The sequence below is a fragment of the Bradyrhizobium valentinum genome, from assembly GCF_001440405.1.
Classification (GTDB): Bacteria; Pseudomonadota; Alphaproteobacteria; order Rhizobiales; family Xanthobacteraceae; genus Bradyrhizobium; species Bradyrhizobium valentinum.
In genome coordinates this window covers 1-57,671 of the sequence record NZ_LLXX01000047.1, presented here as the reverse complement: position 1 = coordinate 57,671, position 57,671 = coordinate 1, and the positions used below count along the sequence as shown (strand labels likewise).

The window sequence follows — 57,671 nt, the reverse complement described above, 5'->3', positions numbered from 1 at the left end:
ACGGCGGCCGCGCGCTGCCGGAATGAGGCGCGGTCGGAACGGAATTGTACTCGGCTGCTTTCCGGGGCGAAGTTGCGGAACTGGGCTTCCTGCACGTTCATAGCCCAAAGCCTCCCATTAATGGTCGGACGATCCGCATCGCGTCGAGATGAATGCCGCGCAAATTCGAGGGCGAGAAGCTAACCGACGGCGCCTACGGAGTCGGCGGCGCAAAGGTGGATGTCAATGACCAATGCGCTTCCGGGCGAGGTACCTCCGAAGTAGAACCGTTGACCTAAGTTGCAGTCAGGTATCTTCGCATCGATGACGATCGTGCGACGTCACGCGATGGGTGGGGTTGAAATGCAATACGTTAGCGCCAGCATTCAGGACCGTGTTTTTTTCGTCGTCAGGAGCGTCCTTGAGCAGAACTCGATCAACGCGGACGTCCATCCGGAGTCGCGGCTGATAGATATTGGACCGGACTCGATGGATATAGTCGCGCCGAAGCCGAGTTCGATCTTACGCTTTTCTCAACCCAAGATTACGCCTGAGAATTTTCAATCGGTGAAGTCGCTGGAGCGGATGATCCTCAACCAGCTCGGACCCGCAGCGGGATGCCTTCGTGAAGGAACTGCGCGGGGCCTTCGGAGCGATCTACGGGTCTCGTCAACAACGCCGGGACCGGCACTGAAGGGTTGCTGGCCACCATGCACAGTTCTGACATCGAGACGCTGATCCGTCTGAAAGTGCCGTCGCCAATCATTCTGACCAACTACGTGGTGCGCCGTTGGATGTCCGACGGCGCCGGGGGCATCGTCAACATCTCCTCCATTATCGCTTCGACCGGCTACAACGGCCTGTCGGTCTTCAGCCGCTCATTGGCCCGCGAAATCGGCAAGCTCGGCATCACTGTTGCGATCGCGCCTGGTTTCGTCGAGACCGAACTAACCGGATCCTTAGGGGACCACGGACCCCGGCGTATCGCCGGCCGCAGCGCGCTGCGCCGCTTGCCCGAGGCCGACGACGTCGCATCGAGCAGCTCCACGGCAAAAGAAATGATGATAAAGAGCGGGATTCCCGTAGGGGACGAGTCCCGTGATCTTGTGCTCGTCGGAGTTGAAATCGAAGCCTAGGTGCAGCGTGAGAGTAGAATAGAGGATGCCGATGGAATCCTGAGCGTTGATTTCGGCGAGCTTGTCGATCTTGTTGTCGTGCGCGTGATAAACCGTGACGGCGTGAACTTCGCCTATGCCGTCGAGGATCACGACCAGGCATTCATCCCTTCCGGAGGTGTGGTAGGCGCTGGCGGCGTGGGACAAATGATGGTTGACGTGGTGAACCTTGTCGGCGGGGAATCCTGGCAGGTGCTGGTTCACTTGCGAAAGCAGTTTCTCGCGCGAGAAAACTTCCTTGTATTGCTCGGCGGAAGTCGGGTCCAGCCTGAAGGCGGCTTTGTAGGGAGAATAGTCAAAGCCGTGGGAAATCTCGTCGATGTCGGCGGGTTTCAGGCCGGCGGTCTCCAGGCAGTAGCGGATAGCGCCAATCGGGAAGTCACCGGTATGCTTTTTGCGGCTGAAGCGCTCTTCGGCGGCTCCAGCGACAATCTTGCCGTCGACCACCAGCACCGCAGCCGAATCGTGACCCTGGGAAATTCGGTATTCGCGTTCTTCCAGGCCCGGCCAATGCTTCTTCTTGAAGCGTATCGAGTTCTCGAATCCACTGATGCCGACTATTTTCGCCATGTTCAACAATCTCCCTTAGACAGCTGAGGCGCGTGGCGGCGGCAATGGAGTCCCCAGCTCGCTTGTCCGATCCCGGCCGAAAATGCTTCAATACGCAGTACTGAAGGCAGAAACGAAGCGAGGCCAGCGTGACTCCGTTGGTACAGCTACCGCAATTGCACATTTCCGGAAGACGACTGTCCATGGAAAGTAGTGTGGGGTGGTCTACCCGGAATCGGTAGCTCGAATGAGCAGGTCGCAGAAGGGGACCGCCTGACGGCGGAACAGTCCGTGTGGTCGACGATGGCGACAACCTTGCTGCGTGAATCTCGCGCTTGAATATGTTGCTGCTTGTTCTTTTCGAGTTCGGCCGTCTATTGAGTTGCGCTATCAGCGGGGCTCTAATTTTCCGCTACTAAGTGAAAAATACTAAGAAAGGGAACGATGCAACCTGGAATGCTGCAGATTTTTGTTCGAATAAACGAAGATTTTGTCTCCATATCCGTTCGGATATTCCCTTTGTTTGCAGAACACGCCATCCTTGACGATAAGCTCATGGCAGACCGGAAGGTTGTAGATGATCAACATCTCTTGTTCCCTGCCTGAGATGGATGAATGGATATTGGCAACTACCTGCCTCATGATTTCACCCGGAAACGGATTGTAGAAATAGAGCATGCTATAGGCGTTGTAATCCTTGAAGGTGATCGCGTCGCCGTTGAATATCTGCCAGCGTTGCTTTTTGAGTCTTGTAAGGTTCCGAATGGCAATCTCACTGATCTCCTCGGAAAGTTCGATGCCATCCACCCTGGCAAAAGGGAATTTGAGCATGGCCAACATGGCGCTGCCTTTTCCGCAGCCAATATCCAGAATAGCGTCTTGATTGTTGATGTGGAGATCTTTCAGGAGTCGAACAACATATTTGTTCCACGATGGAGTAGACTCCCCTACATATCTGGAGTCTAACCCGACTTCTTCCGGATACACGATCCTGGAGATATCAACCCCCTGAAAATTTTCCATGATGAGCAGGGACGACTTGCGCAAGATGCGCTCGGGAGTGAACTTGCTGATCAATTTGCGTAATTCTTTCATTGGACCGTCAACTGACCATCCGTCATGCAGGCGCGTCCAGCACCGTCGCGCGTTTCATGGTAAGGTGCGAGCTTCATAGTTGCGCGCGTTCCCGATGCAGACGGACCGATTGTTTCATGCCGTCGAAGGGAAAGCGAATTGCCCGCTTTGCTGCCGATCCCGACGATCGGCACCGTCCGGACAACGGTCCAGACAGGCGATCCGCAAAAACCCAATCCTCAGTCCTCATTGACGCCGGACAGCTCAGTACCTCTTCGTCATTTCGATCATCGAAATTGCTCGCCGACAGTTTAATCCGGCACGGCCGCGGCTCAACCGACCATTGTAGTTACTCCTCAGTACCCATTTATCGTCAATTCACCCCGCGACCCGCATGTTACTGAATTGGCGAGCGCCTCCTTCTGGCCTTGCTGGCGCTCGATCTCGGAAAGCTTGGCGTTCTGCTCGGCGCACTGGCTGATCAGGAACTGGCGATTCCGGCAGGAACGCGACTTCGTGCTCGCGGCGGCGAGCCGGGAGTCGCGGAAACGGGACGATGTTGCGGCGAGCGGACGTCATGGATCCGGGCCTGCAAATAGTAGAGGTTTGCGTAACGTCCGTTCGAGCGGATCAGCTCGTCATGGCTGCCGTCCTCGACGATGCGGCCATGCTCGAGCGTAATGATCCGGTTCGCGTTGCGCACGATCGAGAGCCGATGAGCGATGACGAACACGGTCCGGCCGGCGACCTCGACAGGCTGTATTCGGAAATCGTGCTCCTGCCGATCTGAGCCTGGGATTATTGCGTCGCGCCGGCGCTTCGATGAAAATCGCTAACGGGCGTCGATAAGGCGCCCGGAGCGCCGCTCGCCGGGGCGGCGCGCGGACTCGCCGGAAGGAAGACGGCGTGCTACCGCTCCCGCAAAGACTCCTGCTTGTATCTTGCCAGCGGCGAGAGAAGATAGCTGATTATTGTTCGCGAGCCTGTCTTGATCTCGACCGTCACGGCCATTCCGGGCCCAAGCTTGACGAGCTTCTCATCTATTTGCATGGCCGTGCGGTCAAGCGAGACACGAGCGGCATACTCCAGCTCCTGGCCTTTCGGCTCGCTGCTGCTCGTCGCGGCGCCCATAGCCCGATCATTCGAAGCTCCCTGTGGCCTGTCGCGGGTGATAGCATCAGACGAAACGCTGAGCACGTTGCCATGTAGAAGCCCATAGCGCGTGAAGTTGAACGTATCGACCTTGATCTCCGCTTTCTGTCCCGGCTGCACGAATCCGATGTCGCGGTTGGAAAGCATGGCCTCGATTTCCAGTTGGCTCTCGCTCGGAACCACTACGGCGAGCGCCTGCGCAGGCGTCACCACGCCTCCCACGGTATGAACGGCAAGCTGTTGCACGACGCCATCGACGGGCGCCGTCAAACGCTGAAGTTTCGTGCGCCGTTCTGCCTTGATCGCCTCCTGCGCAGCGCTCGCAGCCTTCTGTTCCGCTTTGGCCAGGGCGTCATAGGTCAGGCGCCGATATTCCGCGGCTGTCCTCTCCCTGGTTTCTTTCAGCAACGCCAGAGCTGCGTCGGCTTCGCGTAGCCGGCTCTGCTGCAGGAGGAAATCCTGCTGAAGGCCAACCAGTTCCTGATATTCGGAGAGGTAGAGGACCTTCGACGCCAATGCCTTGTCGACCAAATTTTTGCGGATGTCCACGCGTTCCTGCAGCACCGGTATCGTCGCCTGCAGCTTCGCGGCACTCGCCGAAGTGGTTGCCCGTTCCGCTTCCTTCTGGCCCTGCTGGCGTTCGATTTCGGCGAGCTTGGCGTTCTGCTCGGCGCGCTGGCTGATCAGGAACTGGCGGTGCATCTCGACTTCCGCGGCGCTTGCGCTCTGCGGAGGCCGAAAGGCGGCAAGCGGATCCTCTGCGAGCGCGGCGCGCAGCCGGGCCACGTCGAGTTCGGCCGCAATGTGATCGCTCTTCTGACGTTCGTTATCCGCTTCCGTCATCGTAGGATCGAGTTCGATAAGAACGTCGCCGGCTTTCACGGTCTGCCCGTCGCGGACGTGGATGGCGCGGACGACGCCCGTCTCGAACGGCTGGATCAGCTTGGTGCGCCCGCCCGGCACGATCTTTCCGGTTGCGGAGGCGACGATATCGACGCTACCGAATGTCGCCCACAGTAGCGCGATGCAGAAGACCGCGATGATGCTGGCGCCGATCGCGCGTCCAATCGGCGACGGCGGCGTTTCAGTGATCTCGAGCGCCGCCGGCAGGAACGCGATTTCCTGCTCGCGACGGCGGGCCGGGATCGGGGCTTTCGGAAACGGGACGATATTTCGGCTAGCGGACGTCATGGATACCGGCCTGCAGATAGTGGAGGTTTGCATAACGCCCGTTCGTGCGGATCAGCTCATCATGGCTGCCGTCCTCGACGATGCGGCCATGCTCGAGCGTAATGATCCGGTTCGCATTGCGCACGGTCGAGAGCCGATGCGCGATCACGAACACGGTTCGCCCGGCGGCAATTCGCTTCATGTTCTGCTGGATGGCACGCTCGCTTTCGTAATCGAGCGCGCTGGTGGCCTCGTCGAGGATGAGGATGCGCGGATCGGTAATCAGCGCGCGCGCGATCGCGACACGCTGGCGTTGCCCGCCGGACAGGCTGCTGCCGCGTTCGCCGACGACGGTGTCGTACCCTTCGGGCAGTTCCAGTATGAAGTCGTGGGCGCCGGCGAGCGAGGCCGCCTCGATGACGCGCTCCATCGGCAAGGTCGGATCGGCCAAGGCGATGTTCTCGCGGATGGAACGGTTGAACAGCACGTTCTCCTGCAGGACGACGCCGATCTGGCGCCGCAGCCAGCTCAGATCGACCATCGCGAGATCGACGCCGTCGATCAGCACCCGTCCGCTCTCCGGCACGTAGAGACGCTGGATCAGCTTGGTGATGGTGCTCTTGCCCGAGCCGGACGAGCCAACGATGCCGATGACCTGGCCGGGCTGGACGTTGAATGAGACGTTGTGCAGCACCTCGGGACCGTCGATGCGATAGCGGAACCTCGCATGCTCGAACGTGACCTGCCCGCGGATCGGCGGCAGTGCGGCACGGCCCGGACTAAAGCTCGGCTCCGGCATGGTGTTGAGGATGTCACCGAGGCGATCGATCGACAGACGGGCCTGGTGGAAATCCTGCCACATCTGGGCGAGACGCAGCACCGGCATGCTCACACGCCCCGCCAGCATGTTGAACGCGACGAGCTCGCCGACGGTGAGATCGCCACCGATCACCAGCCTGGCGCCGAAGTAAAGCGTTGCCGCGGTGACCAATTTGTTGATCATCTGGACCGCCTGGCTCGCCGTGTTGTTCAGGCTGAGCACGCGGAAGCTCGCGGCCACATAGCCGGCGAGTTGCTCCTCCCACCGGCGCTGCATCTGCGGTTCGACCGCCATGGCCTTCAGCGTCTCGACGCCGGTGACGCTCTCGACCAGGAACGCCTGGTTCTCGGATCCTCGGTTGAATTTCTCATCGAGGCGCCGGCGAAACAGCGGCGCAGCGCCCATAGAAATGCCTATGTAGAACGGGAATGACGCCATAACGATCAGCGTCAAAGTCGTCGAGTAGTAGAACATCACTGCCACGAAGACGACGGTGAACAACAGATCGATGACGAGCGTCAGCGCAGAGCTCGTCAGAAACTGACGGATATTCTCCAGCTCGCGGACGCGTGCGACCGAATCGCCGACCCGGCGAGCCTGGAAGTATGCGATCGGCAACGCCATCAGGTGACGAAACAGCCGTGCGCCGAGCTCGACGTCGATGCGGTTCGTGGTGTGCGCGAACAGATAGACCCGGAGCGTTTCGAGAACGGCCTCGAACACCGTCAGCGCCACAAGACCTATGATCAGAACGTCGAGCGTACTCATGCTTCGATGCACGAGCACCTTATCGATTACCACCTGGAAAAACAGAGGTGAGATGAGGGCAAAGATCTGCAGGAAGAACGATGCGACCAGCACTTCGCTGAGAAGACGGCGATACTTGTGGACCGCGCCGACAAACCAGCCGATATCGAAGCGGCGGGAGAGATCGGTCAGGGACGCGCGTCGCGCCATCAGGATGATGTCGCCGTCCCAGATCGCCTCGAGCTCGGCCTGCGTCATTGCTTCGGGCTGGGGAGACAATGGGCGCTGAACCAGAAGCGCGTCGTCGACGACCTTGCCCAGGATCAGGAAGCCACCGTCGCGCAGCAGGGCGATTCCCGGCAGCGGAGTAACCGCAAGCCTGTTCCAGCTCGTCTTCTGTGCCCGCGCCTTGAGCCCGAATTCCTTGGCACAGCGCAGGATCTCGGTAACACCGAGCCGCGCCGCGCCCATGCGATGCCGGATCTGGCCCGGGTCGGCCGCAATGCCATGGCAACGCAACAGAATTGCTACGGCCACGAGTCCGGATTCGTCGCCGCTCTCAGGTTCGGCGCTCACAATCTCGGAGTCGGATCTGGCCGGCTGGACCGTCATATCGCTGCGTTCGCCGAAGCGCGCAGCCATCATTGTATCGCGGGCGCGCATCATGATATCGCGGGCGCGCATCAAGGCTTCGCCGGCACGTCCAACCAGCTCACGTCCGCGGACAGTCGCGTCGGCAACGGCACGAAGCACCCGATTGGCGACGTTTTGCGATCCAGTGAGGATCAAACGGCCGTCCCAGATCTCCTCGAATTCCGCGCGCGTCATCAGCTCCGGACGCGACGCGGTCGGACGGAGCACGAGCGCTCCGTTGCCGTCAACCTTGCCGAGAAGCAGAAACCCGCCATCATGCAGCGATGCAATTCCAGGCAGCTGGAGGCTCGCAAGCCGCGCCCAACGTGTCGTTCGCGAACGGACCTCGACACCAAACTGGCGCGCGCAACGAAGCAGGGCGCTGATACCTACTGTGCTGCTTCCGCAGCGATCGCGGAGCTGGTCGGGCTCGGCGTGGACGCCATGAAGGCGCAGGAACAGAGCCAAGGCTCGAAGCCCATGGTCTGCGGCGTGGGCATTCCCATTCTGCATCGCCATAATGTTTTAACTCAACCCTCCGCGGCTACCGGCCGCGTTTGATGTTCCTTCTCTGCATTCCCAAACTTTGATGATGCCGCACCCAGGCGCTGATGCGCCCGGGTGCGGCAGCAGATCAATGTTGCGATCTGGCCAGGATCGCTTGCTGCGCCCAACCGGTCGGTTGCGACGCGGCCGTCGCGATCTGCCCTGGATCAACCCGGCCAGTGTTACCAGCCAGATATTGATTCAGCAGTGCGAAGCTCTGGTTTGCCAGGGACGCCGTGTTCGTACTTGTCGCGGACTGAGGATCCGTCACGACCGTCTGCGGCCGCGAGGTCCCCAGAGTGCTGGTGGCCGACTGCATGTGCTCACGCAGCCGCTCAAAGCCCTGGTTGGCCAGGAACCCTGCGCCGGCGGTGCTGGTGACGGAGTCCACGTTCTGCTGTGGCACAATGGCCTGGCCCGGCAAGCTCGCACTCGTCGAGGTCGAAGACGGAGGATTCGTCACGGTGTTAGTCTGCGTCGACGTTGTAGTCGTCGTCGCCGCAGAACGCGTATTCGTTACGGTGATGCTCTGCGGCGCGGCTGAGGTCACAGCGCCGCTGACCGGGTCCTTCGCACTTGCGGTCAGCGTGAGAGTAGCGGCAGCTTGACCCCCCCGAGGGTAGTACGAGTGCAACTCGAGTCCGCTATTAACCTGTGCAGCCGTCAAGGTGATGTTATTTCCCCTGAACGTCTGACCATCGGCCGTGGTGATCGTCTCGTACCTCGGCAGGCCCCTGATGTTCACGGTCACGCGATCGTTGGGATCGGTCGTTGCCGTCTTGACCCCCAGGTCGACCGAACCGCCTCTGCCAGTCACCGATAGCGTGTTATCCGCGATCGCGAGGACTGGCTTCGTTACAGAAGACGTAGGGGCGATTGGGGCCGTTGGCGTCGTTGGTGTGATTGGGGCCGTTGGCGTGGTTGGCACCGTTGGCGTCGCATCGATCTGCAGACCGGTGAATGTCTTCACCGCACCCGAGAGGTTGGCCGCAAGGCCGGAAGCATCCTTGATGCTGGCTCCGCTCGGAAGATTGACTCCAGTGATCGCGAGCGCCGACGTGTCCTTGTCGGTCGGTGCGACGGTCGTTTTGAAGCTGAGCGAGCTCGTGCCCGAGCCACCGACATAGGTGGCCGTACCGCCATCGTTGAGCGCCAGCGTAGGCGTGCCGGTGACGGTCACGGCCTCGCTGAAGCCGAGCGTCATTGTGATGGTATCGCCGTTACGCTCGATTCCCGTCCCCGGTGAAGCGGATGCCTGCGTCACCGTCGGTGCCAGGTTTACCGGGGTGGTTGGTGACGTGGGCGTGGTCGGCTGCGTCGGGGTGGTTGGGGAGGTCGGCGTCGCATCGATCTGCAGACCCGCGAACGTCTTCACCGCGCCCGAGAGGTTCGCCGCAAGACCGGACGTATCCTTGATGCTGGCGCCGTTCGGGAGATTGACCCCGGTGATCGCCAGCGCGGGCGTGTCCCTGTCAGTCGGTGCGACGGTCGTTTTGAAGGTGAGCGCACTCGTCCCGGACCCGCCCACATAGGTGGCGGTCGCGCCATCATTGAGGGACAGCGTAGGCGTGCCGGTGACGTTCACGGCTTCGCTGAAGCCGAGCGTCATTGTGATGGTATCACCGTTATCTACGACTCCCGTCCCCGGTGAAGCGGACGCCTGCGTTACGGTCGGCGCCAGGTTTACCGGCGTGGTCGGCGAGGTGGGCGTGGTCGGCTGCGTCGGCGTCGTGCCGTCCACGCCCTGCCAGCCGACGGCCGTCGAGCCGGTGACTAGCGTCATGTCGCGATAATTGACGGCGGCTGTCTCGGGCGCCGTCGAGCGATAGACGCCGTAATTCCAAAAGGTGCCTTGTCCGTAACCCAACGGACCCTGGTAGTTCACAACCTGCTTGCCGTCGATCTCGACCTGCAGGTACCCGCCGCCGCTGTTGGAAACATTGGCTTTGACGTTGATGTCTTTGTAGACACCGGCCTGGATCGGATTCGGATCGGTCCACAGCGTCATCATGTGGAGATCGGAAGACGAATTACTGGGATTCCCACCGGGCAGAACATAGCGGGCGACAATTTGCAGATGGTCGCCGTCCATCTGGACCGCGAACGGCGGTGAGGTAGCTACGCCGCCCGCAATGTTGTCATTGCTCATTTGACCGACGATAAACCAGCCGTTCGAGCTGTTTTGAGTGTTCACAAATGACCCATTGGGCCCATTGGCCTCCACCATGAGATGATAGTCAATGCCAATCGGAGTACCGGCCGGGATCACTGCACCCCAGTTGGTCGCGACGCCCGTCGAGATATTTTGAATTTCAGAGCGATCAACGTATGAGTCATCCCACGGTGCCCAATTGTCGCCCTGCCGGACCTCGAACCGCAGGATCTCCGGGTCGGGGTTGGTTATACTATAGCTCTTACCCTCCGTCTCAATGTTGTAGACGTCGCCACCGACAAGAAAGCGGGTTTCAGGCGTGGTCGTGAAATTCGTGATTGTGCCGGTCGTAGCCAATTTCAGATCTCCATCGAGAAGTTGTTTCTCGTATCGTTGATGTTGACGAGGGAATTCCACTGCCGCGCATACGGTGACGCGCGACATACTGCATGCTCGCAGCGCGTAGCACCGCGAACAGAGTTCATGTGCCGCGCATCGCAAATGGCGAGTGACGTAGCGCATGGCCGCAACGCGCTTGGCGCCGCGAACAGATTTCAAAGGGCAGTGGGATTGCCCCCCGACTGCACAGCCGGTTGGTTAATTAGGAAGTGTGGCGAAAAAAATTTCAAAATGTGATTTTATGCACACGTAATACACACGTATGGGGCGACAACACGTGCGCCATGTATGGCGCTGAAAACATGCACTATTTCGGCAGCTGTCAATCGGACAAAAGTGAAGGGGGCGGTGTTGTGGAGAAGTCGCGAGCGCGGTGAGTGCGAGATCGTCTTCCCGTCTTGGCTCCCATATCAAGACGGCATCTGCCGGGCGCCAGCTTCAGCCGGCTGATCTGAGCGCGGTTTGTCCTGCACTAGGACATGCGGACGGTTCTGCGCGCCATATCGCGGCATTCGAGGCGATCGGCGGCATCCCTCATGAGATCCTTTACGATTGCATGAAGACGGTCGTCATCGGCGAAGCCGGCGGCGGCATCGCCTACAACCGAGCGCTGATATCGCTATATCCGCGAGGACTTCTTCCTCGCCCGCTCGTTCCGCAATCTCGACGACCTGAACGTCCAGCTGCAGCATTGGCTCGACACGGTCGCTAATCCGCGCGTGCACGCCACGACACAATGCGTGGTCAAAGGAGCCTTCGCGGCGGAAAAACCCACCTGGGCGCGTTGCCGCTCGCCTCGTTCCGCGCCGCGCTCAAGTTGGAACGGAGGGTCTCCCATGAAGGGATGGTCAGCGTCGGCGCAATCTCTACAGCGTTCCAGATGCCACCCGGAAACGGATTGTTGAGGTGCACACGCTGGCCAACGAGGTGCAGATCTTCGGAGACGGCACCCTGATTGCCATCCATCCAGTGCTTGATGGCGCAGGCAGCGGCGGATTGCGCTGGGCCATCGCAAGATGCGCTTTACCGGTTGTCAACGGCGCGCGGAATCTCCTCAGAAGTGGCGCCGCAAATTCCCCAGCCTGGCGGGATGGCGATCAGCCGTCTATTCGGCGCCTCCGTTTCTCGGTGGTCGGCCCCGGCGTTTCAGCGTCGCCGGAATGGGGTTCGCGGTGGTCTGCGTTTTGTGGCGGATTGCCTCGGGGACGAGATCGGCGTGTTCGCGTAGGCGATAGCTCGAGCCCTCGATTTGGATGGCGACGGCGCGGTGCAGGAGGCGATCGAGGAGCGCGGTAGCGACGACGGAATCGCCGAAGATCTCTCCCAATCGGAAAAGCCGCGTTTCGAGGTTAGGATTATAGCCTTTTTTATAGCGGGCGTTGACGAGCTGGAAGAACAAGTTGTCGTCGCCGGGAGTGACCGGGAGGTAGCCGATTTCGTCGACGATGAGCAGCGCAAAGCGGCAGTAATAGCGGATCCGCTCTCGCAGAGCGCCGTCACGTTCGGCCCTTGGCGAGCGAGGCGACGATATCGGCGAGGGAGTCGAGTGGGCGGGTTGCGACGGCCGTGAAGGCCGGCCGCAGCAAGATTACTGCTTCGACCCCAAGTGATGGCCTTCGGTTTCGGACCGCCACTGCTGCCCGTCATCTCCATCTCGTCCATATCGAGGGGATCATGTTGTTAGGAATACGATCGGCGATCGAATGATTACTCGACCATATCTCTAGTAATTGCTCCTTCCCAAGTCGCGCGCGCCTTCCTATACGCCACCCTCCGATAAAGGCAGAGATATGCGTTACACATCGCATCGAGCGAGAATGCTGTTTCAACACGCCGACGCCCTTCGATACCGAATTGATTAGCAAGCGCACGGTCATTGAGGAGTCTGAGCACACGATCGGTCAACACCCCAGCGTCGTGGCTCGGCACAAGAAATCCCGTCTGTCCATCCAGGACCAATTCAGGAGTGCCCCCATCGTTTGTTGCTACGATTGGCTTACCCAGCGCCATGCATTCGGTTATTGCGTTGGAAATACCCTCCCCGTGTAGACGGCTGTTGGTAACGAGAACTCCCACAGTGAAGAGATTAGCGATACTTTCTATATCTTTCCGCTGCCCCGGAAACTTTATGCGCAGCGAAAGTTCTGGTGGGACGCTATCGCGCACTCGCCGCAACGTTTCACCGGTGCCGACAGCCAGAAAAGTAACATCGTCCCTAAGACGGCAAATGCGGCACGCCATCTCGACAAAGGTTGCGTAGTCCTTTCTGGGCGCGAAGTTAGCAATCATCCCGACAATGTGGGGTGTCGCGATTCCCAGAATGCTGCGAAGCTCTGCCTCGTCCGTTAAGTTAGAGATTCTTGCAGGATTGAACCCATTGTGGATACATAGACCTTTGCGCTCGGGAATACGGTAGGCAGCTAGGCCCGCATGCGAATTGGCGACAACAATGTCTGAAAATGGGATCGTCAGCTTGCCCCATACATAATTTTTGTTCCACAGCGTCACATGCGATGGCGCGTCTCGCACAAAGCCATTGACGAAGGCTGTACCGCACAGTTTCGCAACCGGCGCTGCATAAATCGAACACATTGAGCCCCAAGAGTGAATGATATCTATTTTCAAATCAGAGACCAGCTCGTACAAACTCTTGAAAAGGCGCAAATCTCTCTTGCTTCTCCGAACGAGCTGAATAACTTGCGCGTGTTCACGGTCAATTTCGAAACGAACCTTCTCCTCGTCCGTAACCGCGACGAATGATTTTATGTCACGGTGAGCGAAAAGTCCCCTCAACAGTTCGACGATTTGTCGTTCTTTCCCTCCCGGGCCGAGACCTTGAGCAAGGTGCAATATACGCATCTCAGCGCTCTCCCGAGTGGATTGATTCAGTCCACGTCGCAATGAGGCGGTTCAGCGCAAAATTCACCGTTTGGAACCCAGCAGCATGTGAACCGCCGATTGAATGCCGCTCATACGCGCCTCGAACCTAGCCCTCGTTTCGAATTGCCCTCCAACGCCGACGCGAGGAAGCGCAAAATGATTTGATTTGAGATCGGATACTTGCCCATGCCGCGTTGTTACTGCGGTCGAAAAGCCTACTTCCTTCGCGAGATGTGCTTCCCGAGGACCACATGCTCTAGCGCCGCCGTAAGGATAAGCGAAGTGCCGAACCGGAAGCTGCAGTAATTGCTCCAGGTAACAGCGGTTATCCGCCATTTCCGCTCGCGCTGAAAGAACATCTAGGGACGACAGTGCTGCATGCGAAGCGGTGTGCCCGCCAATTGACGCGAGAGGATGCCGCGCCAGACTTTGAAGCTCGCGCTCGTTCAGGAAATATGCCTCATTCAGAGCCGGCAGCGATATTCCCGCCCTGTTGAACGTTGGGGCGAGCATTGCAACCCGGTGATAATCTTGGTGAATCCACTCAGTTACCCTGTATAGGCCCAGCATCTTCTCGTGAAACGTGGGACAGTGGAACCGCTTGTCCATCGCATCGATCGTAACCGTGTCTCCAGAGCGAAATATTTCGCGCAAACCCAGCCACCACGATTGCAAGGTTCGTGTTGGGGCCCCAGTGGGAACGTACACCATGAATGGGGCGTTGCGTCGCTCGAGGATTGGAAGCGCGGTCGCGACATTGTCTCGGTAGGCGTCGTCAAAGGTAAGCACTGCATAGCGGCGCGTTCCGGGATCCGTGGCCAATCGCTCGAGACATGTTTCGAAACTGACAATCTCCCACCCTTCTTGCCGCAGCCAATTGAGTGAATGTTCGAAAAGAGCAACTGAAGTCCCGGTCATCAATTCCGAGCGAAAATCTTGTTGAATCTCATGGAACATCAGGATGGCTGCCCTACCAGCAAAAATCCTGCGGAAGGTTGGCATTAGCCCTGACCGATGAGCCAATTGGATCATGCTCTCCTTGAGAACCTGCTTCACTCTAACCCCCATCAGAAAGAAACCGACATCCCATCGGGAAGACACTGCTCGCCCCTGGAGAATTGACCGCACATCTCCGATTGCTTTCCGTGCGCGGTCTGTCGCCAATGTTCGTCTTCAGAATGAAGTTGTGGGCAAAAACTCAAGCAACGCTTTTGCGGAATAAGAAACGATTGAGCCCTTCTGTTTACTCGACGAGATTCGCACCCGCAACTCTGCGGACCGTTTACTCACTTGTAGGTACCTCCGAATTCGACGCCTCCATTGAACAGACTTGGCGAGCGCCGCCGCCAGCGTGTCGACGCTCTCGCTACAGCGCTGCATGGGCGATCTTCGGTTCCACAAGCTCAGCTAATCGCGCCGGACATTGAGCGCTTAGCCTGCACGCCGTGTCCCGAGGCCTCCTTCGCATCCTCCGTGAGCAGCGCAGGTGTTGGTAGAGCGGGTCGGCGAAAATGGTCATTTCCTCCTCGCCGCCGCGTGATGATGGATAGGACCGCGGTCCTTGGCGCCGCCACCTGCATACTGTGCTGCAGCTGCGCCATGTGGTTTTCCGCAGCTCCCTCTTCGGAGAAATTCCACGGCAGCATGAAATTGGCCTCAAACACGGGCCCCGGTCGCTTCGATCTTTCCGTCAATCGTTGCCGCCATCCAGCGGTGCATGGCATGAAATAACTGCCGCTGTACCTCGGTCACCACTTGCCCGGTGTTCTTTAAAAAGTTGAAATCACGCGCACGCAATCACAGCACCGCACACGCCCGATCACGGATCTCGTCGCGGCGCTCGACGGCGATCGCGAAATAGTTCGTGCTGCGCTGAGGAAGGAGGTGTGCTTCCTGGAACCCCGATAAATCGAGGCCGGGGTCGTTGTGGGCGACGCGGTTCGGCAGCACGACGCAGTAACCGCGCTGCGCCAGCCAATCGAACAGGTCGGCCTTAGGATACATCCCACCCTGTCCGCTCTCGAACATGATTGTCGGCCGGCCGCTCGCAATCAGCTTCTCCGCGCCGCGCAGGACGCCTAGCTCCGCGCCTTCCACGTCGATCTTCATCGCATCGACATCCGTGGCCGTGACCACCGTATCCAGGCGCTGCACCGGGACCTGGATCGCGCGAACGGTCGACCGGCTACCCAGCGTCCTGTCGAGCGACGAACAGCCGGAGTGCTTGAGGTCGATGAAAAACGCCGCCAGTTCCTCGTGCTCGCCCGCCGCGGTAGAGTGGACCTCGATCTCGGGGAAGTGCCGCCGGAGCGCTGCCGCTTTTTCGGGGATGGCCTCGATCGCGATGATTTTGCGCGGGCTGCTGTGTCGCCGGACGCCGGCCACCACGGAGCCGATATGCGCGCCCACGTCGACGAACACCTTTCCGTCGCCACAGATGCGCTCGATCAGGCGCCTGGCCGTGCCGTCGTTGGAAATACGCCCAAGCGATTCATCCTGTCGCACGGCTGCTCTGAACAGCTCGACCCGCTCGCGCAGAGACAGTGCGAAACCGCCGACTCGCGTCCCTATGATCGCTTCCTTCAACATCGCAAAAACTCCCTGCTGGCAGTTTGAATTTGCGTTCGAGGATCTTGTAGAGTTCATCCTTCCAGCCGTCGCGTTGTCGTCATCCGCTCCGCAGCAAACGCCTGCCCACCGTCCTTGCCCTGAAGTTGGAGAGAACGTCGGCATATACCTCGACGATCTTGTTCACGGTGAGCGCCTGGTCGTACTTCGCCATTGCCGCCCGCCCTCGGAACTCGCTGCTCCGCGACCAGTCAAAAACCTCTCGCAGGTTGCGGGCAATCGCGCCGACGTCCTGCGGACAGATCCGCGTTCCCGCGATGCCGCTTAACAGCTCGCCAACGTCGCCGACGTCCGTCGCCACCACCGGACGATTGCACGCGAGAGCTTCCTTGATAGAGGTCGGCGACCCTTCATAATCCGAGCAGAGAAGCAGGGCGTCGGCCGCGCTGTAGCACCACGGCATTTCGCCGTTCGGCACATTGACGACCGTCATCAACTCCGCGTCGATGCCCTCCTGCACGAGCCGCTCGACTGACGCTCTTGCCAGATCATATCTCTTCTCAGGGCGCGCCGGATCAAATGGAAACAGAACGATATACCTGTCTTTCGGCCACCGCAGCCGCGCTCGTGCCTTGTCGCGATCGTACGGCTTGAATACGCCGAGGTCGACCCCGCAGGGAATCACGGTTCCCGGAATCCGTCTCCGCATCCCCTCCGAAACGACTATGACGGCATCGGCGAAATGCGACACAGCCCGCGTGCATAGCCTTTCAAAGACATTGTTTCCAAGTACGTCGGTCCCATGCAGCGTGAGGACGAGTGGCGCCCGCAACCGAAACATTGCAGGATATGCCGAATAACCGTAATGCGCATGGACGATGTCGTATGCCACCGCGCTCGTCATTCGCATGACATCAAGAGTGCACCTCAAGTAGTTCATCTTGGACTGGGATCCGAGAATATCGATGACGTCGACCGTGTGGCCGAACCGGCGCAGCTGCTCTACCTGCTGGCACACGAAGGCTCCGGAGCCCGGTCTCTGCGGACTCGGATACATGTTGGTGACACAGAGGATCCTCACGATTAGTATCCCTCGACGCTTGGCACGAACTACCGGCGAGTCACTGGTCTGCGCCGCTAGCCTCTTTGAGCCGTCGTCGGATCTCCGCTGGGACGCCCATCACGAGCGCACCGTCGGGCACGTCCTTCGTCACCACCGCACCGGCGCCGACGAGGGCGCCAACGCCGATTCTGACACCTGGCAGTAGGTTGGCTCCCACGCCGATCGCCGCGCCGCGCGCGATATGGGGCCCGAGCATGGGCGAACCGTCGTAGCCGTTGCGGCCGATCGCGTTGTCGTTCGAAGTGCCGACGCAGCCCGAAATGAACACGTCGTCTTCGATCGTCATATTGCCCGCCAGCCAGGTATGATCCTGGACCCGGACGCGATCGCCGACTCGCGTGTTGTAGTTGACCGTGACGTAACGTCCGATGACGGTCTTCGAGCCGATCCGCGATTGTTCACGGATCGAGGCGCCGTCACCAATCAGGGTCCCCGCGCCGACTGAGACGTCGTAGAAGATGACCGCGTGAGGTCCGATAGAACAATCGGCGCCGATATCGACCCATGCCTCGAAACGCGGCGGGCGCGACAGCGCGCCAGCTCCCTTGGGTGCCTTGCCGATATAGGCTCCCGGGAAGATTTCGACGTTGTCCCCGATTCTTGCGCCGCTCTCAATCACGACATGCGGGTGAATGACCACACGGTTGCCAATCGTAACATCAGGTCGCACTACGGCGAATTCGGCGATCGTCACGGCCGCACCGATCGCCTCGGTCTCGACCACCGCCCTTGCACTGATTCGATTCATCGCCACTCCTTCCCGCCATCAGCGCGCAGCGCGGTGAGCGAATACGTTGACTTCTGCCGCAATTTCTTCTGACCGTCCCCGCTCGGCCGCAGCGCGCGCAATCGCGGCGATACGGCGCACCTGGTCGCGTGCGAGCTCGGGGAACATGGGCAGGGACAATGATCGAGCGGCCATCGCTTCGCAGTACGGCAAGTCGCCGTGCCTGTAGCCGAGATGGGCGAGAGCAGGTTGTAGGTGGAGCGGCAACGGATAGTGGATCCCGGTCGCCACGCCGGCCTCTTCGAGCTTCTTCCGCATTGCGTCCCGCTCGTTCGTGTCGATCACATACAAATGGTAGACGTGCGTCGACCCCTTTCGAACGAAGGGCGTCTTGATCCCGGACTGCGCCAACTCCGCGGCGTACCACTCCGCAGCGCGCCGCCGATTGGTGTTCCATTCATCCAGGCGCCGGAGCTTGATCTGCAGGACTGCCGCCTGGAGAGCGTCGAGTCGGCTGTTGAACCCGATCTCGGCGTGGTTGTAGTGGGTGGTTCGACCGTGGTCACGCAGTCGTTCGATCCGCTCGGCGATTGCGGCACTGTTGGTGGTGACCGCTCCGCCGTCGCCATAGGCTCCGAGGTTCTTCGCCGGATAAAACGAGAAACATGCGACATCGCCGAGAGCCCCGGTTCGGACCCCCTGATATTCCGCCCCGTGCGCCTGGGCCGCGTCTTCTAGTACGTAGAGGCCGCGCCGCCGTGCGATGTCCTTGATGGGACCCATGTCAGCCGGCTGCCCGAAGAGGTGGACTGCGATGATCGCTCTTGTACGATCCGTTAGGGCGCGCTCGATCATCTTGGGATCGATCGTGTAGGTGTCCGGATCGATATCGACGAACACGGGCCGCGCACTCGTCGCCACGATGGCGGCCGCGGTGGCGATGAAGGTATGGGCGGTTGTAATCACCTCGTCGCCATGACCAATACCCAGGGCCCGCAGCGCCAGATGAAGCGCGTCCGTGCCGTTCGCCACACCGCGCGCATGGCGCACCTGGCAATACGCGGCGAAATCTCTTTCGAACGAGGTAACCGCCTCGCCGCCTATGAACTGCGCGGAGTCGAGAACGCCCCGAATTGCTTCGGCCACCTCGTCTTTTAGCGTCTCATATTGCGCTTTGAGATCGACAAACGGAATGTGCATTTTCGAACCTCACGAGAATTCGTCTCTATTTCTTGAGAACGTCATCGGGCACCGCTCCCCCGCAGCACCGCGGGAAACGTCAGGGCAATCAACTTCAGGTCGGTCCATAAGGTCCAGTTCATTGCATACTCGACATCCATCTCGAGCATCACCTCGGGGCTGACACGACCCCGGCCGCGCACCTGGCAAATCCCGGTAATTCCGGGCTTCACAATGTGACGCTTATGGTGCCAGTCCCGGAAGTATTCGAGTTCATAAGGAATCGCCGGCCGCGGACCGACGATGCTCATTTCGCCCCGCAATACGTTGAGGAGTTGGGGCAGCTCGTCGAGGCTTGTTCTCCGCAGCCACCGTCCCACGCGCGTCACGCGAGGATCGTCCGTCAGCTTGTATGGGGCATCGGGGTCGTTCGAGACGGGTTCTTTCGCCCAAACCCGCCGGATCGCCTCGCGATGGACATTTTCGTCGGCGTTGTGGCGGAGCGTCCGGAATTTGAAGCAATTGAACGGCTTCTCGTCTCGCCCGATCCGACGTTGGCGAAAGACCGCCGGGCCGGGACTGTCGAGACGGATTGCTATCCACACCACCATGAAGACGGGGGCCAGCACTACGATCGCGAGAACGCTGATCGCGACGTCGAGCGCCCGTTTGCCGAATTCCCGCGAGATCGCCTTCGGTCGCGTGGCTTCATGCGACAGCAATTTCGGGACCTCCCGCCGGAATGTTCCGCCGCCGAAACATCCGTTGATCCTTACCGTTGCTACCGTGTTTGTGCTTCAGCCGTAGACACGCCGATGCCGCCTCGAGTGCTTCGACAACGCGCAGCCCGTGCACTCCGTCCGCGCGCGGCCGTTCCCCGTTCATGATCGCGTTGACGAAGTCGAGTACCTCGAGCTTCAGCGGTTCGCTGCTGGATATCGCGGGGATATGCACGTCGCCATGATGATAGGCCGACTGGAAGTCGGCGTAGGAGTCGCCGTCGATCCGCGGCCTGAACCGCTTCTGGTAAACTCGCACTTTCTCGGACGGCTGCACGTCGTCGAACACCAGCATCGCATCGCTTCCGACGACCGTGATTTGGCGCACCTTGACCGGGTCCAACCAGGAAACATGCACATGGGCGGTCGGACCGCTCTTGAAGCCCATCTTGGCGTAAACAACGTCCTCAACGTTGGGCAGAACGTGCGCGCAACCCCAGGCGCCGATTGTTTGCGGCACCTCCTCCAGCAGGCAGAAGATGATCGAGAGGTCGTGCGGCGCCAAGTCCCAGAGGACATTGGCGTCCTGCCGGTAGAGACCGAGATTCAGGCGCCGTGAATCAATGTAGTAAAGCTCGCCAAGAGAGCCGCTCTGGATCATCTGGCGCATAACGCCGACTGCTGGGTGATACTCGAACGTGTGCCCGACCATTAGCACACGCTTGCGCTCTTCGGCGATCGCATTCAACTCGCGGCATTGCGCGCTCGTCATGGCCAACGGCTTCTCGACGAGCACGTGCTTTCCGGCCTGGAGCAGCTCCCGCGCCAATTCGAAATGCGTCTCCACAGGGGTGGCGACAATGACGCCGTCTATCGAAGGGTTATTCAGCACCGCACCGATATCACGCGAAACAGCAACAGAAGGATATTGTGAACGGACATATTCCAATCTGTCAGGCCTCGGATCAACGGCCATCGACGTCCTTGCGCCGCGTATATCGCAGGTGACGCGGATGTGTTTCGTACCCCAGTAGCCGCAACCGATGACCGCGAGCGACGGGCCGCCGTTTGCGATCTGAAACGCGTCCTCACGATCATGGTTATTCGCCATGTTGGCTCCTTGTTTGAAGGCCGTTGCGTGCATTCATTCAAGATAACCGACTGGGCGCGTGCGCTGCCGAAGAACACGGGTTACGATCTACGCTCTTTTGGGGTACACCTGCGCAATGAAGGCTTTCTTCCCGGCACGCGCACGGACGTTGCAACGATTGCCACGCGAGGTCTGGCCGTTGGCGCGCACCCCGTGCAGATCGATCTCGCCGCAGCCGGGAGCCAAGATCCGGACATTAGGCTCAAATTCGAGCGCCTGCTTGCCGACGAGGCGTTCCAGGGCCGCGATCCGGCTCTCGTATTGCTGGAGCAGGTTGGCGGTCTCAACTTCGTCGTCGAAAGCGCCAGCTTGGTGCTTTTCAATCTATACGCGGATCAGGTTTCGGCAGACATCGTGGTTCTTCGACAAGCCGTGGAGCGTCTCGGCGGCGAGAAACTCCTGAGCGACCTGGCGCTCGAACTCGATGCTGTATGTGCGGTGCTTGGTCATGGGCTTGTACCTCAACTAGTTCATGACCGAGTACTCACAAATGGGTACCCAATCAGCCGCCGGTAACAACCCTTTTGCCTGCCCTTGCTCGGCACGCCCCAACGCTACTCTAAGGGCCGCGGAAGTGAGGGTTACAATGAAAATTGCGGTGTTTGGACTTGGTTACGTCGGCATGACTGCCGCGGCCTGCCTCTCCAGGGATGGCCACGAAATCATTGGCGTTGACGTCAGCGACGAAAAAGTGGCGATCGTCAATGCCGGTAAGTCGCCGATCACGGAGCCCGGCCTCAATGAGCTCGTGGCCCGTGCGGTTAGGAAGAGTCTACTGAGCGCAACGAAGGATGTGAGCCAGCATCTCGATAGTTGTGTCATGGCCATGATCTGTGTGGGAACGCCCAGTGCGCCGGATGGATCTCACAATATGAGCTTTATCGTAGAGGTTTCCCATCAGATCGCGGAGTTGGTCGGCCCCGCTCGAGCGACGCCGTTGACCATCGTATTTCGCTCCACGATGCGGCCTGGTACGATCGAGGAACTGGTGCTCCCAATTTTCGAGGACGCATTGAAAGGCAGGATGGATCTAGTCGAGCTTGTCTACCACCCAGAATTCTTGCGCGAATCTGTCGCAATCGAAGACTTCTTCCATCCACCGAAGATCGTGATTGGGACGAGGAACGGAGAACGGTGCACGGCTCTTGATGAGTTGAATGCCGGGATTGAGGCGCCGGTCTTCTATACGACTTATCGTGCGGCCGAGATGACAAAATTCGTCGACAACGCGTTTCACGCAGTAAAGATTGCGTTTGCAAACGAGGTTGGTCGCGTTTGCGATAAGCTCAATATCAGCGCAACCATAGTTCACGAGATATTCATCTCTGACACGAAGCTCAACATCTCGCCCAACTATTTGAGGCCTGGTGGCGCATTCGGCGGCTCATGCCTGCCGAAAGACGTTCGCGCGCTCCAATACATCGCAAGCGACGTCGGGGCACATACCCATCTGGTGGATTCGGTGCTGCGGTCGAATGATGCGCATAAGAATTTTCTTTTTGAGAATTGCGTGAAGGCAGTTCGGGCCGGCGGGCAGGTGCTTATGTTGGGGCTTTCCTTCAAAGAGGACAGCGATGATCTTCGCGAGAGTCCTAATATCGACCTGGCTCGCAAATTCCTTCAGTCGCATATCGGCTTGTCGATCTACGATCCCCACGTCGAACCGTCCAAATTGTTAGGCCAGAATCTCGGCTATGCGTTCTCCAATTTGCCTGCACTCCGCAAGCTACTAGTCTCCAAATCCGTCGCTGAGTCGGAGCTGTTCGACCTTGTCATCGATACCAGAGGATGGGCGAGGCAAATGGCGTTACGCACCAGGCGGGTTATCGATGTTAACACTCTTTCGTGACGATCGCAGGGCAGGCCAACCTGATCAAGCCGGGGTAGCGAAACCACCCAGGGCGACCGGCGCTACGAGCGAGCAGTACGAACTGGCTCGTTCGGACGTCATTACTTCTGGGGGTCTCGTGGACGCCGTGCCGGCTGCCCAATCCGCGATGAATGGCTCAGCGCGTCGCCGAGTGCTTATCATCGTCGAAAATCTTCCAGTACCATTCGATCGCCGAGTGTGGTCGGAAGCCACCACATTGGCGCGCCACGGCTATGAAGTCTCGATAATTTGTCCCAAGGGACCGCAGGCAACGGCCTCATTTGAACTGATCGAGGGAATTGCCGTCTATCGCCACTGGCTGCCGAAAGAAAGACGTGGGGTGCTAGGCTATCTTGCCGAGTACAGCGCGGCGCTATTTTGGGAGTTTGCGCTGAGTTTGAAGGTACTCGCAACGCGCGGCTTTGACGTAATCCACGCTTGCAACCCACCGGATCTCATTTTTGTAGTTGGTGCGTTTTACAAGTTTCTATTCGGAAAGTCGTTTATCTTCGATCAGCACGATATCAGCCCGGAGCTTTACGAAGCAAAATTTGGACGTCGTGGCCTTCTCTGGCGGGCCATGGTCTTGCTTGAGCGTGTTACATTCGCACTAGCCGACGTATCGATAGCAACAAACCAGTCATATCGTAGCATTGCCCTTGAGAGAGGCCGAATGAATCCGGATCGCGTGTTCGTTGTGCGTTCCGGTCCAAATCTTGCGCGCGTTCGATCACTTCCATCAGACCTAGCCTGGAAGAAGGGACGGAAATTCCTAGTCGCGTATGTGGGGGTTATTGGAAAGCAGGAGGGGCTTGATCTGCTATTGCAGTCAATCAACCACATCCGCGGGGAGCGAAATCGAAATGATGTCCAACTCGTCATTGTCGGGAATGGGCCGGAATTGGACGAGGTCAAGAAACTTGCCGTGGCCCTTGAGCTGGATGAATTGGTCACATTCACCGGCCGTGTTGATGACGCCACACTGTTCACAATACTTTCGACAGCAGACGTCTGCGTAAATCCGGACCGCCCTGGCGCGATGAACGACAAATCAACGATGATCAAGGTCATGGAGTACATGGCCTTGGGTAAGCCTATCGTGCAATTTGACCTCACCGAAGGGCGCTTTTCGGCTGGAGAGGCATCTCTGTACGTACAGAATACGGATACTGCGGAGTTCGGCGACAAGATACTGGAGCTTCTGGATGATCCAATGCGACGTGACCATATGGGCGCATTCGGCCAGAAAAGAATCTATGACGAGCTCGCTTGGGACCACGGGGCGGTAAGCCTTCTAAGTGCTTATAAAAAACTATTCAATTTAAGACACTCACCAAGCCCGAGCGAGGCGCTTTGAGGCGACGCCATGGACACGGGCTCTTCGAGCGCGCTCCTACTTCGCAGCGACATTCCATCGCCCGAGGATTGCAAGCTGGCGGAAATCCTTGATTTTTTTGGAATTCCATGGACGGCGCTGACAATTAGCGAAGCGAACGAGGACAATGTAGCCTCGCTGACGGCAAGTCATCCGCGGTTCTCCATCTTGACTTCCGCGCCCTGTCTCGCCGAGGCCCTGCAGCCCTGCAAGGCTGGAACGTTTCCGGCTTGGTTGGCGACAGCCGCTTCCGTGTTCGTCTATGGATTTCAAGCTGCGGGTACCTGCAGGGCTCTGCTGCGCCAGATCACGGGGGACCCGGAGGCGGACATCCGCGGCATCGACGCGTGGCCAATAAGCGTGTCCGTCACTGATGCTTTTCGAGGCATGTGCGGCCCAATGTCGGCCCTGCGGATCCAACTGGAGGCCGGCGCCGCGGATGCGGCGCTTGTCATCCGGGATGGTGGCGAATTGCAGAGCATCGTCGGGACGCCCGACGGACACCTGTTCGCCGGTTTTGCTTATTCCGGCGTGCGCTTCTTTGTCGATGCGTCACTGGCCATGGTGGACATTCGCGAGCGCGCTGCGACCTATTTTGATGTGAGGAAGCGTTTCGCCGGCGCGGTGCCAATCGTGATGTATCTGAAGTGGTCGTTCCGCGACGTCTGCTGGACCACGTCCGAAACAAACGCGTGCCTGATCATTGACGATCCACCCCTGAGGCCACGGTACGGCTTTCTCGATTTTGGCGAACTACTGCAGTTGGCCAACAAGCAGACGTTCGCGACGACCATCGCCTTCATTCCATGGAACTGGCAACGAACAGATCGCGAAACCGTTGCTGCCTTTCGCCAAAATAGCGGAAAACTGTCCGTCTGCGTGCACGGCTGCGATCACACCCGTGGTGAATTTGCAGCCCGTTCAGCCGACCTACTTGACAGAAAGCTGAAGACTGCCAGGTCTCGGATGCAATCCCTTCTCAACGAGACCGCGCTTGATCATGAAAACGTGATGGTTTTCCCGCAAGGGGCATTCTCGCCCGAGGCAGTATCGGCTCTCAAGCGAAATGGCTTCGTCGCGGCGGTGAATACGGAAGTCGCACCGGCCGATGACGCATCGAACGAAACGATACTTGCAGACCTGTGGAGTGTCGCCATCGCCCGGTATGGGGGATTCTCGATTTATACCCGGCGGTACATTGACCACGGCATTGAAAACTTCGCATTTGACGGAATCCTGGGCAAGCCGTGCTTCGTTGTCGGGCATCACGATCTTTTCCAGGACCACGGCAGCAAACTAGCGGAGTTCATCCGACAGCTTGCATCGTTGCGGTGGAAACTCTGTTGGCGGACTCTCGGGGACGCCGTTTGCCGCAGCTACTGCATTCGACGCGACGGCGCAACAATGATAGTGAAGATGTTTGCTGAACAACTCCGCATCGAGAATACGGAGGCGATGACGCGACGGATCCAAGTCGTGAAGCAAGAACCACAGGTCGTTTCTTTGAAAGATGTTACAGTCAACCAAGAGGTCGTTGCGTACGAATACATGGATGGATGTCTTCGAGTGATCGTCGATATACCGCCCGGCAGGACGGCGGATGTACGCTGCATTTATCACGAACAGCCGGATGCTTTCCCGGAGCCAGAATCGGTCTCATACCGACTTGGGGTGACGGTTCGGCGATATCTATCCGAACTTCGCGACAATTACGGGTACCTGTTTCGATTTCGCGTGTAGCCGGGAGGCGGACCGCAACGAGCGTGGTCATGCTGTTTCGGCCCAGGCACGATGCTTCTAGCATAATGCTCTGGCAGATCGCTTCCTGCTCCGGCGGACTCCGACGCCTGACCCGATATGTCGCGTACAATCAGTCGTCACTCGGCCTGCCGCGCGACCCGTCGGTCCTAATATTGGTGACAGCAAATTGGTGTCGCGTCGGTGGAAGCTGCTGGTATCGTTTCCCGCATGGCGGCACCGCGGATTAGGCATTGGGTTGCGGAAAGGTCGGACGGCGATCGAGGCACAAGGTGTGTAACACCGCTGGAGGGTGGCCGCGAAGCAGGCAAGCGCCTGTAGCGCGAAAGAGATTCTGCAATGAATTAGGCCTCCTCTGGTCTCGTGAGGGCATTGCTGCCGCCCCTGGCGCGCTGGTCCGCGAAATTATGCGCACGCAGGGCGGCGGTCTTGCGCGCCGCCGGGAGCACGTTTCTCACCGGCGTTCAGGGAACCGGTGACGCCTCGGGAACGAGGAGCAGTGCAGTCAGAGGGCATGGTCAGGTTCGCTGCCAGCCAGACGCTGCTGCGGGCCGAACCGTTCATGCAGCCGTCCGGTCCGAATATCGTGCTCCTGCTCGTCCTCACGAGATTCGCCGGCTCGACGCGGCTCGAGGAGATGAATAGCCATCACGCCTTGATGGCCATGAGGGATTTGACAAATCCAAATGACCACTCCCGCTCGATTGTGGCGTCGGGAAACATCTTCGAAAACTCGCCGATGGTCAGCAGCCGCCAGACCGGATGGCTGCGTGTGGGCCAGAATGTGGTGTTGGTGAACCGCAACAGCCGAACCAGCATATGGCGTGGCAGGAACACGATGAAGCCCGGCAGCCAGCTGTGGGGTTCGATGATGAAATATTTGTAGGGCGTCTGGACGTAGTATTTCTTGGCGATGCGGCGGATCTCGCCCGCGAACACCCATTGATGCTGGCGCGCGACCTTATCGAAATCTGCGTCGTTCATTATCCGATCGATCCTGGACTTGGGGCCGGTGACCTCCTGGATCACGGACGAGCAGAAGACGACGTCAAATTGCTTGTCACTGAACGGCAGGGTGACGTCCTCGTCGCGGAGTTGCAAGGTATCGTACCCGTATCGCTGCCGCGCCAGATTGAGGTGATCCTCCAGGATATCGGCGACGACGACACGCTTGTGGGCCGGGAAAACGGAATGGAAGTGATCCCCGGCCCCGCCTCCGAGATCGAGGACGATGTCGTCAGGTCTGAGCTTGATGTGCTTGGTGAGCAATGCTGCACGCCTGGCCCGGGCCCTCGCGGAATAGCGCGCTTCGATCGCTCTCACCCATGACGCCGCGCGCCCTGGTATCAGCGCGGGATCAGCGTGTTGCACGCTAGTTGGTCCTTGTCGTAGCAATTTCCTGCCCTCCCACTTGCCGAGGCAATCTAACCTACGCTCTCTACCCTCCTGCACTGATTGAGTGCAATCCGGCTCCCATAACCACAACGGCGGTTCCTATCAGCAATAAAGGGGTAGCTACTGCGGGGGGCGGAGGGCGCCGCGGGCTTGCAGCGCACAAGCTTGCAACGGCCCTCGATGGTTTACGTTCACTGGCCGTGTTGATGGTGCTACACTATTTACAATACTCTCCACTGCAGACGTTTGTGTAAATCCGGATCGCCCCAGCTCGATGAACGACAAATCAACGATGCACAAGATCATGGAATCTCGAGTTCACAAAGTCACACAACCCGCCTTCCTCGATCCCGGTGAAGACTGGAAACCCCTAAACCTCTGCCCGCTCCACTAGTTGCCGATGTCGTCAAACCCACCCATGTCCGTGACGGCGCGACCGCCGCTGCCTGCCGTATTGCCGCCGGGCAAAAAAATCTGGATCGACTTGGGGAACACGCCGCATATTCCGTCTTCAAGCCCATCATCCGCGAAATGGAACAACGCGGCTACACGGTCCTGACCGCCCGCGACGCGTTTCAAGTGTGCGAGTTGGCCGACAAGTTTGGATTGCCCGACAAAAATCGGCCGTCACTACGGCAAGAACGGCCTCCTCAAGACGTGGGGCGTCGCCTGGCGCAGCCTGCAATTGCTCGGCTTCGTCCGATCATGGGATTGAACCACGGCGCGCGCAGATCGTCATCTGCAATCTCTTCCGCATCCCGACCGTGATGATCGTGGATTATGAACATTCCAAGACGCCGGCGAACGTGGCTCCGCGTTGAGAAATCGTTCCCGAAGTTTTGTTGAGCGAAAACCTTCACGCCAAGTCGAAAGAACGCATCCGAAAACATCGCGGCATTGAGGAAGATGTCTACGCACCGGAATTCAAGCCGGACACCTCCCTCAGCAAGCAACTCAATCTGGGCGACAAGGAGATCATCGTCACGGTTCGTCCGCCCGCGATGGAAATTCATTATCACAATCCCCGAAAGCGAAAAGTTTTTCATCGAGTTCATGGAACGGGTGATGGCGACGCCCGGGGTGAAGTCGGTTTTGCTGCCGCGCAACAAAGTGCAGGAATCGCACATCCGCGCCAGCTGGCCGAAGTGGTTTGAAGGCGACAAGGTCATCGTTCCCAAGGAGGCCGTCGATGGCTTGAACCTGCTCTGGCATTCGGACCTCGTGGTCAGCGGTGGCGGCACCATGAACCGCGAAGCCGCTGCGCTGGGCATCTTACAGCATCTTCCGCGGCAAAAGCGGCGCGGTGGATCATCACTTGCACAAAGAAGGCAAGATGGTGCTCGCCGAAACCAGCGCCGACGTCCAAAACTGAATCCTGCTCCAACGCCGCGACTGTAGCGCGGCGGCCAACGGCGGGGCCCGCGGCGCTCTGAGAGACATCGTTTGCGAAGTGGATCGTTCGCGCCGATTGCCGCAAAATGATTCAACAGTTCGCAACTCCAAGCTTACCCATCCATCATCGCCGGTGCCCGGCCCAACTTCATGAAGGTCGCGCCGATCATCAAGTGGAGTCGAAAAAGCTGTTGAGTGCCTATGAGAAAGTCTTCAAACTAAGAGAGAAATGCAGATAGATCCCTATGCTCTTCGCATTCAGCAAGCGTTCGATGCCCCGTTGTAAATAAAAAATAATGCAGACGCGCCGTCCGTTCCTGAATGGTCAGCTGGCTGCCGCGGAGCTTCGGATGGCGCGTTTCGAATCTGCCGATTCTGCGCCGCATCCCCGAAGTCCAGCTCATCGCGACCAGTCGCTGAGGACACGTCCGAGCCACCCTGGAGTGGTCCAGGGTCGGCGACAAGCTGCTGATACCCATTGGTGTTGATGAGCCCAATCGCGACGGCGATCGCGCCACCGTGATGTACAAGCGGAGCACCTTGCTGGATGACGGGAATCACGAAAAATAATCTGGTTGTTGACAAACCTCGAGATGTTCCTCCGCAGGTTCAAGCTGACAACGTGAAGAAAATACACCGTCTCGCATGCCGGCCGAAGCAGGAACTGGTCGCCTCACGCACCCCGGATTGCTTGCGCTTACCTCTCGAACCCGCACGGAACATCCGAGCTAGTTCTGCCCCACGCTGGAAGCGCGGAGGCATTTCTCGGCCAAGCTGCTCGCTATGTTAGCACCGCGTGACGCGCACTCAACCTCCCACTCCGCCGGTAGTCCGTTGTTCCACCCGCGCCAGTTGGCGTACAGAATCCCGGGACTCTAACCGCCTCTGGATGAAAGTTCAGTGGCAGGTCATTTTTGTTCTAGCGCGGCCGGATTTAGCCGCGCTAGCGAGGTCGTGCTGCCAGTGAAGCTGCGCACCGTCAGTCAGGGTCGTCGTGACGAGACAGGCGTTGACGATCCGATTGTTATCATCAAATTTCGGTAATGGACGGCAGTCGTCTCGGGCGCCGTCGAGCGATAGACGCCATAATTCCAAAAGGTGCCTTGTCCGTAACCCAACGGACCCTGGTAGTTCACAACCTGCTTGCCGTCGATCTCGACCTGCAGGTACCCGCCGCCGCTGTTGGAAACATTGGCTTTGACGTTGATGTCTTTGTAGACACCGGCCTGGATCGGATTCGGATCGGTCCACAGCGTCATCATGTGGAGATCGGAAGACGAATTACTGGGATTCCCACCGGGCAGAACATAGCGGGCGACAATTTGCAGATGGTCGCCGTCCATCTGGACCGCGAACGGCGGTGAGGTAGCTACGCCGCCCGCAATGTTGTCATTGCTCATTTGACCGACGATAAACCAGCCGTTCGAGCTGTTTTGAGTGTTCACAAATGACCCATTGGGCCCATTGGCCTCCACCATGAGATGATAGTCAATGCCAATCGGAGTACCGGCCGGGATCACTGCACCCCAGTTGGTCGCGACGCCGGTCGAGATATCTTGAATTTCAGAGCGATCACAGTATGAGCCATCATACGGTGCCCAATTGTCGCCCTGCCGGACCTCGAACCGCAGGGTCTGCGGGTCGGGGTTGGTCAGGCTATAGCTCTTACCCGCCGTCTCAACTAGGTAGCTGTCGCCACCGATAAGAAGGCGGGTGTTCGGCTTAGCCGAAAACGCCGTAATCGACGGAATAACTGTTCTAGTTCTACTTACAGGCTGCGATGCGGCGCTCGTATTGCCTGCCATATTGCCGTGGGTGCCAGCAAAGCTGCGAGTATCGTCGGACAGGCTCTCGGCCAGTAAATTCCACGAACCACCTGCGTCCGCTATCCTCGTATCAGAGATGTTCGCGACGACGCTGCCAGCCAGCGCAAAGATAAGGGGTATCATTATTGTCATTACTATCCCCCCTGTCTGTGTTCTACTTGTAGTCCGAGCAAGATTACAGCAACGCTCTATCGTGAAATTCGATCAGCGTACTGCCGCAAAAATGCTTGGCCACTTGTGAAAAGAGCTCATTCAAATCCTGATACAATTTTCGACTGATTCAATCGAAGGAAAATAAGGACTACCACTAGGCATGAGCTCCGAGGAATGCATCATGAATTGTATGGCGATGTACAGAATGCGACCATTTCAAGATCAGGAAGACCGGCGTCTTTTGGTGGTCGCCATTTTTGCGCGGCGATGCCGCCAAGCCGACCCCGCGCCAGACCTACGATGTTCACCTGTGATGCATCTAGCCAAGCTGAGGTAATCCAAAGCTAGAATTTTCGGGTGGCCGATTTGAGCGTAGAATGGAGGTTTTGAGGGAGGATCATCGCGTGGATTTGACAGATCGAAAAACACACTTTGAATTCGGCGAAAACTGGCGCGACTATTCAAAAACCATCGACACCGTCCGGATCGAGTCTGCCGTTCAAGGTCTTCGAAAGCTGTTTCCGAATGGGATCGCCGGAAAGACTTTTCTCGATATCGGCTGCGGCTCCGGACTCCATTCTCTGGCCGCGCTGCTGTTGGGCGCCAGTTCCGTTCTTGCGACGGACATCGACGAAAATTCAATCGTGACGACGCGCATGGTTCTGGAGCGAGCTCCGAGGAACCAGTGGCAGGCACGAACAGAATCCGTATTCGATATGACGCCAGCAACGACGGGGCAATTCGATATCGTTTATTCGTGGGGCGTCCTGCACCATACCGGCAAGATGTGGCAGGCAATCGAGACAGCCGCCAAACTGGTCAAGCCGGGTGGCCAATTCGCGCTGGCGATTTATGCGACAACCACGCTCGATCCTGCGTGGAAGCTCGAAAAGCGCATCTACTCCAGAAGCCCGAAAGCTCTGCAAGGGATCGCGCGGATGGTCTTCATTTCCGCTTTGTTCTCGGCGGAGTTGCTGCGCGGTCGCAATCCGATCGAACGCATAACTCGCACCCGCGCACGCGGGATGAACTCCTCGCACGACCTTCACGATTGGCTTGGTGGCTATCCCTACGAGACGGCGACCGCAGGTGAATTGTATGATCGCATTCGTGCGATGGGGTTCACTGAAGAGCGATCGTTTCTCATCCCACCCTCATTGGGACTTTTCGGGGCAGGCAACCATGAGTTCGTTTTTACTGCGGACAAGACTACCGCTTCTCAATGACGCGCCTGCAACAAATCGTCGAACACTGCGCCGAACTGGGTGGCAAGTTCGACCGGTTCATGATCGAGCATGGCGTCACCTATGCCGGCCGCAGCAATCAGCCGCTTAAGGCCATGCGCGCGATGTTCGAGTGGGGCGTCGAGGAAGAGGAATGCGAAAACAACCCGGCGATCGGAGTCAGGAAGCACAGCTATCAGACGGACGGCCATCATCAATGGACCGACGAGCAGATGGCCAGTATCGCGCGTTCTATCGGCTCGGTACCAAGCAGCGCGTGGCCATCGATCTGGTGTCCTACACGTCCTGCCGGCGTGAGGACGTGGTGCGATTCGGTCCACAGCATCGGCGCAATGAGCGGCTCACCTACCGACCGGCCAAGAACGAGCATCGCAATCCGATTGATCTCGACATTTCAGTGCATCCGAGCTCGCCGAGAGCCTCGACGCCTTCAGCTCCGAACACCTGACCTATCTGGTGACGGAGTGGGGCAAGCCGTTCAGCTTCAAGGGCTTCGGCAACCGCTTTAAGGACTGGTGCCGCGCCGCCGGGTTGCCCGACTGCTGCACGCTGCACGGCGTGCGTAAACACACTGCCAGCTGGCTGGCCGAGGAGGGCGCAACCCCGCACCAAATCGGCTCGGTGACCGGGCACACCTCGCTCAAGGAGATCGAGCGCTACACCGCCAAAGCCACCGCAAGCGGCTGGCGACCGAGGCCATCGGCATCGGCAAGCTCAAATGAGCGGAGTCGACCGGCTGAATTCCTCCGGGAAACCGAACCGCCGTTGGCTCAAAGCGCGAACAGAAATTGTCCCACTTGGCAAAAAAGACAATGCATTCAAAGGGGACAGGTGCCCATGGCGCTCCCTTGCGGACGTCAACCGGCATACTGGCCAATGTGAGGTTGGCCAGGGTGCGGCCGGCGTTGTTGTAGTCGTGTTTCCAGGCGGCCAGCATGGCTCGAACCTGCGCGAGCGAGGTAAACAGTGTCTCATTGAGGAGTTCGTCGCGCACGCGGGCGTTGAAACTCTCGATGGACGTGTTCTGGGTCGGCTTGGCGGGCACAATGTAGTGCCACTCGATCTGCCTCTCCTGGATTGGTCATTCCGGTCAGCTGCCCCCTTACGCCCGCCGCGCCGGCGAACTTGCAGCCGTTCCTCGCGATAGAGACGGAACTTCTTGTGGTTCATGACAAGTCCCTCACGGCGCATCAGGACAAGCAGGCGGCGATAGCCGAAGCGACCGCGAACCGCTGCAAGCTCGCGCAACCGCTTCCGCCCAGCCTCCTCACCAGATCGTTGGCACGATAGCGAACCGAGCTTCGATCTGCGCCAAGTGCCCCACCCGCCCGCCATTCGCTCACATCGAAACTGCTGCGCAAGCGAAGGCGGCCTCTCGCCTTGCGGCGGGCGTCACCATTTTTCTGCAGCCACATCCTTCAGCATGGCCATGTCGAGCATAGCTTCCGCCAGCGATCGCGTTCTCGTCCTCAAGCGCCTTCAGCCGCTTAGCGTCGGAAACCTCCAGCCCGCCGCACTTGGCCTTCCATTTGCAGAACGTCGCGCTCGAGATCCCGTGCTTGCGGCAGATATCAGCGGTCGCCGCACCCGCCTCCTGCTCCCGCAAAATCCCGATGATCTGCTCTTCCGTGAAACGGCTCGGCTTCATGAACTATCCCTCCCGAGGTGAGGGACTCTACCCAGTCTTGGAGGAGTTTGCGGGGCTCAGACCACACCTCGTAGGTAACCCCTATTATCCGCCAAAACGGCTTCGGGATTCCTGAACAGCTGATATGCATTTGGCTATGCTCGTTTTTGATCTTACGAGCCTTTGACTTCGCCGGGGAAAAATGAAGCGCATCGAGCAAACCGCCACAGCTTTTCTGTTATGCGGCTGATTTATCGCCACTTCTTCAATGTCGGCGACCGGATCAATTGCGTCAGCAAGGCCCGGCGAACCATGTGGGAATCCCGCGGTATCAGGCACGAACTTGGAAGATGCGATCGTCAGCGCGTTCGTGAGCACTTTTCCTTTGCTCCACTAGACAGGAAGTACGAAAACCTGCTGGAGGAGGCCGCACGCAGGAGGTGCGCGCGCGGCATGCGATCGGGGATTCGCCGCAAGGCAGGATTTCTTGCGGCTGCGGGGCTGCTCAACTATGCTCTGCAGTTGGGGTTGGCTGTCATCCTGGTCCGCCAGCTGACCACGCAGGAGTTCGGGGACTACCGCCAGGTGTGGCTGGTCGTCGAAACAGGGTTGATCCTCTTTCCCCTGTTCCTGCCACGATCTCTATTCTATTTCCTGCCGCGCGCCGCTCCAGGAACCCGCCCAAAGCTGGTCGGCAACACGTTCGCAAGTCTCTTCGTTCTTCGGGGGCGCGCGCTTTTGTTGCTCTTAGGGCTGATGCCAGTCTTGCCGAGTTCGATTGCGCGCCTCCAGCGCCAATCGCCCCTCGTTCAGATTTTCGTCGATCCCCTGCCGACGGCAGACGGAAAGGCGGAGTGGGGGACCTGCGCAACGATCGGCTTTGCATTAGTCAGGACAGCGACATTGGCAGGTGCGGCAGTCGCATCTGGCGATGTCGGGTGGCTTCTGGTGGTGATGTGCGGCCTGGCCATGCTGAAGGTCGGGTTAGCCGTGTTGTATGCCCTGTTTGCTGCGCGGGAACGGGGTCTCGGATTCGACGGACAGTTGGCCCGCATGCAGTTGAAGTATTCGCTGCCCTTTGCGATCGCCAGCGGTTTTTTCGCCTTGCGCGCGCAGGCCGGTCAATGGGTCGTGGCAGCGAACTTTCCGAGCTCGGCCTTTGCGCTCATCTCGATTGCATCAGCGGTCATGGCTGTCGGTACGTTGACCCGCCAGCCTCTGGGTAATGCGCTTCTGCCCACTATCAGTTCCGTGGTGGGCGGGGACAACGTTGACGGCGCCCGCAAGCTGATATCGAAAGCGTATCTGCTGCTAGCGCCGTGGGGTGGCCAAGCCGGAGCATCTGCCGAAAGGCGCCAATTCGCGCTCATCGTGACCTCGCTCGCACGCTAGGCCGTTGCAGCACAGGAACTTTATGAGACAATTTAGGCATGAGTACATCCACAAACCTTCAGGAAACGGCTCCCCCGCCCGATGGCGCGCCCAAAAGCCAGGGGACCGTGATTCACGCTGGCCGCGCCATCTCGGTCGTGTTCTATGTCACCGTTGCCGCCAGGCTGCTGAGCATCGTCAGCCAGGTGCTGACGGCTTCGGCCTTTGGCGCTGGTCCGACCATGGACGCCTATACGGTGGCGCTGATCGTGCCCACAACCATTTCTGCCATTTTGGCCGCGGCGGTGGGCGCGGCATTGATTCCGGTCTTTGTGGACTACCGCGAAAACAAAGGCGAGGCGGAGGCCATCCGCCTGCTCTCGGTAGCGATCACGCTGGGCACGCTGATTGCGCTGGTGGTGACGGTGGCGCTGCTCGCGGGCGCGCCGCTGGTGGTGACGGTCTTCGCCCGGCAGATGGATGCCCCCACGCAGACGCTGGCGGTCATCCTTCTGCGCTTCTTGATGCCCGTGCTCTTGTTGCAAGTGCTGGTGACGCTTGTTGGCTCCGTTCTGAATGCCTACGGTCGGTTTGCTTTGCCAGCGCTGGCTCCCGTCACGATTACGCTGAGCACCATCGCGTTTCTGCTGTTTGCGCGTTCCTGGGGCATCTATGCCCTGGGGTGGGCCACGATTGTGGGTTATTCGCTGAATTTCCTGCTGCTCGTCGTTGCCTATCTGCGCATGGGGCTGCGCTTTCATTTCGATTTTTCCTGGCGGCATCCGGGCATTCAGCGCATTGCCGCGCTTTCCGCGCCCATGCTGATTGGGGCGCTGATGGTCAACGGCAACAATCTGGTCGATCAGTTTATGGCTTCGCTCTTGCCGCCGGGCAGCATTGCCTCGCTCAGCTACGCGATCAAGCTGGTGGATACGCCCTCGGGGATCTTTTATACGGCGCTCTCCACGGCGCTCTTGCCGATCTTCGCGCTGCAAGTGGCCCGCCGCGAATTTACGCTCTTAACCACCACCTTCCGCCAGGTGGTCATTTTTTCCGCGATCATCCTCTTGCCCGCTGGCGCGCTGCTGAGTTCGTTGTCGCGCCCGGTGGTGGAGATTTTCTATCACCATGGCAATTTTAGCGCGCAGGCCACCGATGTGGTAGCGTCCGCCGTGATGTTTCTCGCGCCGAATATATTCTTCGTCACCTACGGCTTTATCAACGGGCGGATGTTTAATGCCCTGCAAGATAATCGCACGCTGCGCAACGTTGCCGTGCTTTCGCTGGTGCTCAACGCCGTCCTTGATTATCTGCTGATGCAAATCTGGGGCGTGGCAGGTATAGCGTTCGCTACCACGCTGACCTATCTGATTGGCGCGGTGACGCTGCTGCTCATTCTTAACAAACGGCTGCAAGGGCTACGCCTGCCGCAGCTTGGCCTTTCGCTGGGCAAAACCGCGGTGGCGGCGGCGTTCCTGTGGCTGACATGCGCGCTGCCGGCGATGCTGCCCCAGGTGGCCGCGCTGCCGCTGCTGGTACAGATCGTCTTGCTGAGCGCCGCGGGCCTGGTGATCTATGCTGCGCTGCTGCTGGCCTTGCGCGTGCCAGAGGTCAGCCTGCTCTGGGCCATACTGTGCAGTCGGCTGTCCTGGGGCCGCGCGCAGGCAAAACCCGCATAGGCCGCAGATGAGCATATCGATGTTTGCGTACCCTGCGAGGAAGGAATTTCCATGAGTGTACAAGCGGCTAGCTCCCCACCCAAAAGCTTTAGTCTGGCAGACCTGGTCAGGCAGGCGCGTGGTATGGTCGATGTCATCAGACGAACACGCTCGTGGACCTGCGTGCGCCTCTTCTGGTTGGGCGAGCGCAACCCTCGCCGCGTCCCCGGCGCGTTTCGCTTTCCCTTCGGGCTGGTACGCTATACTGACGCCGGGGCGATGCTGTCGCTCTATCGTGAGATTTTTCTGGACCGCGGCTATGAGGTCGCCGGATTAGGCGACGCGCCCGTGATCCTTGATTGCGGTGGGAACATTGGCATGAGTGTGATCTGGTTCAAGCAGCGCTATCCGCGTGCCCGCATCACCGTCTTTGAGGCCGACCCGCAAACCGCCGACCTTCTGGAGGAGAATGTGCGCGCGCTGGGCCTCACCTCGGTCACGGTGGTTCGCGCCGCCGTCAGCGATGCCGCTGGCAAGGTATCGTTTGTGCCTGAGGGATCGCTGGGCGGCCATGTCGGCGATGGGCCAGGGGTGCTGGTGGATGCGGTGCGTTTAAGTGACCTGATTACCGAGCCGGTGGATTATCTCAAGGTCGATATTGAGGGCAGCGAATTTGGCGTGCTCAAAGACCTGTGCGCCACAGGCAAAATGGGGTTGGTCAACTATCTTTCGTGCGAATTGCACTGCAATCCTGCTGTGCAAGACCAGGTGGCGGAACTGTGGACGGCGCTTTCGCAAGCGGGCTTCCGCATCACGGTTAGCGACGCGAGGGTGGATGCTGAACTGCCAGGGCCACCCGTGCCCACGCCGTTTTTGTTGGCACCGAGCGCGAAATATCTCGTCTGGCTCTATGCCTGGCGAGTGTAGGGATTCGGACCACGTCTTGCCATGAGCGAAGAAGAGGACGTCGTTCAGCTTCATCGGGATGGTGACACGTGACTGCAACCTATCTAGTGAACTCGCCGAACTGCTCACCCGGCTTCGCTGGTGCTTTGGGAGTTTGGATTCGGTCGGTAGGCCGCGACGATCGGCGCGACATCGCTTTTGCTGTCATTTGCCTTGAGCATCCCTCCGGGGAGGGCCGCAATGTAGCTTGGAGTCGCCAAAAAAGCGGTAACACGAGTCACCCTTCAGCAGTTTGCCGCAAATGATCAAGAGCGGCGGACGAGACGGTCACCTCGAAAAGGCAGTAGTCGACGCGTACATACACCCAGCGATCAGCTGGCTTGGCCCCAGGATAAAGGATCTCCTTCGAGAGTCTTACCTTTATACGGTTCAAGGACTGCCAGAATCTCTTCGAGCCCCGGCTTGGGGTGCGCAGCCTTTCCGGGGACGAGAGGAGCGCGGGGGAGTTATGGGAGCGTCTGGTCGTCACTTTGACGCGATGCCCGGCCGGGTTGAGCGGGGCGCCAGCGGTAATAGCAGCAAAGTCGCGTTCGCCGCGTCCAGGGAGATCGAACCCTCCTGCGGAACCGGAGATTGACACGCCGCATTTCCAACGTTCCGTGCTGCAAAATACTGATGGCGAAATCGTTTTGACCGCCGCCCAGTGTGGGTTGAAACAAGAAAAAGCGGATGCGTTGGCCAGATGGTTTCTGTTCCTCTGCCACGTTACCCGGCGGAACGGCCATCCGATTGTCTGAATGGCAGCAATTTTATTGCTGTCAATCCTACGTGTTCGGTGAGCATCACGAATGTGCGGCGACATGCCTTGACCTGTTGTCCGATTGTGCCGGGACGGTGAATTCCTTAGGGGAGGTGCAGTGGTGTAGCGTCGAAACAATACTGCGGTCGAACTACCTTTCTCGGCAGGAGAATCCATACCCTTGCCGCGTTGAGTTGCGCGTGCGAGAGGGCGTGCCATCAATGATGATAATTGGGCCGCATTGCGTAGATCTCCAAAAAAAGCTAGTTATGTGCGTCAAGTTCAGCAAAATCGATCATGGGGGTCCGGCTGAGCCATCCCCTCGGAGCCGCCGTCGCTCGAGCCCGAGCTGCCCCCAGGATTGGAGAAGGTCCTGCAACTACCCGCGCGAAAGATCCTTCTCACTGATCGGCAGATTGCAGCGATCGCCGATGCGGCGCGGTCGTTGCCATGCGCGGCCTGTTATGGTCGAGCACGATGGCGTGGCTCAACTTGGTTTCCACCGGGCCGCAGGTCAGCGATCACGAAGTCGAAAGCGCGATCAATGACGCGATGGTCGGATTGGTGCATCACTCAGCGGCGTGAGAACCCGCATAAACATTGATTTTCGCCTTTTCGAAAATGCAGTAGTGTGGATACGGCTGAGCGGCCCTTTGTCGAGGCCTGCACATGAAGCAGCACGACGATTATGACGACCATGACGATCCCGGTTGGTTTCGCGATCAGCTGAGGCGACCGCGAGCTAGCCGAGCTGAGCGTCGCCCAACAAAACGTCTCAGCGTTGTTTCACCGCTAGAAGGAAAACGCCGCTAGTAACCAAGTCCGCTGGGGTAAGATTCGTAAACCGCGTTGCAAGATGCGAGGCTTCCAGAGTGGACGGTCGGGTTACGGTCTCTTTGCAGAGCGTTCTGAAGCCTTCTTTGTCGAGAAGGCGCATATGAGTCGAAAGCGGCTCGCGATTTAAGTGCCATGATCGCTTTCCACGAATGAGGGCCCATTTCAGATCGGAATAGGACCAATGGCCGTTCCACTCCGCTGCACACCCATGACACCTGAAGTCGACCACATGGGACATGAAAGCTCCGGGCTTCAACCACCGCCTCATGGCGTTGTATGCTTCGCTCAATTCGTCTACATGCTCTAGCACTGCCTGCGAAAACAGCATGTCAATCGTCCCGTCCTCGATCACGGTCGCGTCCAGCCAAGGTGCCCGTAACTGAACAACCCCTGCCTGCGAGGCGCCGTGCAGCGCCGCCTCGATCTCGCGTATCCGGGTGTCGGATATGTTTACGGCCCTGTTCGTAATTAGCTGCTCGGGGAACCGATAGCTTTTCAGCTTCGGGAACACATCGGGAAATTCAGCTTCGTCTGGAATATCGGCGCGCTGGCCAAACAACTCAGCTAGTTCATGAAGCACTTGGATATTTCGCTCCGCTGTGACGTGCGAGATGAAGTCAAGCGCATAGTATTTGGAAGCTCCCGACAGGAGTGCTGCAATCCCGGTCCCCAGCGAGTCGCCCGGTCCGAGTTCTGCGATGACCTGAGGTCTCGTATCAAGCCCGCTTTCTGCCGCTTTCACGAGATGCCTTAGCCAGACGCTGTAGCAGTATCGGGCCGAGATTGTGCCGCCCGTTCCTTTGTCCCTGCGAGCAAGATAGTCCCTGACAGCTGGGATTGCTGTCACGCCCGGCACGAATGTCGCTGCATTGAAAACAATAGACCGCGTGCTGTACATCTTGTCGCCTCCAGGTTCATCGACAAACCCGAGAAATTCCTGACAAAGTATCGCGACCAGCGCGTCTGAGCGTCAAGAAAGATCGCCCGCCATATTTTGGCGACGTAGTGGTAAAAAGGGGGTACCACCCTTACGCTGTGCCCGAGCAGGTACAGACGGTGATCGGCGAGGACGTGTCGGAGCGCCTGGACGTGACGCCGGCGAAGTTCCGGGTAATCGTGACGCGCCGCCCGAAATACGCCTATCGCGATCGCGACGGCGTGATTCAAGCGCCAGCGCCGTCTCATCTGATCGAGAGCGGGCTTGCGCGAGCTGAGGGGCCGTTCGGCGGAGAACCACTTCCCCCGCTCGGCGATCCAAAGCTCCTCCAAGCCGATACTTCCCTGCTTGCGCCTAGCCATTGCGCGATCTACTGGTCTGGGCTTCTGGTGGCCGAGAATGGGTAATCCGAAAGGGTCGAGCTACGGACCGGTTCAAATAGTATGCTGCTAGGGTGTGAGTTTAGATGCCATGCGTTGACGTCCTCTCATTAGGGAAATCTTCTCAAGAGCAAGTGCGGAATTTCCGGTATCTGGGAGCGTAATGGTTGCAGCCTGCAAGATCTGAAAAGGCGGGCGTCTGCAATGCTGGCTTGCTCAACCAAACTGCACTGTCGTCCGGCCCGCGGTAGCTCAGGGTTTGCGTCAGGAGGAGTGGGTAGTGAGTAGCATGGTTCAAGAAGAGGGACAGAGATTCGAGTTTGGGAATAACTGGCACCACTTCATTCAAAAGAATTTCGGTCCCGAGAGGGTGCGGATTTCCAAGAAGCACCTTCTCGATTTTATCGAACGGGACGATCTGAAGGGGCTAACGTTCCTCGATATTGGATGCGGAAGCGGACTTCACTCCGTTGCCGCCCTAGAAGCGGGCGCAGTATCGGTTCGTGGCTTTGACTATGACGCGAATTCAGTCGCTACGAGCCGATACGTGCAGGCTCAGGTAGGCAATCCCTCTAATTGGACCGTCGAGCAAGGCTCCGTCCTTGACGACACATTTGTGAATAACTTGGGGGCATACGACCTGGTCTATTCATGGGGGGTTCTGCATCACACCGGAGACGTCTGGCATGCAATTCGCAATGCCGCAGGGTGCGTTAGGCCCGGTGGTATGTTTTATGTCGCGCTCTATTCAGCGGATGCTCAAGTCAACCCGCCGCCGGAATTCTGGCTCGACGTTAAGCAAAAGTATGTTACGGCGGGATGGCTGAAGAGACGCTACATGGATCTTTGGTACGTCTGGCGCTTTCAGATGCGCTATAATCCGCTGCGGCTACCTCTGTGTCTGTGGAGGATGCACGAATACAAAAAGAATCGCGGCATGAATATGTTTACGGATATTCGTGATTGGCTTGGCGGTTGGCCGATGGAATTTGTCTATGACAAAGATGCCGTCTCCTTTTGCAAGGAGCTCGGTTTCAGCTTGCAGAGGATGGCGACCGGTGAGGCGAACACGGAGTTCTTGTTCATAAGGTCGGCCTCGCCTAAGTGAGGGCAAATCATGAGTGGGGTGCTCTCTCATTATCACTCGTGTCTTCAGGTAAGGTAAGATCGGCGTTACAGCGGGCGGCATCGGGTAGACTTCGCTCTGTTCGAAGAGGGCGGGTTGGAGGGCAAGGCCTCCAGTTGTGATAGGTGGCGTGTTAAACGTTGATAACGCGCCACCTGGGCGTCAACCATTGTCTCAAGGCCGTACTTGGCGGGTACAGCAGTCCAAGCAACCGCCGCTTTCGAGGCGGCGCTATCGGAAAGTGAACAAGTGCTTGAGCCAACTTGGCTGCATTGCAAGGAGGCACGAGAGCGCCCAGATTTGGTGGTTGCGCCCAGGGCTCGCCTAGCGAGACCGAACACTGGACCACCCGGAGTTAGAGTTTTGCGGCTGGGATCACGTTGGCGGGCTGGATGACGTCGACGTGGTTTGCAGCAAAATCGGCGGTCGATTGCCGATCGTCCCGTGGGGCCGTTCTTCATTGTAGTATCTGCGCCAATTCCCCACTTTTTCCTGGGGGCGTCCGCAAGGGACAGGAACCAATGGGCGTTGAGGCATTCGGCCCGGAAGCGACCGTTGAAGGCTTCGATGAACGCATTGTCGGTGGGCTTGCCAGGCCCGGACAACACTAGGCGGAGAATACGCAGTGGGTCTGACTCTGCTGAACGGGCGCCGACGGCATTATGGGTGCCCCGCCAGAGGAGCATCCGAGCTCCTCTGGCCTCTTTCGGCGGCATGGGCTGACAGGCACACATTCTCCAAGCATACCATCCGGCTCCGCTGGGTCGAGACCGGCTGGATTCGGCCGTGGCGCGCGATCTCGCGGCGCCCATGGCGGCCCTCGACCCCGGCGACAGTTCAACCTCTTCGATCGCGTGGTCGACTGCATTCTGAATAGCACTCAGCTTGGCCGCTCGCTAGTATTCGTTGGCGAACACGCGACTCGGTACGAGCTCCGGGGCCGTTCGGCGGAGAACCACTTCCCTCGCTCGGCGATTCAAAGCTCTCCATGCCGATTGACGTCCCGCCTTAGCGCTTACCATATTCCGCGATCTGCTGGTCTGGGCTTCTGGTGACCGAGGAGGGTAATCCGAAATGGTCGAGCCGCGGACCGGTTCAAAATACTATGCTGCTAGAGTGTGAGTTTGGATGCCATGCGTTGACGTCCTCTCATTAGGGAGCTCTTTTCAAGCATGTGCGGAATTTCCGGTATTTGGGAGCGTAATGGTTGCAGCCTGCAAGATCTGAAAAGGCGGGCGTCTGCAATGACGCAAACCCTGAGCCACCGCGGGCCGGACGACAGCGGAGTTTGGCTAAGCGAGCAAGCCAGCGTTGCCTTCGGGCAGCGTCGCTTGGCAATTATCGACTTGTCCCCAATGGGACATCAACCAATGGTCTCGGCCAACGGGCAATATACAATAACGTTCAACGGTGAAATCTATAATTTCCGAGAGCTGAGGAGCGAATTGGAGCGTCGCGGAGTTCGGTTTCGCGGGCATTCAGATACAGAAGTTATTGTTGAAGGCTTCGTCCAATGGGGCCTCAAATCGACCATCGCCCGCTTGAACGGGATGTTCGCAATCGCAGCGTGGGACGCCGGAGAGCGCCAACTGTTCCTAGCTCGTGATCGAATGGGCGAAAAGCCGCTTTATTGGGCGATCTTCGATGGACTAGTTTTGTTCGGATCAGAATTGAAGGCGCTGCGCGCTCATCCCGGCTGGAAGCCAAGTCTCAATCGTGGAGCGATCGCCGCCTTTCTTCGGCATGCTTATGTGCCGGGTCCATTCACGATCTATGAAGATGTCTACAAACTGCCGCCCGCCGGGTTCGTCAAAATTGCGAGCGGCGGCGGCCCCGAAGTGGGTGCGTACTGGGATCTGGCCGGTGTTGCTTCGCACGGGCAACGCAATACGCTTCGATCCGATGAAGAGGGATTGGTCGATGACCTCGAGGCGTTGCTGTATGATGCAGTATCGCGCCGCATGATAGCGGATGTTCCGCTTGGCGCGTTTCTGTCGGGCGGCTATGACTCATCTACTGTCGTCGCACTGATGCAGAAAGCTTCTCTGAGACCAGTCAGGACGTTTACCATCAGCTTTGAGAACCCGGCATTCGACGAAGCGAAACACGCTGAGGCTGTCGCGCGACATCTTGGGACCGACCATACAACGTTTCCTGTTAGCGGCGCTGACGCTCTCGATGTGGTGCCGAAGTTGGCCGAGATGTATGACGAGCCATTCGCCGACCCCTCCCAGATCCCGACCCATATTGTTTCCGCGTTGACGCGAAAACGCGTCACGGTGGCTCTGTCAGGAGATGGTGGAGACGAGTTGTTTTCCGGGTACCACCGGTATCGATGGACGGAGAACGTTTGGCGACCGGGTGCGAAGATGCCGCTTGCGCTCCGCCGCCTCGTGTCTTCAAGCATTCGCACTGTGCCGCCTAGCACTTACAACAGCATAGCGCGCTATGTACCATACTTTCGGCGCGTGCCACAGGTTGGCCAAAAGGCCCACCGGTTGGCGCAAATCCTCTCGGATTCATCGGTCGATTCCATGTACTATCACAATATCTCGCACCACCAAGATCCAGAGATTCTTGTGAAGGGGTCACAAGAGGTACGGACGGCCTGCTGGGGTCAAGACCTCAAGGTCTTCTTGCCCGATCCGGTGGACCGTATGCGCTACCTGGACATGTGTACGTATTTGCCCGATGACATCCTGACCAAGGTTGACCGAGCCTCTATGGCTGTCGCTCTTGAGGTGCGCGTTCCGTTGCTCGACCATCGCGTGGTTGAATGGATGTGGAAGCTGCCGACATTTCAGAACGCGCGTGCCCCGCGCCCCAAACACTTGCTCCGGCGAGTTCTGGCGCGCCATGTGCCCGATCGTTTGGTCGAGCGCCCGAAAATGGGGTTCGGGGTTCCGCTCGCAGATTGGTTGCGCGGCCCGTTACGGGATTGGGCCGAAGACCTGATGAACGAAGCTTGCCTGAGCGCCGGTGATATTTTTTACGTCGAGGCCATTCGCTCGCTCTGGGCCGAATTCTTGAGTGGAGATAATGAGCGGTATTTCCTCATTTGGAATGTTCTAATGTTTCAGGCGTGGCATCATCGATGGGGCGTTGCGTCGGTGGCGGACACCGGAACAAGACGCTTTGCATCCCTTTTGAATTGAAGAAATGGCGATGACACCTCTATCGTTTGTGTCAGACTCCAGCAGGGCGTGCGACCTTACACGAGCGCTTTTGACGTTGGCGTCCTCTGTAGTCTCTAGGGAGCCCTCTGTGGAGAACCGCCGATGCGATTCCTGACAATGTCAAATGCACATCGTCAGATATGCGGGCATAGCTACTCGAAAGTCGCCGAACTGCTATTCATATTGCGGTCCCATTAAGCTCGGGGTGTCAAGGTGCGAATTCTCTCGATAGATTTTTCCATTCCCTATCTATTGAAGGATGATAACTATCCGATCGGCGGCTGGGCCGTCCAACTTTCAATATGGCTTCGCGCGCTTGAAAACGCCGGTCACGAAGCCGCTCTCCTTACCTGGAAGGGTGCTTTGGCCCATGTAGGTTCGGGCCAGCAAATCAAACTTATCGAAACCTATGATCCCGCGCGCGGGGTGCGGATTGCGAGGTATTTCTACTCATATATCCCAAAAATATTGGCAGCCGCCCGCGCCTATCATCCAGATATTGTGATCCAAGGCGTATGTGGGGTCAATACCGCCATCATGGCTTTCGTCGCCGGCCAACTAGGGATTCCGTTCGTTCACCGCGTTGTCAGCGACATGAACGTCGATGAACGATGCAAAGCCGCGCTTCGATTTGATGAATGGTTAGCTTATTCTTGGGCTCGGCATCGAGCAGCCGCATTTCTCTGTCAAAATGAGTATCAACGCGAAAAATTGGCCGCGCTTTTTCCAGGCAAGCCTATACACGTCCTTCATAATGCCGTTGTCGTAGCAGAGGACGCGCCCGCTCCTTTGCCGCGCGCAGAACGCAGATATGTCGCCTGGCTTGGTGTCTTCCGCAATTTTAAGAACTTGCCATTGCTGTTTCGAATCGCCCAGGAACTTCCGGCCGTCAAATTCCGCGTGGCAGGGATGCCAGAGCGAGATGTTGATCAATCGACGCTGGACGCCGTGAATGGCCTCCGCCATCTGCCAAACGTGGAACTGGTTGGCTATGTCCGGCGGGCAGACGTTCAACAATTTCTATCAGAAGCGACGATGCTTCTCAGCACATCGGATTTCGAGGGCTTCTCGAACGTGTTCCTGGAGGCTCTCGCCGTGGGCACACCTGTCGTGACGCGCCGGCAAGTCGATCCGGACTCGATCGTCATGCGTCATACCCTTGGCGCATCGGCTGAGGACGAGTTGACACTTTCCCAATCCGTGAGGGCATTCTGGGACATGGACGCGAATGAATACAACGCGCTCGCTCGACGATGTCAGATCTATGTTAAGGCCAATCACTCGCCGACGGCAAAAGCTCGCGAGTTAATTGCGGCTTTGACGCCTCTTGTCGCTAAGTCAAAACGCCCAGGGCAACCAGTTTGAATTGGCCCACTCGAAGTGGAAGTGGACCCATTTCAACGAAATGTTCTACAAGCAACGAAGAATTTCCTTCAGCACGCTAACCGACTTTGACAACAGCGTATGCCGCCGTGATGCTCCGACTACGACGACAATGCAGAGGGGAGGACAAGAATGATGATGGTTCCGCACGGCGAGACTAGATGTCGAGAGTTCATTGCATGGTGAGATCCGCAGGCCCACGATGAGTGCATCTTTGGACCATAAGGGCCCGCCTTATCATCTCACGTTGCCGCAATCGGTCGCGCAAGCTGGAACATTTTTCTTTCTGTTGTTTGTGTTCATGTGGCCCTTCCAGCGCGTACCATTTCTGACGAACAATTTGTTCGAGATCCAAGGGCTTAAACCCTTCAACTTATTATCAGCAGTAGTCTTGGGTTATCTGGTGTTCGACACTGCGCCCCTACATGCGACCGACAAAATCGAACGAACATCCATCAGAGTTTTTCTCCTGTACTTCGCAACTTTTGCCATCGCCCTCATTCGATCAGTTCCAAACGCGCCCCTTTTGCATAGTCGCTTCCCTGATTCATTTCCAGAGTCCTACTTTGACTTTGTACTATCGGCTTGCATTGTGCCGATCTTTTACACTCTATCCTTCCTGTTTACCCTTAAGCGTATGTGCTCCTTTCAGGAGCTCGAGAGGATCACGACGGTGGTCTGCCTTTCGATACTATTGCTATCAATCGCTTTTGTCGCGGTCGTGCTGATGAATCCGTCCGTTCTGCTTTCAGGTCACGCGAGCGGAATAACTGAGAGCGACCGGAATGAAATGGCCCGGTTGTGCACAGCGTATTTTGGACTCCATTACAATGTGATTGGAAGCATGTACATTTCTACTGCACCCTTGTTGCTCTATCGAGCTCTCACGCGCGGCGCTCTCTGGATCGCACCCCTGTGTCTATCGCTCCTGGCGGTTCTTCTCCTCGGGTCACGAACCGCGCTTCTCACGGTAGTAGCTTCGTGTTCCATGTTTCTGATCCTGCGGCGCAGGTTTGTCATTTTAGTTCTTGGTGCTGCGGCGGCTGGCGTTACATCGTTGGTGTGGATCGGACCAACCGTTGATGCTGTTTTTTCGATCGGGTTTGGTAAGAGTTCCAGCGTCTCGGCCGATGCTTTGCTGACGGGCCGAGTTGATAACCTTTGGGGTCCGCTGCTAGAGGAATGGACGAGCAATATCGGCCTGTTCCTGTTTGGCGCTGGTCGCTACGGAGTGGCGACGAGCCAACTTTGGGACACAGGAGCCCTGATACAGGTCAACGTAGCGCATAACGCAATTGTCGAATTCTTTCTTGATTGCGGGGTGATTTTAACCGGTGTGCTTCTAGTTTTCCTTCTCGTTGGAATAGCTACCGCCTGGCGAGTTGGGCGAAGGTTGAATAGTGACCTATATTGGGCTCTGTTCGCGAGCATCTTTGGTCTTGGAATTAGTATGGCGACTGGGCGTGACATCCTTCCAACAATTGACAACATGTATGCATTTCCGATGATTGCGATGATGATCAACTTGGCGCGGTTGCGGTATCTCGCGAGCCAACCGGCGCCGCGTGAATGATTGTCTTGCAGACAACCCATTGCGCCGAGCCATACCAAGCTTGGGCCGCCGTAACTCTTGGCAACGATCCGCTGTTTTTCTTCCAGTGTGCAACACCGGCTAGCGCCCGTTGCCACTACTTCCAGCCGGGAGACCTTCGACATAGCCGTATGGTCAGTCATACGCCTATGTCTTCACTCTACGTCACATTCCGCAGTATACGTCCGCTGAAGGCCGCCTTGTCAACTAAGGCGCGGTGTTGAGAACTGTCCTTATGGATGATGAGGTCAGTGCCCAAGGCGGGCGGCTCGAAGGGAACGCGCTCGAAACCGTCGTCGGCAGGCTGCCGGAGCCTCGGATGGCGCGTTTCGAACCTGTCGATACCACGCCGCATCCACGAGGCATCCCGATGATCTGTTTGCCTGCATCGAGGTCGGCGCCTACCGACAAGAACTGCAAGATCTATGTCGATGCGCCGTCGAAAGATCGTAAGCGCCAAGCTGCGGCCGTTCAGGCTTTGAAGTGCCAGGGCAGAGGGCATCGATCTGGGAGGTCGGAGAGCCCCGCGCGATCCGTTCGAGAGTCTGAGTGAGCCAGGCATGCGGATCGACGTCATTCATCTTTGCCGTCTGCAGCAGAGTGGCGATGGTTACCCAGGTCCCGGCCACCGCCGTGGCTGCCCGCGAAGAGCGCATTTTTCCTCGTAATTGTTTGTGGGCCTTATTGCCCGCTCGACGATGTTCGAGTCGATCTCGAAGAACCCGCACAGCAGGCGGGAAGGGCGGCGCTGACCTGCAGGTCCGCCCTCGCGGGGAGAGCCGGTTTGCGGATGATAAAGATGATGTCGCTGTGATCGGAGCTCAGGCGGCCCAGGGACAGGACCTGAAGCGTCTTCATGTACGCTTCCACCGGCCTGTTTTTGAGCGTGTCGGCAAGCATCCCGTATTCGGCGGCCAGGACCAGTCCGTTCTCTGCGCAGAACGCCCGAATGCCTTCGCGCGACACCGCCTTGTCGTAGGTGACTGGGTAGGGGCCATAGCCCGGCTTGCCGGCGTTCTTCTGTCCGCGAATCAGACGATAGTAGAGCAGGTGAATCCAGTGCGGCGTCATCCTGGCGGTGAAGCCGTGTGCCGAATAGGGGTCGGGGATCATGATGATGATCAGTCCGCCCGGCTTCACCCATCTGTTGAAGTTCTCCAGGACCTGTTGCGCCCCCGGCACGTGCTCCAGGACGAAGGAGCTAAAGATGACGTCGAAGGTCCGATGACCGAAATCGGCCGTGCGCAGATCCCCGACGACGGCTTCGTGGAGGTCCTTCGTTTCGTCGCGCCGGACGCGAAGGGCTTCGGGGTCGAGGTCGATGCCGGTCAGCACATGGCCGCCATCGCCGATGTCGAGGTACCACCTCGGGCCGCAACCAGCCTCGAGGATCTCAAGACGCTTGCTAGGATCCTTCATCGAGCGGATCTCTCGGGACATCACCTGCATCGCGTGATCCCAACCGTTCGTCAGCGGAATCCGGGTTCGTGCTTTCATCGACTTGGCTCCCTAGGCGCAGGCTGCCTTCCCGTCCGGCAGGCCTCTCCGGGGCGGCGCCTCAGCAGGGGCGTTCTGCCCCCGCGACCTGGGCAACAGTATACGGAGGATCTGGTTAAACGCACTTGTCCTACCCTCAAATTCGCCTCAAGTGCCGGCCATTTCGGATTACCCCGTCGGCCTCCCGTGGATTTCGCGTTATCATCGACCCAATCGACCAGCGAAGCCGAGGCTCATTGCGCAGACATCCATGATGCATCGAGGGCCTCTATCAGACGGAGCGGCCGGCGCGTGCCGGCGTGCTCAGCCTGCCGGCCGACGAGGCGCCACTCTTCGTTCCGGTGGTGACGGAGCTGCGTAGCGCTGGGCCGGGCACGGAAGCGGCCGCACGGAGCTCGACAACGATCAGCATCGAGATTGGCGGTGGCAGCGACGCGCGTGGAGCGCGACGCTGCGATCGCAAAGTGCGACGCTGCGATCGCCGCGCGCGACCATGCCCTGTCGCAGATGGATCGGCAGCGCCGCCTTGCGGCAGCTGCAACGCGTAGTTCGGCCGCCGCTCGGAGAGGCTCGATCCGGAACAACTCCTGTTGGCGGTCGAGGACATCGAGCAGGCCCTTGCGGGCGACGAGGCGGCTGAGGACAGGAAGGACCCTGCGGGCGCACGCAATAGCGCTGATAAGCGCCGCGCCGATCGTGGCGCACTTCCGGCCCACCCACCGCACATCGACGTGACGATTGCGTCCGAAGATACCAACTGCCCCTGCTGCCGCGCGCCGATGCATGTGATCGGCGAGAGACGCCGAAGCGGCTCGACCTCGTCCCGGCGCAGTTCCGCGTGATCGTCGCTCATCGTCCCAAATATGCCTGCCGGGCCTGCACGGACGGCGTGGTTCAGGCGCCGGCGGTGGAGCGGCTGATCAAGGGCGGGCTGCCGACCGAGGCGATGGTCGCCTACGTGCTTGTCGCCAAATATGCTTGGCATCTGGCGTTCTATCGGCAGGCCCAGATCTTGCTCGTGTAGGGCATCGACATCAAGCGCGCCGTGCTTGCGTTCTGGGTGGGCTATGCGGCCGAGAGCTTCATCCGCTCTGGCTGCGGCTGCGCGAGATTATCCTGATCGCAGGCAAGATCGCGGTCAACGAGACCACGGGCACCGGTGCTGGATCCCGGCCGTGGCCGCACCAAGAAGGCCTTCTTTTGGGCGATCGCGCGTCGGCGGGGCGGATGCCGATCGTCGGTGAAGCTGGCAGTCTTCACCCCGAACCCGTGAGGCGCACTGGCTTTGCATTTGCCGATGCTTCAAATTGATGATCTGGTCGAACCCCGTCCGGAAGAGGTCGCTTGATCCTGCCATCCTCTGCGCTTGGACTAGTTTTCTGCTCGCTGGTGCGGATGCGATCAGACAGGCTGCGCAGCATTCCTATAGCGATTCCAAGAAGCAGCCCTCCAGCGACCGCTATTCCAAGCACGCTTCTAGGTTTTGGCGAAGTTGCCCGCAAAGGAGGCGACGCCCCGTTGACGACACTCGCCTCAAACACCGGCGAGGCTTGTTGTTGTGTCGCTTCTGCCTTACGCAGCACGTAGCGAAAATTATCATAGGCGCTTCTTGATGATTCCGCAGCGGCTGCCAATTTGTCGATGGTAGCAGCTGAATCCGCTGGCTCTTTCCGATTCTTACTATAATCCTCCAATGCCTTTTGGGCAGCCAATGCTTGAGTGCTCAATTCGTTCAGTCGATCCTTAACCCATTTCTCCTCTTGCAAGCCGCCCTTGTCCATTTGACGGGTAATATAATTCTCTGCAACGGCGTTTAGTATCTGCGCCGCTCGATCAGGATCTCTGGAGTCGAAGGTAATCTCGACAAGATACGTAGGGCCGACACGCTTGGCCGAAAGCTTGCGTTGGAACGGTTCCACGGCATAGCGCGCGGCGCTATCTTCCGTCTGCGGTCTACTCCAGCCGAGCAGCCGGGATATCATGCCGCCAACTTGGCCAGTCACAAATTCCCGGTCTTGAGCAAGACCGAGCTTCTCGATCACGGCGCTAGCGATGGCCTCAGACTTTATGATTGCGATCTGGCTTTCCATAACCGTTGACACCGCCGAAGCGTCCACAAGGGTCGCCTTCGAGTTTACGATGAGTAGCGCCTTGGCGGTAAACGTCGGTACCGCGGTGATGAGGTAGAGTGCAGCAACGCCAAGCGCCGCGAAACATGTAAGCGATATGATCGGTACATTTCGTCGTATGAATGCCAGCACGGCCAGCACTTCTGCCAGCGACACGACCGGCCCTGGACGAAATTCAGGAGGCCTATCGTCGCGATTATCGGTCCTGTTGTTCTGCAACATTTTCCTACCAACCTGATAGTGTATGCTCAAACACGTGCGGCAAGTCGCGTGGCTTCCATCTTACGCAGCACGTAGCGAAAATTATCATAGGCGTTCTTGGACGATTCCGCAGCGGCACCAAGCTAAATCAAAGGTCGACTAGTAGGATGTGCAGCAGACGGAAAGGCGTCAATAGGCATTCCAATACTCCTTTCTGGAAAAGAGGGGCATGACTACGATTTTGAGCTCGAGAAGGAGTGACCAGTTGTCGATATGAATCCCGGTGGCGATTGCTCTAGCGGAAAAATGCAAGCAGTGACTCGGGTCTCCCATGAGAATGATGCGCCTGGCGTCTATCAATCCTGATGCAATGGCAGGCTGTAGTAATGAGAAGCATATTGCCCGTATGCAGAGGACCGTAAGGAGGACACTCAAAGCTTGGGCTATGACAGTCGCGCGCGAGTAGTCTTCTGAGATTTTCAGAAGGAACATCGTCGAGAGGAAGAAGGAGAATGCGAAGAAGACGCCGCTGGCGCCGCTCCATAGGAACACGTGCCGGGGCTGCGTCTGGATCCGGGAATACTGCTGGAGCCCTATGAAAGCGAGCAACTGCAATGTGGAAATCAGAAGGGATTCCTGGATGTATTTGGCGGCGCCGGGCGAGTCCAGCAGGATCTGCCGATGATAGAGGACGGCTGCGGAACAAGCCGCAACCGCTACCAGTAGGAATTCGGTACCTGTTGCCAATACTAATAGGGCAGTCAATCGGCTCTTACCAACGCGTCTGCCGCCAGCGACCGACTGCGCCGCAAGCCTGGTAGAACCCGGTGAATTGATAAAGTACGCATAACTCACCGGTCACTCCCAGCCAGACCATTCCGTCTCCCCAGCAAAACAGTAACATTCCGTCACTGGGTGGGATTGGCTATCAATGGGTAGGGTATGAGGGGTAACTACGATGGTCGATTGAGCCGCGGCAGTGCGGGGCTAAATTCTTGAGAAGCAATTCACTCTAATGCTCATCCCGATGGCTGATGGGAATGCAGTTTTGCGGATTCGCCCGTCTGGACGGTTGCTCGGACGGGAGTGACGTCGACGCGCTTCCGCGAACAGATCTGAAGGACTTCATCTCGTGACCACGTTCCATATCGAAGTCTTAGGCAACAACCTGCGTCGTTGCATCAAGTGGGGCTTGGTGGCTGTTGGCCTGACAATTTCCGTCACTCAAGCAAGGGCCGAATATCGAGTAAGCATCGGAGATGTACTGGAGGTCGCGGTGGCGGGGGTGCCGGATCTACGGCATCGTGCTGCCGTCCAAATGGACGGCAGCATTTCGTTGCCGCTGGTTGGAATGCTCCCAGTAGCCGGCCTTTCCGTGCCGCAGATCCGGGCCAACATTGGGGCGGCACTGGCTAGCAAGGTGTTTCGACAGAGGACTGCGGATGGTCGCGAGGCCGTCATCGTGATCGACGCGAATGAGGTCACGACGACCGTGGCGGAATACAGGCCCGTATACGTAAACGGGGACGTGTCGAAGCCGGGTGAGTACCCCTACCGTCCATCCATCACCGCACGCCAGCTCATAGCTGTGGCGGGCGGCTACGACATCATGCGTAACAGAATGAACAACCCGTATCTCGAGTCAGCAGACCTGAGAAGCGAGTATGGATCGCTTTGGACGGAGCTCGCCAAAGAACAAGCGCGCATGTGGCGCATCAAGAGCGAGCTCGGAGAGGCGTCGCAGATCAATCCAGGCATGCCAGCGGACGGGCCCACGGCTCGATCGGCGATTTCGGAAATCCTCAATGCAGAAACGGAATATTTGAAGACGAAGCAGAGCGACTATCAGCAGGAGAAGGCGTTCCTTCAGCGCGGAGTTCGACAGGGGGACGACGAGGTCCGCGTGCTCTCAGAGCAGCAGAAGAAGGATGAAGAGGGACTTCAGTCGGACGTCGAAGACCTGCAAAAAACGACCGAGCTCTTCGGGAAGGGTTCCTTGGTCAGTACTCGCGTTACGGATGCGCGGCGCGCGGTGCTGCTGTCAGCAACCCGGAAGCTGCAAACCTCCGCGCAACTACTGCAGGTCAAGAAGCAGCAGGACGAGCTCGCCAGAAGGCTCGCGAAGCTCGACGATCAGCGTAGGCTGGATCTGCTCCGTGAGTTGCAAGACACCAGCGTAAAGCTCAACCAAATTCGCGAAAGGCTGCAGAGCGTCGGCGAGAAGATTCAGTACACTGCGATGGTTCGATCACAGCTCGTACGAGGAGCCGGAAGTAAGCCGGACATTGCGATCATCAGAAAAGGCGAGAAGGGGCCGGAACGGATTGTTGCAAGCGAAGATACCGAATTGCAGCCGGGTGATACCGTCGATGTCAGCCTGCGATACCAGGATGGTCCTGACGCGCCTTCCCGAAGGCTAGGCAGCAGTTCTTCAACTATCCCATTAGTGATCGGCCGGACCGAAACGACCGGGGGCGATTCGCTGCGCGAGATGGCTTCGGAACGTAAGGGCGCTTCGTCTGGGAGGTGACTGGCGACGCTGCTGGTACAATGTAGCGTCGGCCTATTCATTTCGAACGGAGGTCCATGTGAACTCCTTTGGTCCTCGGTCCTGCTATGATGAGGGAAAGCGTTGCGCCGAAATGTGAGACATTACACTACATGAATGCGCAAGGCAGACGCCCCTCGCGACTTGGTGGCGAAGCGATCAAATCGCATCTCAAGGACAGGCACTAACATGCGCATCGCGATGATCGGAACGGGATATGTAGGGTTGGTGTCAGGTGCCTGTTTTGCCGATTTCGGCCACCAGGTCATCTGTGTGGACAAGGACGCCGGCAAGATCGATGCTCTGCGCCAGGGCGAAATCCCGATTTTCGAACCCGGGCTCGACGCGCTGGTCGCCACCAACGTCAAGGCCAAGCGGCTCGATTTCACTACGGACCTGACCGCGCCGGTCGCCGAAGCCGACGCCGTGTTTATCGCGGTCGGTACACCGTCGCGCCGCGGCGATGGTCACGCCGATCTCACTTACGTCTATAGCGCCGCGCGCGAGATCGCGGCAGCGCTATCCGGCTTCACTGTGGTCGTTACCAAATCGACCGTGCCGGTCGGCACCGGCGACGAGGTCGAGCGGCTGATCCGCGAAGCCAATCCTCGGGCGGATGTGGCAGTTGCTTCCAATCCGGAATTTTTGCGCGAGGGCGCTGCGATCCGCGACTTCAAATTCCCCGATCGGATCGTGGTCGGCACCTCGGACGAACGCGGCCGCAAGGTGCTTGGCGACATCTACCGGCCACTGTCACTCAACCAGGCGCCGATAATGTTCACGGCGCGGCGCACGGCTGAACTGATCAAGTACGCGGCGAACGCGTTCCTCGCCACCAAGATCACCTTCATCAACGAGATCGCCGATCTTTCCGAAAAGGTCGGCGCCGACGTCCAGGAAGTCGCGCGCGGCATGGGGCTCGACAACCGCATCGGCACGAAATTCCTGCACGCCGGACCGGGTTTTGGCGGTTCCTGTTTTCCCAAGGACACCCGCGCGCTGGTCGAGATCGCGCAGGACCATGACGTGCAGCTGCGCATCGTCGAAGCCGTGCTCGGTGTCAATGAGGTCAGAAAGCGCGCGATGGCGCGCAAGGTGTTGAACGTCGTCGGCGGCCTGCGCGGCAAGACGGTCGCGGTGCTCGGCCTTACCTTCAAGCCGGATACCGACGACATGCGCGAGGCGCCGTCGATTCCGGTGGTGACGGGGCTGCTCGACATGGGCGCCAAGGTGCGCGCGCACGATCCGGTCGGCATGGAGGAGGCGCGCAAGGAATTGCCTGACATCGAGTATTGCAAAGATCCTTACGCTTGCGTCCGCGGCGCCGATGCGCTCGTGATTATCACGGAGTGGGCGCAGTTCCGCGCACTCGATTTGAAGCGCCTGAAGCGCGAAATGGCGCAGCCCGTGATCGTCGATCTGCGCAATATCTATCGACCCGACGATGTGGCTGCTCTCGGCTTCATTTACGACAGTATTGGGCGGCGCCGGACGAACCCGATTAACTTGGTAGAGGGCGGTCGAACTAAATCAGCACACAAGTCCGGCGACGACACGACGTTTGACGTCAACGCATTCCCGGCTGTGTAGGCGGCATTCGAGACACTCTGCTTGACCAAGCATCGCCCGGTCCCTTCGCGATTAAAGCGTCTCGCGACACTTGCCCCGCTGTTCTTGGTCTCAGCCGCAGCTTTGCTGTCACGGATACAGACACGGCAAATAGATCTTCCATCGATTATGTCGCTTTCGGCTATGCCGAGGGCATCGCACCAGCAGGCGTCAGCGGACGCTGCGGTTCAATGACCAAGGCGCGCAGGCGTAAACATCAATCCTTTGCCGCAGATGATCAACCCATCACGCCAATGGTCAGGCAGCCATGATGTCCCCCAGGCACCTGGATGAGAACAGAGATGCCACCACGGCCGACCGTCGTATTCGGCCGCGTAAAAAGCCACAGGAACCTCGAGCGGTGCCGGAAGATACCGCGTCATTGCGATTGAATAAGCGTCCCACAACGCGGGCGAAATCTCGCGCTCGGCGATCGCAATCGGCCCGCTCGCCGATGCCGCCGATGCCTTGGAGTATCGCTCCAGCTGCGCCATCTGTTCAAACGTCCAGCGCAGAAGGTAAGGCGAAACGATGGGCTTCATCGCCCCGAGGATCGCCCGCGGCGCGGGACGGGGGCTGACGGTCGGCCGGTCGACCATCGCAACCATATTAACCCTGTGGCCGGCTGCCATCAGCCAGGCGGGCTGCTTCGAACGCCACATGGCGCCGTTGCCGCCCGGGCGGAATGGATCGCTCGCCTACCTTTTTAGGATGAGCGGCAGGCGGTCGGCGGCCATCTCCTCGATCGACGGCGGGATCGGCTCCCCACGAAGACCGTGGGGATCGATGGAGATGATCGGGTAATTGGGCCCGAAAAGCTTTACCATCCGCCGCACACTCGAGTGGCCGCCGCTGGGAGATCTCCATTGAAAAAGTACAGCTGAGGCCGATCGCCACCGGCATGAAACTGGAAGAACGGCGGCGCCGGCGTGCCCGCTTGAAACGCCTGTCTGACCTTGTCTCCATCTGCCGGAGCCAAGATATTTGCCTTCGGCCACGCGAGCAGGGTCCAGGCATCGAGATCGTCCTTGGTTTCCAACCCTGCGATCTCGGCCAACAGCTGGTCCCTCAGGATTGCCGAGGCCTTACCCGACAGGACGGCCGCCGGTCACCGCCCTTGGGGGGCCTGTGGAGCGCTTTTGTCGTCGCCGGCGGCAGTCGGCCATTCGAACCGATCTTCGTTGCCGGCGGGCTGGTTTGCGGGCTTGGCTCGATCGTTTGAACGGCGAGGTCGGGCGCATCGAGGTCGTCCTTGCCGGCGATTCCCACCAACGTGAACAGGGCATAGCGCCGGGCATAAGTGAGGGCGGCGCCCATGCGGTGAGGGGCGGCCGAGTCGCTCGCCGGGCAGACCGGCCAGTCCGAAGACACCCACTCGCCGGAGGCGTGCACCAGAGTGGTCGTCAGTCTGATCAGTCCGGTTTCCCGATCGATCGCTGTGCTCTGGACCGTTGCGATCTCATGCTGGCCAAGGCATTTGCGAACGATGTCCAACCCCGATGCTAGCGGGGCATAGCGAAAGGTCCGCTGACCCTCCCGCGGAAACGGCGACCCGATGGTGGCGGCGGCGAGCTGAAGATTTCGGCACGATGAAACAATAATAGCTTTAATCCCAGGCTCAGATAGGCAGGAGCACGATTTCCGAATACAGCCTGTCGAGGTCGCCGGCCGCGAGCAGTGGGGAGCGGTAACAGGTGCGCAGCGGGACCAGCACGCCCTGTGGCCGGACCGGAAAGAGCCGCGCCTCCGCGACCAGCGCCGCCCCGTCCGCTGCCGGCGCAGGATGGCCAGCTTGACGCGCTCGACATGCCGCGACAGCAGATCCGATGCACTGCAATGCAGGATGTCCGAATAGGGGATCTGCACGGGCAGAACTGCCGCCAGTCCTCCCAGTCGGGCCCTCGTGGCGGAACGGAAACGGATCGGCGAGGTAGCCGTTGGAGCCTCCGGCGAAGACGCGAAACGAGGCCGCTCCGCTGTCGAGCACGCTCGCGGTGTCGGCGCTCCGCCACGCGATCCGCCAATTCCGCCCGCCCTCGCCATGTCGAGATACCTCATGGCCTTCGCCGCGACCATTCCGGCCGCGTGGGCGAACGGCGGCAGCGCGCCGCAGGACGCCACCACGGGCCCCGCCCGCCACGC

The 57,671-nt window shown here is 58.7% G+C and carries 47 protein-coding genes and 8 pseudogenes (1 of these 55 running past the window's edge); 24 read left to right on the top strand and 31 right to left on the bottom strand.

Annotated elements, in window-relative coordinates; translation table 11 throughout:
• On the bottom strand, window positions 1-101 hold the 5' end (the start) of the coding sequence (locus CP49_RS08445; RefSeq protein ID WP_057849821.1) for a hypothetical protein. It extends 142 nt beyond the left edge of the window; 101 of the gene's 243 nt are visible here — the first part of the coding sequence; the start codon lies at window positions 99-101; its stop codon lies beyond the left edge, outside the window.
• Between the two features lie 497 nt (window positions 102-598).
• Between CP49_RS08445 and CP49_RS42455 the strand changes: the two are divergent.
• A pseudogene (locus CP49_RS42455) lies at window positions 599-1,013 on the top strand (SDR family NAD(P)-dependent oxidoreductase); the annotation flags it as partial.
• Here the strand turns inward: CP49_RS42455 and CP49_RS49170 are convergent.
• Together CP49_RS49170 and CP49_RS42450 are read right to left on the bottom strand one after the other, a co-directional pair.
• Window positions 939-1,724 carry a carbamoyltransferase N-terminal domain-containing protein gene (locus CP49_RS49170; RefSeq protein WP_057849820.1) on the bottom strand — a complete coding sequence of 262 codons (786 nt, stop codon included), beginning with the start codon at window positions 1,722-1,724 and terminating at the stop codon, window positions 939-941. The pseudogene CP49_RS42455 and the gene CP49_RS49170 overlap by 75 nt on opposite strands.
• A gap of 408 nt (window positions 1,725-2,132) precedes the next feature.
• A complete protein-coding gene (locus tag CP49_RS42450; protein ID WP_082645921.1) occupies window positions 2,133-2,798 on the bottom strand; it encodes a class I SAM-dependent methyltransferase in 666 nt (221 codons plus the stop codon).
• A 556-nt stretch (window positions 2,799-3,354) separates the two neighbouring features.
• Here CP49_RS42450 and CP49_RS48585 point away from each other — a divergent pair.
• Window positions 3,355-3,567: a hypothetical protein gene (locus CP49_RS48585; RefSeq protein WP_156438178.1), complete on the top strand. Its 213-nt coding sequence runs from the start codon at window positions 3,355-3,357 to the stop codon at window positions 3,565-3,567.
• A 119-nt stretch (window positions 3,568-3,686) separates the two neighbouring features.
• On the opposite strand, the gene CP49_RS08425 is transcribed toward CP49_RS48585, so the two are convergent.
• The 3 genes from CP49_RS08425 to CP49_RS08415 all read right to left on the bottom strand — a co-directional run bounded on the left by CP49_RS08425 (window position 3,687) and on the right by CP49_RS08415 (window position 10,441).
• Entirely contained in the window at window positions 3,687-5,120 is a 1,434-nt protein-coding gene (locus CP49_RS08425) for an HlyD family type I secretion periplasmic adaptor subunit (protein WP_057849818.1), read from the bottom strand.
• Window positions 5,107-7,812 (bottom strand): type I secretion system permease/ATPase, encoded by a 2,706-nt coding sequence (locus tag CP49_RS08420; protein ID WP_156438186.1) that lies wholly within the window; start codon window positions 7,810-7,812, stop codon window positions 5,107-5,109. The genes CP49_RS08425 and CP49_RS08420 overlap by 14 nt, the downstream gene beginning before the upstream one ends.
• A gap of 121 nt (window positions 7,813-7,933) precedes the next feature.
• Window positions 7,934-10,441, bottom strand: a complete 2,508-nt coding sequence (locus tag CP49_RS08415; protein WP_156438176.1) for a heparin lyase I family protein — start codon at window positions 10,439-10,441, stop codon at window positions 7,934-7,936.
• 410 nt (window positions 10,442-10,851) lie between these two features.
• Between CP49_RS08415 and CP49_RS47055 the strand changes: the two are divergent.
• Window positions 10,852-11,383, top strand: a pseudogene (locus CP49_RS47055) (Mu transposase domain-containing protein); the annotation flags it as partial.
• 118 nt (window positions 11,384-11,501) lie between these two features.
• On the opposite strand, the gene CP49_RS42440 reads toward CP49_RS47055, so the two are convergent.
• The 10 genes from CP49_RS42440 to CP49_RS08360 form a co-directional block, all read right to left on the bottom strand.
• On the bottom strand, window positions 11,502-11,849 hold the full coding sequence (locus CP49_RS42440) for an ATP-binding protein (protein WP_420807594.1): 348 nt from the start codon (window positions 11,847-11,849) through the stop codon (window positions 11,502-11,504).
• A 254-nt stretch (window positions 11,850-12,103) separates the two neighbouring features.
• Window positions 12,104-13,255: a glycosyltransferase gene (locus tag CP49_RS08400; protein ID WP_057849814.1), complete on the bottom strand. Its 1,152-nt coding sequence runs from the start codon at window positions 13,253-13,255 to the stop codon at window positions 12,104-12,106.
• A gap of 63 nt (window positions 13,256-13,318) precedes the next feature.
• Window positions 13,319-14,332, bottom strand: a complete 1,014-nt coding sequence (locus tag CP49_RS08395; RefSeq protein ID WP_245310598.1) for a polysaccharide deacetylase family protein — start codon at window positions 14,330-14,332, stop codon at window positions 13,319-13,321.
• Window positions 14,333-14,932: 600 nt separating this feature from the next.
• Entirely contained in the window at window positions 14,933-15,073 is a 141-nt protein-coding gene (locus CP49_RS48880; protein WP_210183098.1) for a hypothetical protein, read from the bottom strand.
• Entirely contained in the window at window positions 15,074-15,865 is a 792-nt protein-coding gene (locus tag CP49_RS08385) for an FkbM family methyltransferase (RefSeq protein ID WP_057849812.1), read from the bottom strand.
• Between the two features lie 79 nt (window positions 15,866-15,944).
• Window positions 15,945-16,901 carry a glycosyltransferase gene (locus tag CP49_RS49590; RefSeq protein WP_057849811.1) on the bottom strand — a complete coding sequence of 319 codons (957 nt, stop codon included), beginning with the start codon at window positions 16,899-16,901 and terminating at the stop codon, window positions 15,945-15,947.
• A gap of 64 nt (window positions 16,902-16,965) precedes the next feature.
• Entirely contained in the window at window positions 16,966-17,715 is a 750-nt protein-coding gene (locus tag CP49_RS48580) for an N-acetyltransferase (RefSeq protein WP_057849810.1), read from the bottom strand.
• 18 nt (window positions 17,716-17,733) lie between these two features.
• Window positions 17,734-18,894, bottom strand: a complete 1,161-nt coding sequence (locus tag CP49_RS08370) for a DegT/DnrJ/EryC1/StrS family aminotransferase (protein WP_057849809.1) — start codon at window positions 18,892-18,894, stop codon at window positions 17,734-17,736.
• 41 nt (window positions 18,895-18,935) lie between these two features.
• Window positions 18,936-19,595, bottom strand: a complete 660-nt coding sequence (locus CP49_RS08365) for a sugar transferase (protein ID WP_057849808.1) — start codon at window positions 19,593-19,595, stop codon at window positions 18,936-18,938.
• Window positions 19,582-20,736 (bottom strand): Gfo/Idh/MocA family protein, encoded by a 1,155-nt coding sequence (locus CP49_RS08360; protein ID WP_082645917.1) that lies wholly within the window; start codon window positions 20,734-20,736, stop codon window positions 19,582-19,584. The genes CP49_RS08365 and CP49_RS08360 overlap by 14 nt, the downstream gene beginning before the upstream one ends.
• Between CP49_RS08360 and CP49_RS44440 the strand changes: the two genes are divergently transcribed.
• The 4 genes from CP49_RS44440 (at window position 20,731) to CP49_RS08340 (ending at window position 25,727) form a co-directional block, all read left to right on the top strand.
• Window positions 20,731-21,258: a hypothetical protein gene (locus tag CP49_RS44440; RefSeq protein ID WP_156438172.1), complete on the top strand. Its 528-nt coding sequence runs from the start codon at window positions 20,731-20,733 to the stop codon at window positions 21,256-21,258. The genes CP49_RS08360 and CP49_RS44440 overlap by 6 nt on opposite strands.
• A gap of 70 nt (window positions 21,259-21,328) precedes the next feature.
• Complete coding sequence (locus CP49_RS08350; protein WP_057849805.1) at window positions 21,329-22,591, top strand: nucleotide sugar dehydrogenase; 1,263 nt, start codon at window positions 21,329-21,331, stop codon at window positions 22,589-22,591.
• 148 nt (window positions 22,592-22,739) lie between these two features.
• Window positions 22,740-23,969: a glycosyltransferase family 4 protein gene (locus CP49_RS08345; RefSeq protein ID WP_057849828.1), complete on the top strand. Its 1,230-nt coding sequence runs from the start codon at window positions 22,740-22,742 to the stop codon at window positions 23,967-23,969.
• Window positions 23,970-23,978: 9 nt separating this feature from the next.
• Complete coding sequence (locus CP49_RS08340; RefSeq protein WP_057849804.1) at window positions 23,979-25,727, top strand: polysaccharide deacetylase family protein; 1,749 nt, start codon at window positions 23,979-23,981, stop codon at window positions 25,725-25,727.
• Between the two features lie 666 nt (window positions 25,728-26,393).
• On the opposite strand, the gene CP49_RS08335 is transcribed toward CP49_RS08340, so the two are convergent.
• On the bottom strand, window positions 26,394-27,116 hold the full coding sequence (locus CP49_RS08335; RefSeq protein ID WP_245310595.1) for a class I SAM-dependent methyltransferase: 723 nt from the start codon (window positions 27,114-27,116) through the stop codon (window positions 26,394-26,396).
• A 211-nt stretch (window positions 27,117-27,327) separates the two neighbouring features.
• On the opposite strand from CP49_RS08335, the pseudogene CP49_RS49160 reads away from it, so the two are divergent.
• Window positions 27,328-27,450 (top strand): annotated as a pseudogene (locus tag CP49_RS49160) (glycosyltransferase WbuB); the annotation flags it as partial.
• Window positions 27,451-27,530: 80 nt separating this feature from the next.
• Here the strand turns inward: CP49_RS49160 and CP49_RS08330 are convergent.
• Window positions 27,531-27,719 carry a hypothetical protein gene (locus CP49_RS08330; protein WP_057849803.1) on the bottom strand — a complete coding sequence of 63 codons (189 nt, stop codon included), beginning with the start codon at window positions 27,717-27,719 and terminating at the stop codon, window positions 27,531-27,533.
• A 263-nt stretch (window positions 27,720-27,982) separates the two neighbouring features.
• Between CP49_RS08330 and CP49_RS45805 the strand changes: the two genes are divergently transcribed.
• Window positions 27,983-28,294 carry a hypothetical protein gene (locus CP49_RS45805; protein WP_197423047.1) on the top strand — a complete coding sequence of 104 codons (312 nt, stop codon included), beginning with the start codon at window positions 27,983-27,985 and terminating at the stop codon, window positions 28,292-28,294.
• Window positions 28,206-28,538, top strand: a complete 333-nt coding sequence (locus tag CP49_RS08320; protein WP_197423046.1) for a DUF354 domain-containing protein — start codon at window positions 28,206-28,208, stop codon at window positions 28,536-28,538. The genes CP49_RS45805 and CP49_RS08320 overlap by 89 nt, the downstream gene beginning before the upstream one ends.
• 977 nt (window positions 28,539-29,515) lie before the next feature.
• On the opposite strand, the gene CP49_RS42430 is transcribed toward CP49_RS08320, so the two are convergent.
• Window positions 29,516-30,490, bottom strand: a complete 975-nt coding sequence (locus CP49_RS42430; RefSeq protein ID WP_082645914.1) for a heparin lyase I family protein — start codon at window positions 30,488-30,490, stop codon at window positions 29,516-29,518.
• 425 nt (window positions 30,491-30,915) lie between these two features.
• Between CP49_RS42430 and CP49_RS08310 the strand changes: the two genes are divergently transcribed.
• Entirely contained in the window at window positions 30,916-31,737 is an 822-nt protein-coding gene (locus tag CP49_RS08310) for a class I SAM-dependent methyltransferase (protein WP_197423045.1), read from the top strand.
• Here the strand turns inward: CP49_RS08310 and CP49_RS08305 are convergent.
• A complete protein-coding gene (locus CP49_RS08305) occupies window positions 31,731-31,952 on the bottom strand; it encodes a hypothetical protein (protein WP_197423044.1) in 222 nt (73 codons plus the stop codon). The two genes, CP49_RS08310 and CP49_RS08305, sit on opposite strands and share 7 nt — an antisense overlap.
• Here CP49_RS08305 and CP49_RS08300 point away from each other — a divergent pair.
• Window positions 31,952-32,203, top strand: a complete 252-nt coding sequence (locus tag CP49_RS08300; RefSeq protein WP_057849797.1) for a hypothetical protein — start codon at window positions 31,952-31,954, stop codon at window positions 32,201-32,203. The genes CP49_RS08305 and CP49_RS08300 overlap by 1 nt on opposite strands.
• Window positions 32,204-32,211: 8 nt before the next feature.
• Complete coding sequence (locus CP49_RS49155) at window positions 32,212-32,637, top strand: tyrosine-type recombinase/integrase (protein WP_197423043.1); 426 nt, start codon at window positions 32,212-32,214, stop codon at window positions 32,635-32,637.
• A 22-nt stretch (window positions 32,638-32,659) separates the two neighbouring features.
• On the opposite strand, the pseudogene CP49_RS47025 reads toward CP49_RS49155, so the two are convergent.
• A pseudogene (locus tag CP49_RS47025) lies at window positions 32,660-33,403 on the bottom strand (transposase); the annotation flags it as partial.
• 219 nt (window positions 33,404-33,622) lie between these two features.
• On the opposite strand from CP49_RS47025, the gene CP49_RS08280 reads away from it, so the two are divergent.
• The 3 genes from CP49_RS08280 (at window position 33,623) to CP49_RS08270 (ending at window position 37,338) form a co-directional block, all read left to right on the top strand.
• Window positions 33,623-34,774: a lipopolysaccharide biosynthesis protein gene (locus CP49_RS08280; RefSeq protein ID WP_057849794.1), complete on the top strand. Its 1,152-nt coding sequence runs from the start codon at window positions 33,623-33,625 to the stop codon at window positions 34,772-34,774.
• A 38-nt stretch (window positions 34,775-34,812) separates the two neighbouring features.
• A complete protein-coding gene (gene murJ, locus CP49_RS08275) occupies window positions 34,813-36,432 on the top strand; it encodes a murein biosynthesis integral membrane protein MurJ (RefSeq protein WP_057849793.1) in 1,620 nt (539 codons plus the stop codon).
• Window positions 36,433-36,555: 123 nt separating this feature from the next.
• Window positions 36,556-37,338: an FkbM family methyltransferase gene (locus CP49_RS08270; protein WP_197423042.1), complete on the top strand. Its 783-nt coding sequence runs from the start codon at window positions 36,556-36,558 to the stop codon at window positions 37,336-37,338.
• A gap of 1,553 nt (window positions 37,339-38,891) precedes the next feature.
• On the opposite strand, the gene CP49_RS08265 is transcribed toward CP49_RS08270, so the two are convergent.
• A complete protein-coding gene (locus CP49_RS08265) occupies window positions 38,892-39,851 on the bottom strand; it encodes a methyltransferase domain-containing protein (protein WP_057849791.1) in 960 nt (319 codons plus the stop codon).
• Window positions 39,852-40,012: 161 nt separating this feature from the next.
• Between CP49_RS08265 and CP49_RS42415 the strand changes: the two are divergent.
• Window positions 40,013-40,156: pseudogene (locus CP49_RS42415) on the top strand (IS66 family transposase zinc-finger binding domain-containing protein); the annotation flags it as partial.
• Between the two features lie 403 nt (window positions 40,157-40,559).
• The gene (locus tag CP49_RS08255; RefSeq protein ID WP_245310600.1) at window positions 40,560-41,378 is read left to right on the top strand and encodes a class I SAM-dependent methyltransferase; all 819 of its coding nucleotides are present in this window, start codon (window positions 40,560-40,562) and stop codon (window positions 41,376-41,378) included.
• Window positions 41,379-41,771: 393 nt separating this feature from the next.
• Here CP49_RS08255 and CP49_RS42410 read toward each other — a convergent pair.
• Window positions 41,772-42,007: pseudogene (locus tag CP49_RS42410) on the bottom strand (integrase core domain-containing protein); the annotation flags it as partial.
• A gap of 561 nt (window positions 42,008-42,568) precedes the next feature.
• On the opposite strand from CP49_RS42410, the gene asnB reads away from it, so the two are divergent.
• The 3 genes from asnB (at window position 42,569) to CP49_RS08240 (ending at window position 47,528) form a co-directional block, all read left to right on the top strand.
• Window positions 42,569-44,551: an asparagine synthase (glutamine-hydrolyzing) gene (asnB, locus tag CP49_RS08250; protein WP_057849788.1), complete on the top strand. Its 1,983-nt coding sequence runs from the start codon at window positions 42,569-42,571 to the stop codon at window positions 44,549-44,551.
• 234 nt (window positions 44,552-44,785) lie between these two features.
• Window positions 44,786-45,937 (top strand): glycosyltransferase family 4 protein, encoded by a 1,152-nt coding sequence (locus CP49_RS08245; RefSeq protein ID WP_082645912.1) that lies wholly within the window; start codon window positions 44,786-44,788, stop codon window positions 45,935-45,937.
• A 220-nt stretch (window positions 45,938-46,157) separates the two neighbouring features.
• Window positions 46,158-47,528: an O-antigen ligase family protein gene (locus tag CP49_RS08240; RefSeq protein WP_057849786.1), complete on the top strand. Its 1,371-nt coding sequence runs from the start codon at window positions 46,158-46,160 to the stop codon at window positions 47,526-47,528.
• 506 nt (window positions 47,529-48,034) lie between these two features.
• Here CP49_RS08240 and CP49_RS42405 read toward each other — a convergent pair.
• Window positions 48,035-48,270, bottom strand: a pseudogene (locus tag CP49_RS42405) (transposase domain-containing protein); the annotation flags it as partial.
• The gene (locus CP49_RS08230) at window positions 48,228-48,986 is read right to left on the bottom strand and encodes a class I SAM-dependent methyltransferase (RefSeq protein ID WP_276326835.1); all 759 of its coding nucleotides are present in this window, start codon (window positions 48,984-48,986) and stop codon (window positions 48,228-48,230) included. The pseudogene CP49_RS42405 and the gene CP49_RS08230, both read right to left, overlap by 43 nt.
• A 420-nt stretch (window positions 48,987-49,406) precedes the next feature.
• Here CP49_RS08230 and CP49_RS08225 point away from each other — a divergent pair.
• A pseudogene (locus CP49_RS08225) lies at window positions 49,407-50,259 on the top strand (IS66 family transposase); the annotation flags it as partial.
• Between the two features lie 40 nt (window positions 50,260-50,299).
• On the opposite strand, the gene CP49_RS08220 reads toward CP49_RS08225, so the two are convergent.
• Window positions 50,300-51,394 (bottom strand): Wzz/FepE/Etk N-terminal domain-containing protein, encoded by a 1,095-nt coding sequence (locus tag CP49_RS08220; protein WP_063791650.1) that lies wholly within the window; start codon window positions 51,392-51,394, stop codon window positions 50,300-50,302.
• 168 nt (window positions 51,395-51,562) lie between these two features.
• Entirely contained in the window at window positions 51,563-52,228 is a 666-nt protein-coding gene (locus tag CP49_RS08215; protein ID WP_197423040.1) for a hypothetical protein, read from the bottom strand.
• A gap of 277 nt (window positions 52,229-52,505) precedes the next feature.
• Between CP49_RS08215 and CP49_RS08210 the strand changes: the two genes are divergently transcribed.
• Window positions 52,506-53,903 carry a polysaccharide biosynthesis/export family protein gene (locus tag CP49_RS08210; RefSeq protein WP_057849781.1) on the top strand — a complete coding sequence of 466 codons (1,398 nt, stop codon included), beginning with the start codon at window positions 52,506-52,508 and terminating at the stop codon, window positions 53,901-53,903.
• 207 nt (window positions 53,904-54,110) lie between these two features.
• On the top strand, window positions 54,111-55,511 hold the full coding sequence (locus tag CP49_RS08205; RefSeq protein WP_082645911.1) for a UDP-glucose dehydrogenase family protein: 1,401 nt from the start codon (window positions 54,111-54,113) through the stop codon (window positions 55,509-55,511).
• A gap of 206 nt (window positions 55,512-55,717) precedes the next feature.
• On the opposite strand, the gene CP49_RS08200 is transcribed toward CP49_RS08205, so the two are convergent.
• The 4 genes from CP49_RS08200 to CP49_RS46655 form a co-directional block, all read right to left on the bottom strand.
• Window positions 55,718-56,191 (bottom strand): hypothetical protein, encoded by a 474-nt coding sequence (locus CP49_RS08200; RefSeq protein ID WP_057849780.1) that lies wholly within the window; start codon window positions 56,189-56,191, stop codon window positions 55,718-55,720.
• Window positions 56,192-56,349: 158 nt separating this feature from the next.
• Window positions 56,350-56,586 carry a hypothetical protein gene (locus CP49_RS44435; protein WP_057849779.1) on the bottom strand — a complete coding sequence of 79 codons (237 nt, stop codon included), beginning with the start codon at window positions 56,584-56,586 and terminating at the stop codon, window positions 56,350-56,352.
• 11 nt (window positions 56,587-56,597) lie between these two features.
• Entirely contained in the window at window positions 56,598-57,023 is a 426-nt protein-coding gene (locus CP49_RS49150; RefSeq protein WP_057849778.1) for an ERF family protein, read from the bottom strand.
• A 124-nt stretch (window positions 57,024-57,147) separates the two neighbouring features.
• A partial coding sequence (locus CP49_RS46655; RefSeq protein ID WP_210183099.1) for a hypothetical protein occupies window positions 57,148-57,671 on the bottom strand: 524 nt, incomplete at its 5' end.

Excerpts from the sequence above, each read along its gene's own strand:
- CP49_RS49170 (WP_057849820.1), bottom strand. The coding sequence starts at position 1,724 with ATGGCGAAAATAGTCGGCATCAGTGGATTCGAGAACTCGATACGCTTC.
- CP49_RS42450 (WP_082645921.1), bottom strand. The coding sequence starts at position 2,798 with ATGAAAGAATTACGCAAATTGATCAGCAAGTTCACTCCCGAGCGCATC.
- CP49_RS48585 (WP_156438178.1), top strand. The coding sequence starts at position 3,355 with ATGGATCCGGGCCTGCAAATAGTAGAGGTTTGCGTAACGTCCGTTCGA.
- CP49_RS08425 (WP_057849818.1), bottom strand. The coding sequence starts at position 5,120 with ATGACGTCCGCTAGCCGAAATATCGTCCCGTTTCCGAAAGCCCCGATC.
- CP49_RS08420 (WP_156438186.1), bottom strand. The coding sequence starts at position 7,812 with ATGCAGAATGGGAATGCCCACGCCGCAGACCATGGGCTTCGAGCCTTG.
- CP49_RS08415 (WP_156438176.1), bottom strand. The coding sequence starts at position 10,441 with ATGTCGCGCGTCACCGTATGCGCGGCAGTGGAATTCCCTCGTCAACAT.
- CP49_RS08400 (WP_057849814.1), bottom strand. The coding sequence starts at position 13,255 with ATGCGTATATTGCACCTTGCTCAAGGTCTCGGCCCGGGAGGGAAAGAA.
- CP49_RS08385 (WP_057849812.1), bottom strand. The coding sequence starts at position 15,865 with ATGTTGAAGGAAGCGATCATAGGGACGCGAGTCGGCGGTTTCGCACTG.
- CP49_RS49590 (WP_057849811.1), bottom strand. The coding sequence starts at position 16,901 with ATGTATCCGAGTCCGCAGAGACCGGGCTCCGGAGCCTTCGTGTGCCAG.
- CP49_RS48580 (WP_057849810.1), bottom strand. The coding sequence starts at position 17,715 with ATGAATCGAATCAGTGCAAGGGCGGTGGTCGAGACCGAGGCGATCGGT.
- CP49_RS08370 (WP_057849809.1), bottom strand. The coding sequence starts at position 18,894 with ATGCACATTCCGTTTGTCGATCTCAAAGCGCAATATGAGACGCTAAAA.
- CP49_RS08360 (WP_082645917.1), bottom strand. The coding sequence starts at position 20,736 with ATGCACGCAACGGCCTTCAAACAAGGAGCCAACATGGCGAATAACCAT.
- CP49_RS08350 (WP_057849805.1), top strand. The coding sequence starts at position 21,329 with ATGAAAATTGCGGTGTTTGGACTTGGTTACGTCGGCATGACTGCCGCG.
- CP49_RS08345 (WP_057849828.1), top strand. The coding sequence starts at position 22,740 with ATGAATGGCTCAGCGCGTCGCCGAGTGCTTATCATCGTCGAAAATCTT.
- CP49_RS08340 (WP_057849804.1), top strand. The coding sequence starts at position 23,979 with ATGGACACGGGCTCTTCGAGCGCGCTCCTACTTCGCAGCGACATTCCA.
- CP49_RS08320 (WP_197423046.1), top strand. The coding sequence starts at position 28,206 with ATGGCGACGCCCGGGGTGAAGTCGGTTTTGCTGCCGCGCAACAAAGTG.
- CP49_RS42430 (WP_082645914.1), bottom strand. The coding sequence starts at position 30,490 with ATGACAATAATGATACCCCTTATCTTTGCGCTGGCTGGCAGCGTCGTC.
- CP49_RS08300 (WP_057849797.1), top strand. The coding sequence starts at position 31,952 with ATGGACCGACGAGCAGATGGCCAGTATCGCGCGTTCTATCGGCTCGGT.
- CP49_RS08280 (WP_057849794.1), top strand. The coding sequence starts at position 33,623 with ATGCGGCTGATTTATCGCCACTTCTTCAATGTCGGCGACCGGATCAAT.
- murJ (WP_057849793.1), top strand. The coding sequence starts at position 34,813 with ATGAGTACATCCACAAACCTTCAGGAAACGGCTCCCCCGCCCGATGGC.
- CP49_RS08270 (WP_197423042.1), top strand. The coding sequence starts at position 36,556 with ATGGTCGATGTCATCAGACGAACACGCTCGTGGACCTGCGTGCGCCTC.
- CP49_RS08265 (WP_057849791.1), bottom strand. The coding sequence starts at position 39,851 with ATGTACAGCACGCGGTCTATTGTTTTCAATGCAGCGACATTCGTGCCG.
- CP49_RS08255 (WP_245310600.1), top strand. The coding sequence starts at position 40,560 with ATGGTTCAAGAAGAGGGACAGAGATTCGAGTTTGGGAATAACTGGCAC.
- asnB (WP_057849788.1), top strand. The coding sequence starts at position 42,569 with ATGTGCGGAATTTCCGGTATTTGGGAGCGTAATGGTTGCAGCCTGCAA.
- CP49_RS08240 (WP_057849786.1), top strand. The coding sequence starts at position 46,158 with ATGAGTGCATCTTTGGACCATAAGGGCCCGCCTTATCATCTCACGTTG.
- CP49_RS08230 (WP_276326835.1), bottom strand. The coding sequence starts at position 48,986 with ATGTCCCGAGAGATCCGCTCGATGAAGGATCCTAGCAAGCGTCTTGAG.
- CP49_RS08220 (WP_063791650.1), bottom strand. The coding sequence starts at position 51,394 with ATGTTGCAGAACAACAGGACCGATAATCGCGACGATAGGCCTCCTGAA.
- CP49_RS08205 (WP_082645911.1), top strand. The coding sequence starts at position 54,111 with ATGCGCATCGCGATGATCGGAACGGGATATGTAGGGTTGGTGTCAGGT.
- CP49_RS08200 (WP_057849780.1), bottom strand. The coding sequence starts at position 56,191 with ATGTGGCGTTCGAAGCAGCCCGCCTGGCTGATGGCAGCCGGCCACAGG.